This window comes from Pseudomonas triticifolii, assembly GCF_014358015.1.
GTDB lineage: Bacteria > Pseudomonadota > Gammaproteobacteria > Pseudomonadales > Pseudomonadaceae > Aquipseudomonas > Aquipseudomonas triticifolii.
In genome coordinates, this window is record NZ_JACONV010000002.1 from 518,129 (window position 1) to 572,905 (window position 54,777).

Here is a 54,777-nt window from a genome sequence, read left to right on the forward strand (position 1 = left end):
GCAAGGCCATGCTCGGCTATCGCCCCCACATACATGGCCGGATCGGCGATTACCTGGTCGATATCGGTGTGCTGCCTCGCGAAACCATCGAGCAGGCCGTGGCGCGTCAGCATGACCACTACCGAACTGACGCACCCACGGAGCAGCCGCTATGAAGCGCCCGTTCATCCTGTCGGTCATGGCGACCGGCCTGAGCCTGTGTTCATCGTTCAGCCAGGCGCAGATCCTGCCGCTGCCATTAACCGGCCCCGCCTACGCCGTCGCCAACGAAGCGTACGCCGCCTACAACCGCAAGGATTACGACCTGGCCATTGCCAAGGCGCGCGAAGCCTTGCGCCAGCGCGAGGACGCCGATCAGTTACGTAAACTGATCGCACTGGCCGAGCGCGACAAGGACCGGCGCGATCATCCGCAACGCTATCCCGCTGCGCGACCAAAGCCTGGCTATCTGGAAGGCAATATTGCCCTGCGTGCCTACGCCAACCGCGACTACGAGCGCTCGGCGCAACATGCGCGCAAGGCCGTGGCCCAGGCACCGAAGAACCTCGACTACCGCATGATGCTGATCGAAGCGCTGCAACGTCAGCAGCGGCTCGAAGAGGCTCAAGTGGCCATCGATGAAGCAACTCAGGCGGTCGGCCCGCAACCGGCGCTGACCCGACGCCAGCAGGCGATTCAGGAACAGCTGGCGGAGAATACGGCTGCCAGCGGCTATGCCGCGCTGGCCCGTGGCGACAACGAAACGGCGGTCAGCGAAGCCCGTGATGCGGTGCGTCGTTTCCCGCAGCAAGTGGCGTATCGAAAACTGCTGGTCAGCGCACTGATCGCCCAGCAGCAATTCAGCGAGGCCCGCTCTGCAGCGACCGAAGCGCTGGCGCTCAATGGCAATGATGCGACCTTGCTCGTCCAGCGCGGGCAAATGCGTCAGCGCCTGGGCGACACCTCGGGTGCCCGGCAGGACTTTGCCCAGGCGCTTGCCGTCGGCAACCTGCCACTGCGCGAACAGGCGTCGCTGTACGCCGCGATGGGGCAGCCCAATGAGGCCATGCTGCGCATGCAGAAAGCCCGTGATGCCGGCGAGCTGCAACCGGGTGACGAGGTCCAGCTTGCCTATATGCTCAGCCAGGCAGGCGATGATCGCGGTGCGCTGAACGAATTCAAGCGAGTGGACCGCCAGGTCGGGCTCAAGCCCAAGGAGGTTCAGGATGCGGCCTACAGCGCCATGCGTAACGACGATGACGCGCAAGCCATCGCGTATTTCCGGCGCGTCCTGGATTACCAACAGACCGGCGATCTGCGCATGCCCGATCAGCAGGTGTTCGACACCCGCCGCGCAGTCTCGGACCTGTCCCGCGAATGGGGCGTGACCAACACCACTACGTACCGCGGTGCCAGCACCTCCAGCGGCCTGAACGGTGCACCCGGCAGCAACAGTGACAGCCTGCAGAACAGCACCGAAGTGTTCTGGCGGCCGTTCGGCTATCGCAACGCGCGCTTCGTCGAATTGTATGGTCGGGTGACCGACACCCTCTGGAGCAAGGAAAGCAGCGCCGACACCGGCGCAGATGCCTTGCAGGGCGCGCTTGGGGTGCGGGTCAAGCCGTTCAGCAGCGTCAACGTGATCGGCGCGCTGGAGCGCACCTTTCCGATCGGTAGTTCGAATATCGACGGCGATTGGCTGGTGCGGCTGGGCTACGGCTCCAGCATCGGCACCGACCTGCGCGTCGATGTGCCCAGTTGGTGGACCTCGCAGCTGTATCTGGAAGGCGGTCGATACGTGCAGGACAAGCGCAACTACTTCAACAGTGAATGGCAGGTCGGCCGCAGTTTCCGCCTGGACAGCATCAGCCCCAGGCTGGTGGTGTTCCCGCATGTGGTCGCCGCCGTGGACTACGACTCGAAAATGCGCAGTGAGGTCGACGCGCTCGGCCAGAACCGCACCTCGTCCGGTCGTGCGGGCGGGCTGGGCGTCGGCACAGGCGTGCGCTACTGGTTCCGCGAGGACAAGTACAAGGCACCACAGTCCTATGTCGATTTTTCCGTGCAGTACCGGGAGAAGGTCTTCGGCGACGATCGCGCCGAGGGCGTGTTCGCACGCATGACCTTTTCATGGTGATCGCACTGGCGCAATGTGGATCGAGGGACAATGCTTGAAGGGCCTCATGTCGCTGTTGCAGGGAAGGCCCTTGATCAAGACCTCGTTGGCGGCGCTGCTGGTCGGTGTGCTCGGCATAGTGACAGGCGAGCTGGGTCAGCTGTTGCCGTCCAAAGGTTCGAACATCGTCGGGATCGTCTGGCAGCCAGATAATGCGACCGTGGGCATCAGCGGCGACTGGGACAGGCTCGGCGCACGGGAACTGCTGGTGCAATGGACGGCGGTGGATAACCAGGCGTTCATTCCCGGTACCACGCTGCCCACCGTACCGGTTCTTCCAGACTGGGCACGGATTGGCAAAGAGCCCTGGGCACAGGATGTGATCCTGGGACTGGCCGGGCATTTCAGCGAAAACCTGTCGCGCGACAACATCGAGCAACTGGCAACGCTTTCGGCGCAACTGGCCAAGGTCAAGACGCCACTCAATGTCACCGGCTGGTATTTTCCGGCCGAGGTCGATCCCAGCTGGAGCCGTGCAAAAGAGTTGCCCGCGCTGTTGGCAAAACTGCCAAGACCGTTGTGGATCAGCGTCTATGACGGTGCCAACATCGGTCCTGCTGCGACCGCCGACTGGCTGAAAACCTGGCTGCCGGACGACATCGGTGTGTTCTTCCAGGACGGCGTCGGTGTCTACGCACGCACCGCTCCGGTCGCACGTACCTATGCTGACGCCTTGCGCGCGCGGCTGGGCAAACATCGCGTAAGGATCATCGTCGAAGCCTTTCGTCCGCAGGTCGGCGGCGGCTTTCGCTCAGCGACGGCGGCCGAATTGAAACCCCAACTTGCTGCGTATGAGGGCTATCCCCTTTATCTGTTCGACGGCCCGCATTACGTGACGCCTGCACTGGTGAAGGCGCTGAGCAAATAGACACTCATCTCTGCTCAGTCATCCACAGGCCGTTTGAGGGGCTTCGCCGGATCGGATGACTTGACCTGGGAAAACGTCTCTTCAGACGAAGCGTTACCTCCTCAACAATCGCTCGGCCATGTCATTGGCGATACGTGCCGACGAGCGCTTTTCAGCTTGTGAATGGGCGAAGACTTCAGTCAGGCGCACGCCGATTCGGGACAAGTGGCTGCTGATCGCGTCTTGATCCTTGGCGTAATGACTGAGCGTGACGTAGATCAGCCCGCCTGAGTTGATGACGTAGTCTGGCGCATAGAGAATCCCGCGGGCCTCCAGTTGATCGGCGACCTGCAGGCTGCTCAACTGGTTGTTGGCAGCACCGGCCACTGCCGCGCAACGCAATTGCGCGACGCTCTTGCCGTTCAATACGTGGCCCAGGGCACAGGGCGCGAGAATATCGCAAGGCGAGCTCAGCAGCGCTTCACAGGCGACCGGATGAGCACCGAACTGCTCCATCGCCCGCTGCACCCGATCGCTGTCCAGATCGCTGACCAGCAACTCCGCCCCGGCGGCGTGGAGCAGTTCGGCCAAGGGATAGCCCACATGACCCAGTCCCTGGATCGCCACGCGCAAGCCTTCCAGGTTATCGCTGCCCAAACGGGCCATGGCAGTGGCGCGTATACCGGTAAAAATACCACTGGCTGTGCTCGGCGACGGGTCGCCCTCTTCACTGGTGCTGGTGACATGGCGCGTGACGCGCGCAATGCAGTCCATGTCGAGGCTGGAGGTTCCGCTGTCGACCGCGGTGATGTATCGCCCCTTGAGGGTTTCGATGAAGCGCCCCAGCGACTCGAACAACGCCGGGCGACTGACCAGCCGCGGGGGCCGAATGATCACGGTCTTGCCGCCACCGACCGGAAGACCGGCAAGCGCAGCCTTGTAGCTCATGCTCTTTGCCAGCCGAATGGCGTCCTCTATCGCACTCTCTTCGTCTGGATAGGTCAGGTAGCGACAACCTCCCAGCGCCGGTCCCATCCGGCTGTTGTGGATAGCAATCACGGCGGTCAATCCGACCTGCGGGTCGCTGACCATGTGCAGCGCCTCGACACCGGACTGTTGCATGAGCGCGAACATTGAGAATGTTCCCTGTTCGTTTATCTAGGCGAGTATAGGTGCTGCCCTGAAAAACAATCGACCGTTCAGGCAGATACAAGCGGCGCTGGACGAAATACGTGGGCAGGGCTACAAGGAATCATCGACAACACGCTTTCACCGAACCTGTTCGAAGGGAGGGGTTCATGACTCCACGTCAGCATTGTCTGGCCTGCCTGCAGCGTATGCCGCCCGCTGTGTTCGAAGCCGCGTTATGGATTTCGACGGAGCACGACACCCGGTTTGCTCGCCATGACGTCATGGCCGAGATGGATCATCTACAGCATCAAATCGGCAACGCGCTACCCGTGGCACCCGCCGCCGAACTCGCTCAGTTGATGCTGCGACAGCTCAGCGCCCTGGGTTTTCAACAGGATGACTGGAACCCTCCCCGGCCCGATTCAGCGCTGCTACACAAAGTGATCGAACGTCGGCGGGGCCAGCCGTTGGGGCTGGCAATAGTGGCAATGGAAGTGGCCAGGCGGCTGGACATCACCCTTGAAGGCGTCAATTTTCCAGGGCATTTCCTGCTGCGCGTCCCGGGTGCTGATCATCTGCTTGATCCCTGTGGTGGACGCAGACTGTACCCCAAGGACTGCCGCGAACTGCTGGTTCGACAGTTCGGACCGACCATGCAGTTGCACGCCGTGCACATGACCCGCGCAACGCCGGTGAACATGCTGCAGCGCCTCTCACGCAACCTGAGGCATCTGCACACGCTTAACGATGATCTGATGGCGGCCCTCAAGGACGCGGACCGCATCGTCGAACTGGGTCAGGCGACCAGCAACGACCATATGGCTCGCGCCAGCCTTTACCAGTTGCTGGAATGCCCGCAGGCCGAACGTTTCGACCTGCAACACGCCCTGCTGCTCAGCGATGATCCGATACAAAGGCTCAGGCTGGCTGAACGCCTGAGCCAGTTGCCTTCGCATCGCAGCGTGCACTGACCGCTCGACCAGGGTGGGTATTGTTGCGGTAAAAGTAACGCTGCATATCCTGTGCGGGGATGTTTCAACCACCTCATGGGCGTTACCCTGCGCGCCCTCGAATGACGTGGATTTTTCAGCTCTCTGATCAACGTCTGTTTAGCCGCTGCGTATGCAGCGGCTTTTTTCCGTCCGCAAAGAACGGCTCAGGCTTTGGTGTGGACCGCACTGGGTTTGACCCCGTTTTTTTCATCATTGCGGATTTTGCGTATATCGGGGCTGTCTCCGGATTGTGCGAAGACGTGAAGGTTCTGAATGATATGAATGGCTCTGATGTAGTCGGGCAGTAACACATTGGCGTAAGGATCGCCCATCGACGTCTTTTCTTTCATATCGATAATGCGGCCTGCGAAGAACTCAAGTGCATTCATTTCCTTGTCCGCATTGAGCACGTTGCCTTTTTTGTCGAACTCGTCACCGGCACGGTTCAACAGTTCCGCGGTGTGATTGTCGATGAAACCGAACTTGTACAGCATCATGCCCGCCTTGCCGAGTTGCCTGGGGGTGATCTGTTCGGGATTGAAATCCTTGAACAAGGGTTTCAATTTACGTTTTTCCATTTCGAACGAGTTGAGCGCAATCGCGTTCTCGCCGACCTCCCTGAGCACCTGACTGACCTGAACGGAAGCTTTCTTGTTCTTGACCCGTGGCGGGGGTGTCTGGATTTCAAAGGGCGGAAGGTCGCCCCAGATTGATCTGGCCATAATGTTCTCCGATTATCAAAGCGTTCAGCAGTCATATCGGAGAACGGGTGATTTAATGAATAGCGTTAAAAAAATCCATACCTGACTTACTTGAATAACGGAAAAACCCTACAACACCATTAGATATTTCTTACTCTGAAGACAACTGACGCCTCAGGAAATATAAATATATACGTCATGCTGGATAGACCGAGGCGAAACAGTCCTGCTTCACCCGGCCTGCTATCACGGAAACTTACCCCACAGACTTCTGCAAATTGGCCATCATTTCTTTCAATGCCTCGATATTGTCTGCCGGGTGTGCCGCGCCTTCAAAATCACCAATGGCCTGCCAGTGGTCGGCGACATCCTGCGGGCTGAAGCCCGCGTGAGGATCAAAACAGGCACCCAGGCTGCGCTCCCAACGAACCTTGCCGATCCAGCCGCCGCCCACTTCGAACAGGCTGCCGCTTTCCTGGCAAGACTCACTGCCCAGATACACCACCAGAGGGCTGACCAGTTCGGGCTTGAGCAACTCGAATACATTGGCCGGTATCAGGCCCTCGGTCATGCGCGTGCCGCCGGTCGGGGCGATGGCGTTGACGAATATCCGGTTCTTGCGTCCTTCCAGCGCCAGGGTACGCGTCAGGCCATACAGCCCAAGTTTTGCCGTCGCGTAGTTGGACTGCCCGAAATTGCCGTAAATGCCTGACGTTGATGACGTGAAAATAACCCGGCCAAAATTCTGCTCGCGCAGATAAGGCCATGCCGCGTGAGTGACTTTGTAGGCACCTTCCACATGCACGCGATAAACCAGGTCCCAGTCGGCGTCCTCCATCTTGGCGAAGGTCTTGTCCCGAAGAATGCCAGCGTTGTTGACCACGACGTCGATGCGGCCGAACGCGTCCAGCGCATGCTGGACAATGTGCCCGCCGTCGGTGACCGAGTCATGGTTGGCGACCGCCGTGCCACCTGCTTCGCGAATCTCTGCCACCACACGGTCGGCAGCCGAGGCATTGGCACCTTCGCCGTGCGCCGAGCCACCCAGGTCGTTGACCACCACCCGGGCCCCGTGCTTTGCGAACAGCAGCGCATGGGCGCGCCCAAGGCCGCCACCGGCGCCTGTCACAACGACCACTTTGTCTTCAAAACGCACGGACTCGCTCATTGCTGGCTCCACTGGCAGAGGAATATAGGCAATGAGTGTCGTCCAGCACCGCACGCGTCACAATCAATACGGCCGCCGCTGAATGGTGCGCGATAACGCAGCGCGATAGTTTCAGCCCAGGTGCGTGATGAACTCGGCGAGCCATGGTTCGGCATCGCTTTCAGGCGTCACGCTCTCGCTCGCATCGAGTTGCAGCAGCGGTTGCACCTGATTGACACCCAGCTCTGCGAACAGCTCACGCAACTGCTCGCCGCCCGCGCAGAACGTATCGCCGTAACTGGCGTCTCCCAGACCGATCACACCACCCGGCAGCCCACGCAGGGCAGCGGGCAATTGGTCCCGAAGCTGGGAGTAGATCGGCATGATGTTGTCCGGCAGCTCGCCCATTCCCGTGGTCGAGGTCACCGCCAGCAGCGCCTGAGGCTCGAAGGCCAACAGTTCGGGCAGGGTGATACGTGGGTTGAGCAATGCCTCGTGTCCGGCCGAACGCAACAGGGCGCCAGCATGCCGGGCCACCTCTTCGGCCGATCCGTAGACCGAACCGCATATAATGGCGACTCTCATGACTCATCCTTTGGCAGTTTGAAAAAGGGCGACAGTATGCCCCAGGCATGGACGTCATTTCAGCCCTGTCCAGTCAGGCATGACAACGTGACTCGCACTCTGGCCGCTCGCGGCTCTAGAATGTAGCGCTGAACTATCAGGACGGGTACGCGATGATCAGTGCAACCTTGCTGCAACAGGTAATAGACGCTTCGACCGACGGTATCGTCGTTGCCGAGCAGGAAGGTGAAGACACCATCCTGATCTATGCCAATAAGGGCTTTACCGCGCTCACCGGTTACTCCCCGGAGGAAGTCCTCTATCAGGACTGTCGATTTCTCCAGGCAACCGACAGCCAGCCCGAGGCACTTGAGGCGATCCATAACGCAATACGCGACGGTCAGTCTTGCCGTCAGATCCTGCGCAACTACCGCAAGGACGGCGGTACGTTCTGGAACGAGCTGTCTATCACGCCGGTGCGCAACGAAGCCGACCAGTTGATGTATTACATCGGCATTCAGAAAGATGTCACCACGCAGGTGCAGAATGAGCAACGAATCGAAGAACTTGTGAAACAGTTGGCAGAGGCCAGGGCAGAAATTGAAGCACTGAAAGCGGGAAATAGCTGAAAATACGACGAGCGGCAGGAACGTCATGCGGATCCAATGGTCTTTTTCTTCAATTACCGGTTAGTCCGAGTTACGCCATGCAACCTGATTCACTCCTCACGCAAGCTGAACTGGATTTCATCCAGGGCATGCAGCGCAACCCCAAACTGAACGTGCGTGACAGCACGCGCAGTCTGCTGGTCAACGGCGGCGTGCAGATCCAGGATTTGTTGACGCGCCTGGCGGCTCATGAGCAGGTGACCATCCACGCCCAGTTCAAGAACCAGCAGATGAATTTCCCGCTGCATCTGGTGGAAGATGAATTTCACGCGCTGCACCTTGAACTGGGCGCGCCCAGCATTTTCGAGGAAGGGCCGCAGATTCGCCCATGGCGCCTTGTGCTGGAAGAGCCCGTACCACTGGAAACCGAAAAAGGCGCGCTGACGTCGCTTTGGGTTCATGAACTTTCGTTCAAGGGCGTTTTGCTGGAATGCCGAAAGCAGCGCAAGCTGCCGAAGCACTTTGTTGCCTGGTTCAATCCGCCGGGGCTGGTGCCGATCGCCATGCGCGGCAAGCTCGAACGCCTCAAGGACAATAACATCGGGGCCTATCGCCTAAGTCAAAACAAGGAAGATGCAGAGCGATTGCGCCAGTACATTTTGCAGGAACACCAGCGCATACACCCCGCCTTGCACGGCTAAACGCTCGCCCTTCTCCCCACGCTTATGTGTCCATCACACCGGCCATGAACCGCCTCAACTGTTGCCGCATGGAATGACCGTCACTGCCCAGACAGCCAATGACGGACCCTGCGAGCTCTTCGCCCGCAAGATGCGCCGCTTCGCCAGCCAGTAACACCGGGCAGTCGATCGCCAGCGCCAGTCGAATCAGACGCGCGGGAAATCCTGTGGCCGGCGGGCTATTGGAAAACAGCACGAGCGCTGCTGGCTTGATCCTGTTGCACACCAGGCCAAGCTCCTCGAAAGGCTGGCCGACAGGCAATACCCGAACGCTGTGCCCGGAACTGCCCATCAGCAATCCCGCCACCCATAACTCAAGCGCCCAGCCCTGTTCGGGCAGGCCGGCAAGTAGCACACAGGACGTACCTGGCTCGATTGCCATCTGCAAACGTTGCTGAACACGGCTCTGCAGGAATGCGTCGAGGAACAGCCATTCACTGGTACACCCGAACGTATCCTTATCCAGCAGCAGGTCGCGCCAGATCGGCATGAGAATGTCTTCGAACACCACCGTCAACGAGCAGGTGGAAAACACCTGCCCATACACCTGCTCAAGTCGATGCTCATCGAACCGTCCGATGGCTTCACGCAACATCGCCTGCCAACGGGCCCGGTCGGTTAGCGATATCGGGTCGAGTGACGTATCGGACTGAACAGGGGCGTTCTCGGTACGCGCCAGCATCCTGCTCACTTTGCTGACCGCAACGCCGCGCTCTGTCCAGGCCAGGATACGACGCACGGTCTCGATATCCGACGACGAATAAAGACGATGCCCACTTGCAGTGCGCGTGGGCTGAATCAACCCATAGCGACGCTCCCAGGCACGCAGCGTGACCGGGTTGATGCCCGTCAGCCGGGCAACTTCACGAATGGGAAACAGCTCTTTGTATTTGAAATCGGGGTCGGGATCCTTTCCGACAATACTGTCATGGGTGGAATGGCTCATACCGATCGTCACTTATTAGCGTGCCCCACATTGTAAACAGCCTCATCGAGAGGTCTATTTCGGCAACCTTAAGGTCTGAGTCCCGTGACCTGTCATAAAGTTCTACTTGTTTTAACGGGATTCGGGAATAATCCTTGCTTGCTTCTGACTGAAGCTGACGCGGCCCACCACCCCGGTGCCCTGTCATGTGACCTCCCTATCCGGGAATCTCACGCCTCTACCGGAGATACACAATGTCTACCTCACCCGTCACGCTGATGGTCGCGCGCCGTGTTGCCCATGGCCGCTATCAAGAGTTGATCGCCTGGCTGCATGAGGGCGAACAACTGGCTACCGACTTTCCCGGCTACCTCGGCTCCGGCGTGCTGGCTCCTCCGCCGGGAGACGATGAATTCCAGATTATCTTCCGCTTTGCCGACGAGCAGACCATGCACACCTGGGAGCATTCCGCGTCGCGACGCTCCTGGCTGGTGCGCGGCAGTGGTCTCTTTGCCCAACCCTCAGAGCATCGAGTGAGCGGCATAGACGGATGGTTCGGAACTGCCGATCAACGCCCGCCACGCTGGAAACAGGCCGTCGCGATATGGCTTGCCTTCTTCCCGGTGTCGTTGATCTTCAACTTTCTGCTGGGCCCACTGCTCAATCATCTTGATCTGCTGCCACGCATCATGATCAGCACAGCCGTGCTGACGCCGCTGATGGTGTACCTGTTCATCCCGCTGTCCACACGCCTGCTCGCCCGCTGGCTGCAGAACTCGCCAGCCCCGGCTGCACGCAGAACGCACTCCGCCTCCTCCCGATAACCGCGACAAGACCTGTACAGGATTCACAAATCGGTACAGGTCCTGCCACGTCGCAAAAACCGATCAAACCCTTATTTTCGCCCGGCAGACGCGCCATTCGCACAATGAGCGGCAGTCTTGTGGCAATCAGGGTTGTACAAAAAAATTCTCTGGTATAAGTTTACCGTCAGTCTGGACAACATTTTGAAGCAGGTTGTTTTCCGACTGGATTGCAGATGCCCTCTCACCAACCCGATGCGTGAACTGCCGATGGACATTTCTTCTGCCCCGATCCTGATCACCGGCGCCAGCCAGCGTGTGGGTCTGCATTGCGCACAGCGTCTACTGGAGCAAGGGCAGCCGGTCATCATCAGCTACCGCAGCGAGCGGCCGAGTGTCGATGAGCTGCGTCGGGCAGGCGCTGTCGCCCTCAAGGGTGATTTCGCGACCGAAGCGGGCATCATGGCGTTTATCGCCGAGCTGAAAAACCATACCGACCGTCTGCGTGCCATCGTGCACAACGCTTCCGAATGGCTGACGGAAACGCCAGGCGAGGAAGCGGAACAATTTGCCCGCATGTTCAGCGTACACATGCTTGCGCCTTATCTGATCAACCTGCACTGCGCGCCGTTGCTGCACGCCAGCGAGGTGGCCGACATCGTTCACATCAGCGACGACGTCACGCGCAAAGGCAGCAGCAAGCACATCGCGTATTGCGCCAGCAAGGCAGGCCTGGAAAGCCTGACACTGTCATTCGCCGCTCGGCTCGCGCCGCGCATCAAGGTCAATGGCATTGCTCCGGCACTGCTGATGTTCCAACCCAAGGACGACGCAGCATATCGCGCCAAAGCCCTCGCCAAGTCGGCGCTGGGCATAGAGCCTGGTGCAGAAGTGATCTACCAGAGCCTGCGCTACCTTCTGGACAGCACTTATGTCACCGGCACAACACTGACCGTAAACGGCGGACGGCACGTCAAGTAGGCCGCCCCGAGGATCAATCTGATGAGTTTATCCCTGCCACAGCATTATCGAGACATTCTGGTCGGCCTCGGTGAAGATCCGGATCGCGAAGGTCTTCTGGACACACCAAAGCGCGCCGCCAAGGCGATGCAGTACCTGTGTCATGGCTACACCCAGAGCGTTGAAGAAATCGTCAACGGCGCCCTGTTCGCGTCAGACAACGATGAAATGGTCATCGTCCAGAACATCGAGCTGTACTCGTTGTGCGAACACCACCTGCTGCCCTTCATCGGCAAGGCCCACGTCGCTTACATTCCGACCGGCAAGGTGGTGGGTCTGTCCAAGATCGCACGCATCGTGGACATGTTCGCCCGGCGCCTGCAGATTCAGGAGAACCTGACGCGCCAGATCGCCGAGGCGATCCGGGACGTGACCGGTGCGTCCGGCGTGGCTGTTGTGATCGAGGCCAAGCACATGTGCATGATGATGCGCGGTGTCGAAAAGCAGAACTCGACCATGAACACTTCGGTCATGCTGGGTGCTTTTCGCGAATCGAGCACGACGCGCATGGAGTTCCTGCAACTGATCGGAAGGAGCAAAGAGTAATGGCACGCCTGGAACCCGGCACCGCACGCATTCGCGTCAAGGACCTGCGCCTGCGCACCTTCATTGGCATCAATGAAGACGAGATCCTCAACAAGCAGGACGTGTTGATCAACCTGACGATTCTGTATGCAGCTCAGGAAGCGGTCCGCGACAACGATATCGAACACGCGCTCAACTACCGCACTATCACCAAGGCGATCATTCAGCATGTGGAAGGCAATCGCTTTGCATTGCTGGAAAGATTGACCCAGGAAGTGCTCGATCTGGTGATGACCCATCAGGCCGTGACGTACGCTGAAGTGGAAGTCGACAAGCCGCATGCGCTGCGTTTTGCCGAGTCAGTCTCGATCACGCTCGCCGGTCAACGCTGAAACTCTTATCATGACGCGACTTTACTGACTGAAAAGAGCCCGTCATGACCGAGCAAGAACGCCTCGAACTCGAAGCCGCCGCCTTTCGCCGACTGGTCGCGCATCTGGACAGCCGCAAGGATGTCCAGAACATCGACTTGATGAACCTGTCCGGCTTCTGCCGCAACTGCCTGTCCAAATGGTACAAGGCCGCCGCAGACGAAAAACACATCGACATCAGCCTCGATGACGCCCGTGAAGTGGTCTACGGCATGCCGTACAGCGAGTGGAAAGCTCACTACCAGAAAGAAGCCAGCGCCGAGCAACAGGCTGCCTTCAGTAAGGAACCCAAGCATGACTGACCTGAACACCCTGCGCACACAGCTGCGCAGCGGCGAACACGCTTTCGCTGACACCCTGGCTTTCATCGCCGATACGTATGACTACCAGCCACAAGCATTCCGTAATGGCGACGTCGACAACGCATCGGGCCAGAACGAAGGCTCGTGCAAGACCCTGGGCATGGCCCTGCTGGAAGGCCTGAGCGACGAAGAAGCGTTACTCGCATTCGGCGAACACTACCGTTCGGTAGTCGCTACGCCAGAGGGCAGCGACCACGGCAACATTCGCGCCCTGATCAAGCACGGCCTGGCAGGCGTGAAGTTCGAAGGTGAACCGCTGAAACGTAAAGGCTGAAACAGCCGGCTACTCCGCGACAGGCCCATGGGCATATCACGCGTGCCTCTTCGCGGACAAGTCCGCTCCCACGATTACACTCAGCCCGTAGGAGTGGACTTGTCCACGAAGGCTTACGACAGGGCAGTGGAGCAACCTGTTGTGTCGTACAGCGAGTGAAGCCCACAAAAAACCGGCACAAGGCCGGTTTTTTTACACCTGAAAAACGCAATCAGAACGAGGCGTTCGCCAGTCCGTCCAGATAACGTTCCACGTCCAGTGCAGCCATGCAGCCCGCGCCGGCAGAGGTGATCGCCTGACGGTAGACGTGGTCAGCCACATCGCCCGCTGCGAATACGCCCTCGACGCTGGTCGCAGTGGCGTTGCCTTCACGGCCGCCCTGCACAACCATGTAGCCGTCCTTCAACGCCAGCTGGCCGTCGAACAGCGACGTGTTCGGGGTGTGGCCGATGGCAATGAACACGCCGTCAACTTTCAGTTCGCTGGTGCTGCCGTCGTTGTTTTTCAGGCGAGCGCCGGTCACGCCCATGTTATCGCCCAGCACTTCATCCAGCGTAGCGTTGAGCTTGAGCTCGATCTTGCCTTCGGCGACGCGTGCATGCAGCTTATCGATCAGGATCTTCTCGGCACGGAACGTCTCACGGCGGTGAACCAGTGTCACCTTGCTCGCGATGTTGGCCAGGTACAGCGCCTCTTCCACAGCCGTGTTACCACCCCCGACAACAGCCACTTCACGATTGCGGTAGAAGAAGCCGTCGCACGTGGCACAGGCAGACACGCCCTTGCCCATGAACGCTTCTTCCGATGGCAGGCCCAGGTAACGGGCGCTGGCACCGGTCGCGATGATCAACGCGTCGCAGGTGTAGGTTGCGCTGTCGCCCTGCAGGCTGAATGGCTTGCCGGCCAGATCGACCGAGTTAATGTGATCGAACACGATCTCGGTCTCGAAACGCTCGGCGTGCTCACGCATGCGTTCCATCAGGACCGGACCGGTCAGGCCATGGGGGTCGCCCGGCCAGTTATCGACTTCAGTGGTCGTGGTCAGCTGACCGCCAGCCTGCATGCCGGTGATGAGCAGCGGCTTGAGGTTGGCGCGTGCGGCGTACACCGCAGCGCTGTAACCGGCAGGGCCGGAACCGAGAATGATCACTCGGGAATGACGTACGTCTGACATGACACACTCCTATCGACCGACCGTTTACGCCGCGGTCGGAACGGCTGGATAAGTAAGGATGGCTGAGAAATCCGAGACCGCTCAGCCGTCCTGAGAATTCTGCTGCGACGATCCGACCGTCAGCCGGATCGGCACAATCAGTTACAGGCTCTTGGCGTTGGATGCCAGATAGTCGGCAACGCCCCGGGCGTCAGCCTTCATCCCTTTCTGGCCTGGACGCCAGCCTGCAGGGCAGACTTCGCCGTGCTCTTCAGTGAACTGCAGCGCTTCGACCAGGCGCACCATGTCGTCCACGTCACGGCCCAGCGGCAGGTTATTCACCACCTGGTGCTGAACAACGCCAGCCTTGTCGATCAGGAAGGAGGCGCGCAGTGCCACACCGTCATCGTGCTCGATGCCGTAGGCGCGGGTGATCTCGTGTTTGACGTCAGCCACCATGGTGAACTCGACCTCGCCGATGCCGCCTTTTTCTACCGGAGTGTTGCGCCACGCGAAGTGGGTGAATTGCGAATCGATGGAAACGCCAACCACTTCAACACCCAGATCGCGAAACCTGGCGATACGGTTGTTATGGGCAATGATTTCCGAAGGGCAGACAAACGTGAAGTCCAGCGGCCAGAAGAACAAGACCACGTATTTGCCGCGCAGGGAGGACAGCTTGAAGCTATCGACGATGGAACCGTCACCCAATACTGCTGCTGCGTCGAAATCCGGGGCTAGCTTGTTGACCAGTACGCTCATTGATAACTCCATGAAAATTGAAAGGACAGGTCCTGAAATTGCTGACAAGCCTATCGGGGTGGGAAAGAGTAAGGAAATATCGTTTCACAATCCACCTCATAGGTCACTTCTATAGAACGCCACCCGCGTGCCCATACCATTTATAAGGCTGTTGCCAGACGACTCCATCTATCGATCACGGTTGGGACGGCGAGTCGGACGGCGCTGACCAAAAACCCTTGCAAGCGGCTCTTTCACCGCTATCGCAAAGCCGGTAAGGTCACGCCTTTCCAGCTTTCGGAGGCTGCCATGCCCGCTCCCGCCCTCACCGGCCCGCAATACCTCAGCGAAGGCCTGAAACTGGTCCTCAGCCCAGGGCTGCGTCTGTTCGTCCTGCTGCCATTGAGCATCAACCTGGTGCTGTTCTGCGCAGTGATTTACCTGGCAATCCACCAGTTTGAAATCTGGGTCGATGCCTTCATGCCTACGCTTCCACACTGGCTCAGTTTTCTCAGTTACATCCTTTGGCCATTGTTCGTGGCGCTGGTACTGCTGATGGTGTTCTTCACCTTCACCATGATCGCCAATATCATCGCCGCGCCCTTCAACGGATTTCTGTCGGAAAAGGTCGAAGCCGTGGTGCGCGGCGTTGACGAGTCCCCAGCCTTCAGTTGGGCCGAGCTGGTTGCCATGGTGCCGCGCACCCTGGCGCGTGAAGCCCGCAAGCTGGGCTACATGCTGCCACGTATGCTGGGGCTGTTCGTCCTGTCCTTCATCCCGGTCGTCAACATCATTGCCGCGCCGCTGTGGCTGCTGTTCGGGGTGTGGATGATGGCGATCCAGTACATCGATTACCCCGCCGACAACCACAAGCTGGGCTGGAACGAAATGCTTGCCTGGCTCAAGAGCAAACGTTGGCAGAGCCTGAGCTTCGGCGGCATCGTGTACGTTGCGCTGCTGATTCCGGTGGTCAACCTGCTGATGATGCCCGCAGCGGTAGCAGGTGCGACGTTATTCTGGGTGCGCGAGCGCGGTGCTGACGCGTTGCCGACATCCGTAGCCCGGACCTGAGGCTCAGGTGGAAATGCCGGGCGTCCTGCCCGGCAAGCAAATAACTGAAGACAACAACTATGTATGTCACTTCACTGCCGCTCTAGCGGTTTAATAAGGCCTCACCCCATCCGTTCATGTGAAGCCATACTCTGGAAAGCATGACACACATGAACTTAACAAGGACGTTAAATCATGAATACCCAAAACCAACCGAATGTCATCGCGAAGCAAAACAACGCCGAAGAAATCAAGGAAATGATCCGGGCGTTTCTGGTCAACGAACTGGCCAAATGGTCGGTCGACCCCGATAAACTCTACATCAATGCCGTCAACAATCAGGAAGAGCGGCTGGTGATTTTCTCCAAATCCATCAGCCAGGAAGCCTGGGACTGCGTCTATGAAAATGATGCGGGCTTTGTCCTCTCGCCAAGCGTCGGCCTTTTCAGCGAAGCCTATTCCTTCGCTGACGAACATCGCGTTGCCGAGCCAGACCTGGAAACGGTCTATCGACTGATCCAACAACTGGTCGCTGACCTGGGTTAACCGATTCTGCTTTCTGACCGCAGGATCTGCCGCTGAAAATGGATCATGCCGGGCACAGTCCCAGACTTGCCCGGCATGACCATGCCAATCAACCGAGGGGCATGGCATTTCAGCAGAGGCCTACCGCTGTGCATTCAGCGACGAACCTACCGATAATTGAAGCCTCTTTTTTGTCGCTCACCGGTGCGGTGTTTCCCTGAAATCTTCATGCGTCGGCAACCATTCACCTTGAACGGCAATTTTTTGTCTCCCCTCAAAATGCCACGGTGTAGGAAGTGTATGTAGGACTAAAAAATATATAACCGAATTTACTCGGCGAACTTCTGTAGGACCTGAAAAATCCAGAAAACTGGCATTCGACTTGCTCTACCTGTTTCAACTAACAGGAGAGCACTGCCATGGAAATAGACACCTCTACAGCCACTTCCCGGCTGAGCCAAACACGTCAGTCAGCCGCACTGGAGAAAACGCTGCACCCTCGTTCAGGCTCATTTGCTCAGGTATTGAAAGGGGTTGAATCATCAAATGCCCGCACCCCCATACCGCCTGCGTCCGCGACATTGAATCGCCTCACTCAACCGCGCTCTTCAGTGTTTATGCAGAACATGAGTCTGGAGCAGCGCAGGTCTGCGGTTGAAGAAAAAGGGTTTTCGGCCAGGCCTGCGGCGCTGGAGAGAGTCTCTGCCTCTGTGACGGCTCAGGCAGCGCGGTCAAAGGAAGCGCATCCCAGCAACTTTCAATTGTTGAAGCAGGTACAGCCCAACACGGGATACCGGATTTCTCCATCAGTCTTTGATAGTGAACGATCAAATGGTAAAGCTCAAAAAGAACAGATGCTTGAAGAGGCAAAAACAGGACCAAAACATGTAAAAAACATGATTGATCACCTCATGAAAAACACGCTAACCTTTGAGTTAATTGACATTGCAGACTATCCGATTATTCGATACGCCGTAACGGGCGAACCGGTCACCAAAGAATCCAGTACATACTTTTCCACTACCCTCACCTCGCTACTGGAGCAAAGAAAGCAGCTTTATACAATAGAAAAAAGCAGACAAACTACTGACATGAATATTCTGGAGAAACTACTGAATCTCAACGACCAACTGCCTGATCGATTCAAGAAAATGGCGAACTGGTAAACCATATCCCGTCTTGATTTCCTTCAAGACGGGATAATGATTTTTTACCAACTTACAGTGATGCTACCCGACTGCCCTGCAACAGGCACTCGTCCCGCTCCGCTAATTCTAAGCGTGTACATAAAGGGACGATCCGCAAGTTGAAGATTGAACGCTGCGCTCGAACCCTGCCTCTGTCGAGAAATATTCACGCACGTGCTTGGCACCTGACACAAATAAACCTCCATGCCCCTCGGCCACCCTGTGACATTCCAGTTCCAGCTGACATTTTTAATCACCGCACCCGGTGGCACACCTCTGCCAACAGGCAAATCCGCCTTGTATAAATAGTCTTTTGAATGAATCACCGGCAACCTCACCGACGATTGATAACTGCCCGCTGTCGTGGTTCCTGAAAAAACGCAAAGCGCCAATGCAATCCCTGCGGCCGAGCGAATACGCTTCGACTTTTTAAAGTCAAACTTCATGTCTTCAATCCTTGAGTCATGTCTATACACAGTTGCCAGGACACTGCCGGACGACTGTATGGATGAACGGATATAAATCCGACAACCCGACGTTACTCAAAAGATCAATAAAACAACCTTAAATAAATACCGCAAACTACTTAGAGAAAAAACCCACACCGTCAAAGGCAAAAAGTTAACGCGATGTAGTCCTGCCCATAAACGGTCTTGAACAGGACAGGCCGAATCCCGTATCCACAATTGGTCCCCCCTTTGGCAACCGATCACAAATCCATCACATACCCGCCACATAACCGACACGTCTTCAGCCGACACTCTTCTCATGAGCCAATCCTTGCATGTCACCCTTATCACCGAGACCTTCACGCCCGAGATCAATGGCGTCGCCAACACGCTGGGGCGGCTGTGTGACGGCTTGCGTTTGCGCGGACACAAGGTCGAGTTGATCCGTCCGCGTCAGAGTGAAGAAGCGGTGTCGGGAGCGGCCGATGACCTGATGCTGTGTCGGGGCTGGCCGATTCCGGGCTATCCGGGGTTGCAGTGGGGGCAGTCGTCGATGCACAAGTTGCTGCGTCGCTGGCAGCGCAAACGCCCTGATGTGCTCTACATCGCCACGGAAGGGCCGCTGGGGTTATCGGCGTTGCGTGCGGCCAGGCGCTTGGGGATCGCAGTGATCAGCGGTTTCCACACTAACTTCCCGCAGTACACGCAGCAATACGGCATGGGGTTCATCACGCGCCTGCTCACGCATTACCTGCGCTGGTTTCACAATCGTTCACGCGTCACGCTGGTGCCCAGCGTCAGTCAGAAGGTGGAACTGGAGCGGCGGGGTTTCGAGCGGATCGAACTGCTGTCGCGCGGCGTGGACAGCCAATTGTTCACGCCCTCCAGACGTTCACAGGCGCTGCGCGAAAGCTGGGGGCTGAACCCGGGTGACATCGGGGTGATTCATGTCGGCAGGCTCGCACCGGAAAAGAATCTGGGGCTGCTCAAGGCCAGCTTCGAGGCCTTGAGGGCCAGTTATCCCCAACGCACTCTCAAGTTGATTATCGTGGGCGACGGTCCGCAGCGTGCCGTGCTCGAACAACAGCTTTCCGAGGCCATCTTCTGCGGCACACAGCGCGGCGAGACGCTGGCGACTCACTACGCATCGGGCGACCTGTTTCTGTTTCCAAGCCTGACTGAAACCTTTGGCAACGTAGTGCTCGAAGCACTGGCTTCAGGTCTGGGCGTGGTGGCTTATGACGAAGCCGCCGCCGGGCAACACATTCGCCATGGCCATAACGGCGCGCTAGCCATGCCTGGCGATGAAGCCGCGTTTATCGACGCGGCGCACTGGCTGCTGGAAGACAGCGAAACCCTGCGCCGCGTGCGCTTGAACGCCAGACAACATGCCAGCAGGCAAGGATGGACGACGATCATCGATCAGTTCGAGCGACAACTGCTGCAGGCCTGCCAGCCTCAGAAACCTGTCGCCGAGGTCGGGAAGCCCAAGCGTCAACCCGTCAGACCAGCGTCGTCAGCGCCTCTCGACTGAATGGCAGAATGTCCTGCTCGCGCCCCTCGCGCACTTTTACCGCCCACTCCGGGTCAACCAGCAGCGCACGCCCGACCGCCACCAGATCGAACTCTTCGTTCCCCAGCCGCTCCAGCAGGTTTTCAAGGCTGGCCGGCTGGGCGACCTTATCGGTGTTGACCATGAATTGCAGAAACTCGCCATCCAGCCCGACACTGCCCACGGTGATGGTTGGTTTGCCGGTCAGCTTGCGCGTCCAGCCTGCCAGATTAAGCTCGGAACCTTCGAACTCAGGTTCCCAGAAGCGTCGGGTGGAGCAGTGAAAGATATCCACACCCGCATCCGACAGTGGCTGAAGGAATTCACCGAGTGCTTGCGGGGTTTGAACCAGACGCGCGGTGTAATCCTGCTGCTTCCATTGTGAGAAACGAAAGATGATCGGGTAGCCCGGTCCGACCGCCGCACGCACCGCCTCGATCAACTCGATGGCAAAGCGCGAGCGATTGGCCAGGCTGCCGCCGTACTCGTCGGTGCGCTGGTTGCTGCCTTCCCAGAAGAACTGGTCAATCAGGTAACCATGAGCGCCATGGATTTCCACACCATCCATACCGATGGCCTTGGCGTCAGCGGCCGCCTGGGCAAAGGCAGCGACGACGTCATCGATGTCTTGTTTACTCATGCCATGCACGAGCACCTGCCCATCCTTGGACTTTTCCATGGGTCCATAGGCAGGCACGCTGCCGTCGGGCTCCGTACCGAGACGCCGAACCGCGCCCACATGCCAGAGCTGCGGAGCGATCTTGCCGCCTTCGGCGTGCACGGCATCGACCACGTTCTTCCAGCCCGCCAGCGGTGCCTCACCGAAGAACTGCGGAACATTGGGGTAGCCGTTGGAGGCCTTGTGATTCACCGTCGTACCTTCAGTGATGATCAGCCCGACGCCTGCAGCAGCGCGACGTCGGTAGTATTCGATCACCTTCGAATTTGGCACATGGCCTGGCGAAAAAGAGCGCGTCATCGGCGCCATGACCACACGAGACGATAATTCCAGGCTGCCCAGTTGAAAGGGTGTGAACAAGGCTTTTACCGGCATGCGCGGGTCTCCAGTGAGGATGGGGTATCGGCGATTCGGCGCGGATGCCGAATCAAAGGCGCAGCATAGGGCGCACTGCGAGCGCAGGCCCAGTACTATTGATTTGACTGATTTTGATCTAAAAGCCGCGTGGGCGAGAGGGTGGCCAACGCCTTGCAGGCCACCCGGGCGGACAATCAACTCAGGCCAAGGGCCTTTTCGATGGCCTGAATGACAGTAGCGTCATCAGGCAGCGTGCGCGGCGAGAAACGCGCGATCACTTCCCCGCTTTTACGAACCAGGAATTTTTCGAAGTTCCAGGTGATGTCACCCGGAAACTCGGCCCCCTCGCCCGCCAGCAGGCGATACAGCGGGTGACGTTGCGGCCCGTTGACCTCCAGCTTTTCGCCCAGAGGAAAGGTCACGCCGTAGTTGAGCTCGCAGAACTCGGCGATTTCTTTTTCGCTCCCCGGCTCCTGACCTGCAAACTGATTGCACGGCAGACCGAGAATCGTCAGGCCCTTGTCCTTGTATCGCTGGTACAGGTTCTCAAGCGCTGCGTATTGCGGCGTGAGCCCGCATTTTGACGCCACGTTGACGACCAGAACCACGTTGTTCTTGAAATCCGCCAGTGAAAGCTCATGGCCATCCAGCGCCTTCAGCTTGATATCGTGAAAAGCACTCATGAAGAACCCCCTTGAAGCCCGAACGCTGCGCAAGAACCGGAAAAGGCGCAATGACCGCACGCGTAACGAAAGTCGTCATCGCAGAACAGCCAGAGCGCCTTTGTCAGTGACCTGAGCTTAGCAGCACAAATCAGTGATGATGGCCGCCTTCGCCATGAACGTGGCCATGAGCTACTTCTTCTTCGCTGGCATCACGGACGTTAACGATTTTTACGTCGAAATTCAGACGCTGACCGGCCAGTGGATGGTTGCCGTCGACAGTAACGTCATCGCCATCCAGGTCGCGAATGGTCACGATCTGCATGCTGCCGTCGGGGCCGGATGCGTGGAACTGCATGCCGACCTGAAGCTCATCGACGCCTTCGAACATGCTGCGGCTCAGGGTGCTGACCAGCTCGGCGGAGTATTCACCGTAGGCATCTTCCGGCTCGATGGCGACTTTCAGTTCGTCACCGACGTCCTTGCCTTCGAGGGCTTTTTCCAGGCCCGGGATGATGTTGCCGGCACCTTGCAGGTAAACCAGCGGCGCGCCGCCAGCGGAGCTGTCGATGACCTCACCAGCGTCGTTGGTCAGGGTATAGTCAATGGAGACAGCCTTATTGGCGGCGATCGGCATGGGGACAAGACCTTTGCTTAAGATTGAAGAACGAGCAAGTTTAACCAAGCCATCGCCCGAAAGCGAACGCAACTCTGACAGACGGGCCCAATTGGAAAATTCAACGGTTGTCGATTTCAGGCAGGATGAGGACCGGCACTGGGTTGCGGTACTGTCCTGCGGGCATACGCAGCACCTTCGCCATCAGCCACCCTGGCAATCGCGCGCCTGGGTTCTGGACCCTGTTCGACGCCAACAGAAAATAGGTCAGGGCTTTCACTGCGGCTGGTGTGCGAAAGCCCCGGATAACGATAGTCTTGGCAAAGAGGATCCGCGTTAGACGGGTCCCGGTCTTTTTTTGCGGTTGTCGGCTGTTCACCTTCGCCGAAACCCTTGCACTGCTCAATCGAGAAACCCTATGCAGACGTTTTTCATCGCCCCCACAGACTTTGGCGTGGGGTTGACCTCCATCAGCCTTGGCCTTGTGCGCACTCTGGAGCGCGCAGGCCTCAAGGTCGGCTTCTTCAAGCCCATTGCGCAGCCGCATCCCGGCGACCTGGGGCCGGAACGCTCCACCGAATTGATGGCCCGCACTCACGGCCTCAAGCCACCCAAGCCCCTTGGCCTGGCGCATGTCGAGCGCATGCTGGGTGACGGCCAGCTCGATGAGTTGCTCGAAGAAATCATCAGCCTTTACCAGCAGGCAGCCGTCGGCAAGGACGTGCTGGTGGTCGAAGGCATGGTGCCGACGCGCAGCGCAAGCTACGCCGCACGGGTCAATCTGCACCTGGCCAAGAGCCTGGATGCCGAAGTCATTCTGGTCTCCGCGCCGGAAAATGAAGTGTTGACCGAACTGTCCGGGCGGGTCGAATTGCAGGCGCAACTGTTCGGCGGCCCCAAGGACCCGAAGGTGCTGGGCGTGATTCTCAACAAAGTGCGCACCGACGAAAGCATGGAAGTCTTTGCCGCACGCCTCAAAGAGCATTCGCCGCTGCTGCGCAATGGCGACTTCCGCTTGCTGGGCTGCATTCCTTATCAAGCCGAACTCAACGCGCCGCGCACCCGTGACGTCGCCGAGTTACTGGGCGCGCAAGTGCTCAATGCAGGTGATTACGATCAACGCCGCATGTCGCGGATCATCATCTGTGCGCGGACCGTGCTCAACACGGTGCCTCTGCTCAAGCCGGGGGTGCTGGTGGTCACGCCGGGCGACCGCGACGACATCATTCTGGCGGTCAGTCTGGCGGCCATGAACGGCGTGCCGCTGGCGGGGCTGCTGCTGACCAGCGATACCGTGCCCGACCCGCGCATCATGGAGCTGTGCCGAGGCGCGTTGCAGGCAGGCTTGCCGGTGCTGTCGGTGAGCACCGGTTCCTACGACACGGCCAACCGCCTTAACCAGCTGAACAAGGAAATCCCCATCGATGACCGCGAACGCGCGGAAATCATCACCGACTTCGTCGCTAGCCATCTGGACGCCAAATGGCTGCATCAGCGTTGCGGTACGCCGCGCGAACTGCGTTTGTCGCCTGCGGTGTTCCGCTATCAGTTGATTCAGCGTGCGCAATCGGCCAACAAACGCATCGTGCTACCGGAAGGCAACGAGCCACTGACCATTCAGGCGGCCGCGATCTGTCAGGCGCGCGGCATTGCGCGCTGCGTGCTGCTGGCAAAGCCCGAAGAGGTGCAGGCCATCGCACAGGCCCACGGCATCGAGCTGCCGCCAGGTCTGGAGATTCTGGACCCGGACCTGATTCGCGAGCGCTATGTCGCGCCGATGGTGGAGCTGCGCAAGAGCAAAAGCCTGAACGCGCCCATGGCCGAGCAGCAGCTTGAAGACCCGGTGGTGATCGGTACCGTGATGCTGGCGCTGGACGAGGTCGACGGACTGGTGTCGGGCGTCGTTCACTCCACGGCCAACACCATCCGCCCGGCCCTGCAACTGATCAAGACCGCGCCGGGCTGCACGCTGGTGTCATCGGTGTTCTTCATGCTCTTTCCCGAGCAGGTGCTGGTCTATGGCGACTGCATCATGAACCCGCACCCGAGCGCCAGCGAACTGGCCGAGATCGCCCTGCAAAGCGCTGATTCCGCCATCGCGTTCGGTATTTCGCCTCGCGTGGCGATGATCAGCTATTCGAGTGGCAACTCGGCCAGCGGTGAAGAGGTCGAGAAAGTCCGCGAAGCCACGCAACTGGCGCGTGAAACCCAGCGTGATCTATTGATCGACGGGCCGCTGCAGTATGATGCGGCCGCCAACGAGCACGTCGCTCGGCAACTGGCACCTGACAGCCCGGTCGCTGGACGCGCCAATGTGTTCGTGTTCCCGGACCTGAACACGGGTAACACCACGTACAAAGCGGTGCAGCGCAGTGCTGACTGCGTGAGCCTGGGGCCGATGCTGCAAGGGCTGCGCAAGCCGGTCAACGACCTGCCACGCGGCGCTCAGGTCGACGACATCGTTTACACCATTGCGTTGACTGCCATTCAGGCCGACACACTGGCCTGATACACACTCAGGTGCCGCAGGCGATTCTGCGGCATCCCATCACTCTGCGGAGCTTTATCCTTCATGGATTTCCTGCCTGCCCCATTGCGCGGCGTCATTGCCTCGCTGCTGTTGGCGCTGAACACCATCGTCTGCTGCACGGTGCTGTTCGTGGTCACGATCTTCAAGATCTGCCTGCCTTTCTCTGCTGCCCAACGCCTCACCGACGGGATGATGAGCCATATTCAGGAAACCTGGATCGGCAACAACAACGCGTGGATCAAAGTGCTGTGCAACACCCGCTGGCACCTGACGGGCCTGGAAGGGCTGGATTACAAGCACTCGTATCTGGTAACCAGCAACCACCAGAGCTGGGTCGACATCATGGTGTTGCAGTACGTCTTGAACCGCCGAATCCGCCCGTTGAAGTTCTTCCTCAAGCAGGAATTGATCTGGGTCCCTGTGATCGGTCTGGCGTGGTGGGCATTGGGCTTTCCGTTCATGAAGCGCTATTCCAAGGCGTACCTGGCCAAGCACCCGGAGAAGAAAGGCAAGGACCTGGAAACCACCCGCCGCACCTGCGCGAAATTTCGCCACAACCCGGTGGGAATCTTCAACTTCGCAGAAGGAACGCGCTTTACGCCGGGCAAACATGCCGAGCAGAACTCACCGTTCCGCTATTTGCTGAAACCCAAAGCGGGCGGCATTGCCTTCGTACTGGACGCGATGGGCGAGCAACTGGAATCAATCATCAACGTGACGATTCATTACCCCGCCGGCCGGCCAGGCTACTGGGACCTGCTGTGCGGCAGAGTGAAAGACGTGGTCGCTCACTTTGAAGAGATCAGCATCCCGCCGCAGTTCGTGGGTAAGAATTATGATCAGGACGGTGAATATCGCCTGGAATTCCAGCAGTGGATCAATTCACTGTGGGAAGAGAAAGACCAGTTGCTGGAGCGGATGCACGAGCAGTATCGCGGGTAACGTGTCTACGAATGGTATTTCAGAAAGGGACGCGGCGCGTCCCGTGCGGCAAACCCACGCAGAGCGTGGGTTTGGCCATCACATCAGGCGAGCTTACTGCTGATACTGCTGATATTGCTGACCCGGAATCGGCTTGAGGTTGACCTCGACGCGACGGTTCTGGGCGCGGCCGTTGGCGTCGGCGTTGCTGGCGATCGGCTGGTCGGGGCCTGCACCGCGTACCGACAGGTGTGAGGGATCGACACCTTGCGAGGTCAGGTAGGTTGCAACACTCTGCGCGCGCTGTTGCGACAGGTCCATGTTGTGTTGACGCCCGCCGGTGCTGTCGGTGTAGCCGATGATTTCAATGTTGCTCTGATTGAATTGCTTGAGCGAATTCCCCAGGTTGTTGAGCGGCGAATAGAAGCTGCTGGCGATGGCCGACGAGTCGGTAGCAAAGGTGATGTTGCCCGGCATGATCAGCTTGATCTGATCACCCTGACGCTGCACCTCGACACCGGTATTGGCCATGCTTGCACGCAGCGCCGCTTCCTGTTTGTCTGCGTAGTAGCCGTAACCTGCCGAGGCAGCGCCCACCACGGCAGCGCCGATCAATGCGCCCTTGCCGCGGCTATTATGGTCGATGGCGGCGCCCGCAAGGGCACCGGCCAGCGCACCCAGTCCACCGTATTTGGCGGTCTTGTTCATGCCGCCGGAGCTTTGAGCCTGACCCTGATTGTCATAGGGATTGGACGACGTCGCACAGCCAGACAGCAGGGCTACGGCGGTGGCGACAATAATCAAACGACGCGAGGTGAACATTCAGATGCTCCTGGGTTGGACTGACGCTGATGACCGATTAGAGCATGGCCCCTGTCAAAAATTCCTTAACCCGGCCTGAACCGTCGGCGTCGCACGGTCAGCGTCGCTCCTCGCGAATATACGGTTCGCCCAGCGCACCTGGCTGACTGGACGATTGGCGTTTGCCGGCTGCCACCCAGACCATGACCAGCAAGGTCACCGCATACGGCGTCATCAGCACGAAATACTGCGGCAGTTTCACGCCAGTGGCGGCCAGTTGTGGAATCAGTGCTTCGATCCCTCCGAACAACAAGGCGCCGGCCAAGGCGCGCCAAGGCGACCAGCGCGCAAAGATCACCAGGGAAACAGCGATCCAGCCGCGCCCGCCGGTCATGTCGGCGATCCACATTTTGGTGCTGAGCACCGCGATGAAGCCGCCCGCCAGGCCCATCAGGGCCGAGCCCGCAACGATGGCCGCCAGCCGATAGCCCAGCACCGAAATACCCGCCGCATCGGCCGCCTGAGGGTTTTCGCCCACGGCACGCAAACGCAGGCCAGTGCGCGTGCGTTCCAGCAGCCAGACCACGGCGATGAAAATCAACACCGTCAGGTACACCAGCGGATTCTGGATGAACACTTTGCCCACCACAGGCAGCTCTGACAGTGGCCACACTTCCACGGCCTGCAAGCCGCTCACTGGACGGTTGGTCCAGCCCAGCACGGTGCCCAGCAACCCGGTCAGGCCCTGACAGAAGAACACCAGCGCCAACCCCGCGATTACCTGATTAATGCGCAGCACCAGCACCATCAAGGCAAACAACAACGACACCGCACCCGCCGCTGCCATCGACGCCAGTAAGGAAATACCGGGCGAGCCGACACTCAGTTGCATGCCGATGCCCGCCAGCGCACCGACCAGCATCATGCCTTCGACACCCAGTGCCAGTACGCCGCTGCGTTCAATCAGGATCAGGCCCAGCGCGGCAAGCGCAAAGGGCACGGCGAAATCCGGGGCGCTGCCCAGCCAGTGAGAAAGAAGATCCATCAGCGTGCTCCTGCCTGAATACGCCGCAGGCGATGGCGGATGAAAAAGTCGGATGAGGCCACACAGATCACCAGAATCGCCTGGATCAGTTGCACCATCGAAAACGGGATCTGGTAGAACACCTGCAGGTTACGCCCCGCCACGAACAGCATGGCGATCAGCAGCGCCACAAGGGTCGCCGCCACGGGATTGTTACGCGCCAGAAACGCGATGAGAATCCCGGAAAACCCGTAGCCCTGATAGAACGACTGGGTGAGGCGTCCCTCCTGCCCCGAGGTCACGACGAACCCTGCCAGCCCTGCCAGCGCCCCGGACAGCAGGACAGTGCCGATGATCATCTTGCGCACCGGCACGCCGACTGCGCCGGCTACTTTGGGGTTGGCATCGACGAAGCGCAGATAAAGACCGGCTCTGGAAATACCGATGAACCACAGGGTCAGCAGTGTGACCAGCAGCGCCAGAAGAATGGCCGCGTTATAGCCGGCAAACAGATCAGGCAGGCGTTCGAAACTGCGCAGTGCCGGTGAATACGGAAAGTTGTCCCGCGGGTCTTTCCAGCTTCCGTAAACCAGATGCAGCAGGAAGTTGGCGGCGATGTAGTTGAGCATGAGGGTCGAAATGATTTCGTTGACCTGCCATTTGAGCTTCAACAGGATCGGTCCCAGGCTCCAGAGCATCGCGCAGCCAATCGCCGCAGCCATCATCATGGGCAGACGCAGCACCTGCGGCCCCACGTCAAACAGTGAAATGGCCGTAGCCCCGATAGCCCCCCAGATCATCTGGCCTTCCAGCCCCAGGTTCCAGAACCTTGCCCGGAACGCCATACAGCCTGCCAGCCCGACCATGATCATGGGGGAGGCCTGAAACAGTACGGCCTTGAAGTTCTGTGCGTCGAATACCGTCTGCATGACGAACTCGTTGAGCAGTTCGCCTGCCGGAACGCCCGCCAGGATCAGTATCGCGGTACAGATCGCCAGCCCTACCAACAACGCCAGCGCAATGATCAGCGCCTGCAACGGCCAGCCGGTCTGCTGGCGGATTTCCAGCGTGTAGCGTCGCGACAACAAAGGGCTTCGCGGCGTACTGCCAGCGTGCAACACAGTCGATTCAGTCATGGCTCACCATCGCTTTGCCAATCGCCTGACGATCAGCGGGATGCTCGAACTCGGCGACGATACGCCCGCCGTTCATCACGCCGATCCGGTCAGACAGGGTCAGGACCTCGTCCAGGTCTTCGCTGATCACCAACACCGCTGCGCCTGCGTCACGCGCAGCGCGCAGCCGGTCGTGCACCGCCTGGGTGGCGCGAACGTCCAGGCCCCGGCTGGGACTGTGAACCAGCACCAATTGCGGGTCGCGACTGAATTCCCGCGCGATCACCAGTTTCTGGGCATTGCCACCCGACAACAGCGCAGCTTTCTGATCGAGCGAACGCACGCCCTGCACATCGAAATCCGTCACGGCCTGCTGCGCGTCCTGCTTCAAGCGGGTGTAACGCATGCGCCAGAACGAGCCGTACTGGCCGTCATGAATGTTGCCGATGCCAAAGTTTTCGGCCACCGACAGCGAACCGGCTAAAGCCGCGCCATAGCGATCCGCTGGAATCGACGCGATGCGCAACTGCCGCCGTTGCTCGGTCGATGCGCCGCGCAGATCGCCGAACTGCGCCAGATAAATCTCGCCTTCGGTGGGTTGCGGCAGGCCCATCAACGCATTGGCCAGTTCCGCCTGACCATTGCCGCCCACGCCTGCAATGCCGTAGATCTGCCCGGCACGCAGAGTCATGTTCACACCATTGAGCGCGCTGCTGCCTGCCACGCTGCGCAGGTCACGCACCTGCACACGAACCTCTCCAGGCGTCACCGGACTGCGCTCACTGACCGGTGCAGAATCGCCCACGGTCAATTGCACCAGTTGCTGAACGCTGACGGTGTGCGGATCAAGGGTCTTAATCGTGCGACCGCCACGCATCACGGTCACCCGATCGGCGTAGCGCTTCACGTCAGCCATCTTGTGCGTCACCAGAATCACGGCAGCACCCTGACGGGCAAATGCCTGCACCGTCGTCAGCAACCGTTCGGCCTCCTGATCGGTGAGCACTGCCGTGGGCTCATCGAGAATCAGAATCCGCGCACCGGCCAGCAGCACCTTGAGAATCTCAACACGCTGCTGCTCGGCCACCGACAAGCTGTCGACGCTGCGGGTCGGGTCAAGCACAAAGCCCAGTTCCTCAGCCTTGCTAACAATGTCCCGCTCAAGCGCCCGCAGACGCTTGCGATAACTACCCTCGCCCGGCTGCTCACGCAGCCCCAGCAGAATGTTCTGCGCCACGGTGAACGGTTTCACCAGCTTGAAATGCTGATGCACCATGCCGATCCGGTAGCGACTCGCGTCCTTTGGGCCTTGCAGCTGGACCAGGTTGTCGTCGATCAGCAGCGAACCGGTTTCCGGCGCATACAGCCCGGCGGCGATGTTCATCAGCGACGATTTGCCCGCACCGTTCTCGCCCAACAGCGCATGAACCTCGCCCCAGTGAGCCGTGAAGTCGGCGTCGATCAAGGCTTTGAAACCGTCGAATGACTTGCTGATACCGGTGAGTTGAAGCGCGTTGACCTGACTCATTGCTGGGTCATCACGCCTTCGACGAACCAGTCCATTTTCCACAGGTCCGGGTCGGACAGGTGCTGCCCGGCGGCGATCCTTTCCTTGCCGTCACGATCCGCCATCGGCCCGCTGTAGAGGATTTTGCGGCCCGCCAGCAGCTCGGCACGCTCGGCCTCGATCTTCTGCCGGTTGTCAGCCGAGATGATTGCGTCCTTGGTCAGGCTGATGTCAGTACCGCCCTGCTCCATCGACAGCAGCGCGCCATTGGCGGCAGGCGTCCAGTTGCCGGCCATGACTTTCTTGAGCTCAGGCCCCAGGAACCGTTCCCAGACCCAGACCGACGAACACACGGTGGCCTTGGGCGCGAACTCGCTGAGGTCGCGGTGGTGGCCGGTGCCGTGAATGCCGCGCTCCTGAGCGACGATCTGGGGTGTCGGGCTGTCGACATGCTGGCCGACCACATCCACGCCGTTGTCGATCAGCGCCATGGTGGCCGCGCGCTCTTTCACCGGGTCGTTCCAGGCACCGGTGTAGATGACCGTGACCGTTGCCTTCGGGTTGATCTGCTTCGCGCCCAGCTCGTAGGCGTTTATGGTCCAGTTGACCTGACCGAACGGGTTGGCGGCGACAAAGCCCAGCTTGCCGGTTTTCGACGCCGCACCTGCGGCCATGCCGCACAGGTACTGGCTTTCATAGGTGCGCCCGTAGAACGATTCCAGATTGGGCGCGTTGGTGGTGCCCGAACCGTTCAGAAAGGCTACGTCAGGGTATTTTTTGGCCAGCGTCAGGAAGGTGTCCGAGTAGCCGAAAGCGGTGCCGACGATGATGTTGGCGCCCCGTGCGATCAGGCGATCGACCACTGGCGTGATGGCCGCCGCATTTTCAGGAACGCTTTCCACGTACTGGATCTTGGTGTCCAGGTCCTTTTCCAGCTTCTGCCGGGCTTCGTCGAACGCTTGGGTCCAGCCTCCGTCATTGCGCGGACTGATGTACACCATGGCGATTTTCGCCGGGCCTTTGAGGGTCAATCCTTCTGCCTGGGCAAGGCTGCCCATCCCGAACGCAACAGCCGCACACAAAGTCCCGGGCAACAGTTTCTTGTACATAGACGTTTTCCTGAGGGTAATGGCCTGCAAGAACAGCGCGGGGCCGACCCTGCAGGCCATAGCAGCATCCATGCCACTGCAGAAAAGACGTTATGAAACAACGGACTGTAGAAAACAGCATGACCAAAACGGATCAGATGGTCCGATTCAGAGCACTTGGTTTGTGCAAAGTGACCGATCGCTGCTCAGCCGGGGTGCGTAAGGCAAACACCGGACTGTAGGAGGCTCCACCACGTCTTCGACGTAGCCCTGTCGCGCGGCAAACTCAGTGGGAGCGGACTTGTCCGCGAATACAGTATTTCAGCCACTGCCTATGCGTCGGATGTACTGGCCTTTTCGCGAACAAGTCCGCTCCCACAAAATCGCGTTTCTTCAGTGGTTTACAGGTTGCTTGATAAGAGGGGCTTGGTCTGGGCGGCAATCCGCCTCCCACACTGGAGATAGCGTGACTTCAGCGATCACCTTGAGATATCTCAAGCACCACGCGGCAGGATGCCGTCCAGAATCATGCTGCGCAGGCTCTCCAGCACCTCGTCAAAAAACGCGGGATCGTCCAGCGTTCTGCCAGTCACTGCCTCGACCTGCGTGCGAAAGTCTGCGTAATGCTGGGTGGTCGCCCACAACGAGAAAATCAGGTGATGAGGATTGATGGGCGCCAACTGTCCGCTGTCGATCCAGTGCTGGATCACCGCCACCTTGGCCTGCACTGTATCGCGCAACGGATGCTGCAACTCACCCTGAATCAGCGGCGCGCCCTGCATCACTTCCATGCAGAACAGGCGAGACTCGGCCGGGTGATCGCGGGACATTTCCAGCTTGGCCTTCAGGTAGGCACCGATGGCCTGCTGCGGATCCTTGTCGGCGGTGAAATGCAGCAGCGGGCTGAGCCACACTTCCAGCAACTGGCGCAGCACGTTCAGGTACAGGTCGTCCTTGCTGCTGAAGTAATACAGCAGGTTGGTCTTGGACACATCCGCCAGGCTTGCCACTTGATCGAGGCTGCTGCCATACACGCCATAACGGGAAAAGATTTCCAGCGCGGCATCGAGAATCACGCTGCGCTTGCCTTCCATAAGACGCATGCGGCGCTTGAGGGCGGACGCACTGGGTTCGCGGGTCGCCTTGACTGCCTTCTCGGGTTTGACCTTGCGCACGCGCTTGACCGCGGGCTCTGTCACGGGAGGTTTCTTGTTCACACACGTCAACCAGTGATGCCGAAATGAGCTGGCATCTTAACGGGCGGGCACACTTTGTCGACATCAATACGAAATGAATCGCGCATTTACGCGCCAAATGCCCCATCACCGTGCGCACTGCACAAACCAAGTGCTCTGATCCAGACCAAATGGTCCGAATTAACGCCTGTTATTTTCTAAGCTTTTGAATAAAAACAACAAAACAAAGCTGGCCCGCTTCATGCAAATTCGATTTCAAGTGCCGCCGTTGTCCCTGGGGCACGCATCGACTATCGCAGAGAGGCCTCATATGGATATCGGTATCTTCATCCCCATCGGCAATAACGGCTGGTTGATTTCAAGCAATGCACCGCAATACATGCCGACCTTCGAACTCAACAAACAGATCGTGCAAAAGGCTGAGGGCTACGGGTTCGACTTCGCGCTATCCATGATCAAACTGCGCGGTTTCGGCGGCAAAACGCAGTTCTGGGAGCACAACCTGGAGTCCTTCACCCTCATGGCGGGGCTTGCCGCCGTGACCAGCAAGATTCAGCTGTTCGCCACCGTTGCGACCCTCACCATTCCGCCCGCGATTGCTGCACGAATGGCCTCGACCATCGACTCGATTTCCAACGGCCGTTTCGGCATCAATCTGGTCACCGGCTGGCAGAAGCCGGAGTATGAACAAATGGGCCTATGGCCCGGCGACGAATTCTTCCATACCCGCTACGAGTACCTGGCCGAATACGCCCAGGTGTTACGCGATCTGTGGGCCACGGGCAGCAGTGACTTCAAGGGCGAGCATTTCAGCATGCAGGACTGCCGCGTCAGTCCGCGTCCGCAAGCCGACATGAAGCTGATCTGCGCCGGGCAAAGTGAAGCTGGCATGGCATTCTCGGCACAGTACGCCGACTACAACTTCTGCTTCGGCAAGGGCGTGAACACCCCGACGGCCTTCGCGCCCACCGCACAGAAACTGATCGAGGCCAACGAAAAGACCGGGCGCAATGTCACCTCCTGCGTGCTGTTCATGATCATTGCCGACGACACCGACGAAGCCGCTCGGGCGCGTTGGGAGCACATCAAGGAAGGTGCCGACGAGGAAGCCATCGCCTGGCTGAGCGACAAGGGCTCGGCCGACAAGAGCGCAGGCTCGAACCTGCGGCAGATGGCCGACCCGACCTCGGCGGTCAATATCAACATGGGCACGCTGGTGGGCTCATGGGCCAACGTGGCACGCATGCTCGATGAGGTGGCCAGCGTTCCCGGCACCCAGGGCGTGATGCTGACCTTCGATGATTTCGTGAAAGGCGTCGAGGATTTTGGCCAGAAAATTCAGCCACTGATGAACAGCCGCCGTCACATCGCACAGCTCAAGGAGGTGGTGTGATGAATGCCCCGGCAACGATTGCTGGCGTGGATCTGCCCCTTGATCTGCAGCCAGCACGCGAGCTGCCCGCACGCCCCGAAAACCTGCGCATGAAAGCAGGCGAGACAGCGCTGGTGGTGGTCGACATGCAGAACGCCTACGCCTCGCTCGGCGGCTACCTGGACCTGGCCGGGTTCGATGTCAGCAGCACGGGGCCGGTGATCGCCAATATCAAGAAGGCCTGCGCCGCGGCGCGTGCGGCAGGCATCCCGGTGATCTTTTTCCAGAACGGCTGGGACCCGGACTACGTGGAAGCCGGTGGCCCAGGCTCACCGAACTGGCATAAGTCCAACGCGCTGAAAACCATGCGCAAGCGCCCCGAACTCGAAGGTCAGTTACTGGCCAAGGGCGGCTGGGACTATCAATTGGTCGACGAGCTGAAACCTGAGCCCGGCGACATCGTGGTGCCGAAGATCCGCTACAGCGGCTTCTTCAATTCCAGCTTTGACAGCGTGCTGCGCAGCCGGGGCATTCGTAACCTGGTGTTTACCGGGATCGCCACCAACGTCTGCGTCGAGTCGACCTTGCGCGACGGTTTTCACCTGGAATATTTCGGCGTGGTACTGGCCGACGCCACGCATCAGGCAGGCCCTGAATTCGCTCAACAGGCCGCCCTGTTCAACATCGAAACCTTCTTCGGCTGGGTCTCCAGCGTCGAGGACTTTTGCAGCACTTTCAGCCCGGTCGGGCAACCTTCGTGAGGACGTACGCATGACCAAGAAAGCGATCATTCCTGCTGGCACCACCAAGCCTATCGCACCGTTCGTACCGGGCTCGATGGCCGATGGCGTGCTCTATGTGTCAGGCACCCTGCCCTTCGACAAGGACAACAACGTGGTGCACGTCGGCGACGCCACCGCCCAGACCCGTCACGTGCTGGAGACCATCAAAAGCGTGGTCGAGACCGCAGGCGGGACCATGGATGACGTGACCTTCAACATGATCATGATTCGTGACTGGGCCGATTACGCCAAGGTCAACGAAGTCTATGCCGAGTACTTCGCAGGCGAAAAGCCGGCGCGCTATTGCATTCAGTGTGGCCTGGTGAAACCTGAAGCCCTGATCGAAATCGCCAGCATCGCCCATATCGGCTGAACCTCGACCGTGGGCGCTCGCCGCCCACCTGGAGCGCCCTGCATGTTCCATGAACTTCATGCTTCGCAAAAAGCCGGTGCACCGACGCTGGTGCTCAGCTCGGGGCTCGGCGGCTCCGGTCGATACTGGAGCGACGATTTGCCCATCCTGACCCGGGATTACCAGGTGCTGATCTACAATCACGCCGGGACAGGACGCAGTCCGGCCGTGCTGCCGCCCGACTACTCGATTCGGCATATGGCGCTCGAACTGCTGGGTCTGCTCGACTCGCTCGATATTCAACACTGCCATTTCATGGGCCATGCGCTGGGCGGGCTGGTCGGCCTGGAGCTGTCGCTGTTACGCCCGCAAATGCTCGACAGCCAGGTGCTGATCAACGCCTGGAGCAGCCCGAATCCGCACAGCGCCCGCTGTTTTTCGGTGCGCAAAAAACTGTTGTTGAACAGCGGACCTGAAGCCTATGTGCAAGCCCAGGCGCTGTTTCTGTACCCCGCCGACTGGATCGCAGCCAACACCACGCGACTGGCCAGCGACGAGGCACACGCATTGGCGCACTTCCCCGACACCGACAACCTGCTGCGGCGCATTCACGCACTGGAAAGCTTCGATATCGAGGCAAGCCTTGCGGACATACGCACACCGACACTGTTGATCGCCAACCGCGACGACATGCTGGTGCCGTGGCAGCAATCGCAGCACCTGACCGACACCTTGCCCAATGCCAGGCTGGTGCTTCTGGAATATGGCGGTCACGCCTCGAACATCACTGACCCACAACCCTTTCACCGAGCCCTGCTCGACTTTCTCAGCGCCCAGGCCTGAAGGACCGTTGCCATGCAAACTCAATCAGAGATACGCCCAGCCGACGCCACTGCCGTCACCCAGATTCAGTTTCGCGACGCCATGTCCAGCCTCGCTGCCGCAGTCAACGTCATCACCACCGACGGCCCGCATGGTCGCGCCGGGTTCACGGCGACGGCCGTCTGCAGCGTGACCGATCAGCCGCCGACCCTGCTGGTCTGCATCAATCGCAGTGCCTCGGTGTATGACGCTTTTGTCGGCAACGGCACACTGTGTGTCAACACGCTGGGTCATGACCAGCAAGCGCTTTCCAACCTGTTCGGCGGCAAGACCTCGCAAGCGGAGCGCTTTGCAGGCGGCCAATGGCTGGAAGGACTGACCGGGGCTCCCTTGCTCGACGGAGCCAAGCTGGCACTGGATTGCCGCATCAGCCAGTCAGTGAGTGTCGGCACCCACGACATTCTGCTCTGCGAAGTGCAGGACATCCGGCATGAAAGCGAATCGGATGCGCTGGTGTATTTCGGCCGTCGCTATCATCCGTTGCCTGGTCTGCTGCCGACTTCCTGACAGAAGAACGGCCCAAACTTTCACTGGCAACTCTGAAACAGCGATTGAATGTTTTAATCGAGTGATCGACGCATTCAACACAAATAACATGACTTATTGATTAAGGCGGAAAAAGCTAAAGAACCCTTTATGACGGCTGACAAATACATGAGATTTTTTCTTTACCTGATGCTTATACTGGCATTATGAGATCAGGATGATCCTTGTCGTCTAAAGAGGTGAAATCATGTCGATCCACAGTTCTGGCGCTGCCACTTTTCCTGGCCCTTCCACCAGTCACCCGACATTCGGGTGACTGAACATGCTGAAAAAAATTCTTGTTTCCGAGCTCTCCCTGGGCATGCACATCCACAAGTTCTGTCGCCCATGGAACAGCGATCCCTTCTGGATCACCCACGTCGAAACCATTCTGCGCGATGCCGAGGTGCTCAAGCGCATTCAGGCGTCCGATACCCTGGAAGTCTGGATCGATACGCATCTGGGCGCAGACAGTACGGCAGCACTCGCCCAGGCTTCGTCTGAAAGCGATACCGCGGCAGTAAGCCTTGAAAAAGAGGTCGAGCGCGCCAAGGCCATCTGCGGTCGTGCCCAGGACGTGGTCATGACCATGTTCAACGAGGCCCGCATGGGTCAGGCCATGAAGATGGATAACGTGCAGGTGATAGTCGAGGAAATCTCCAACTCGATCCTGCGCCATCCGCACGCGCTGATCAGCCTGTCGCGTCTGAAGACGTCGGATGAATACACCTACATGCACTCGGTCGCCGTCTGCGCATTGATGGTGGCACTGGCCAGAAGGATGGGCATGGAGGATGAGCAGATTCGCGAAGCGGGCGTCGCTGGCCTGATGCACGATGTCGGCAAAATGATGATCGCGCCGGAAGTCCTCAATAAACCCAGCAGGCTGACCACCGAAGAATTCGACCTGATGAAGACCCACCCTGAACAGGGTCTGAAAATTCTTGAAGAGAATATGCCCGTCGCCGCCGCGGTCATGGACGTTTGCCTGCATCACCACGAAAAGTTCGACGGTTCCGGCTACCCTCACGGCCTGCTGGGCTCAGACATCAGCCTCTTCGCCAGAATGAGCGCGGTGTGCGATGTGTACGATGCAATCACATCCGACCGCCCGTACAAAAAGGGCTGGGGCGTTGCCCATTCGATTCGTGAAATGGCGTCCTGGAAAGGCCACTTCGATGAGCGGGTATTCCAGAGCTTCGTCAAGACCGTGGGCATCTACCCGTTAGGCGCGCTGGTGCGACTCGAGAGCGGAAATCTGGGCGTGGTGGTCGAGCAGAGCGAGACGTCACTGCTGCGTCCCAAAGTGAAGGTATTCATGTCGGCGCGAAACCGAAAAGCCTTCCCGCCCCGAATCGTTGACCTTGCCAGCGAAACGGACCGGGACGCGATCGTGAAAATCGAACTGCCGGAGGATTGGGGTCTGGAGAACGTGGATCACTTGTGGTCGCAAGGCAAGCCGGACTGAATCGGCTCCCGCTACCCCAGCAGCCCTAACGCCTTGGCGCGGGCCACGGCCTGGGTTCGACGCTCGACGCCCAGCTTGCTGTTGATATGACTGGCGTGGGTCTTGACCGTGTGCAGCGAGATGAACAACTGCTCGCTGATTTCCTGATTCGAGCAACCTTGCGCAATCAGATGCAGCACGTCCAGTTCACGCACGCTCAGGCAATCGCCACCCGGCTGAGACTCTGCAATCGCCGGCGCTGAACAGGAAGGCAATTGCTCAAGCAGCGCATTGCGCAGCGGGCACGGCGGCGCAGGCAGTAATTGCTCGCGAAGCCACTGCGCGTGATCGGTGAGCAATGTCCTGAACGGCATCAGCGCTCCACCTGTTGCGGCCTTCATGCTGCGAACGAGCATCCCGCGCGCCTCTTCAAAGCGCCCGGCCGTCAGCATCAGGCCTGTCTGTTGCGTCATTGCGATAACGGCGAGCAACTGGGCACCCACTTCCTGAGCGTGCTGGCCGAGCCGTTGCAGGCGCTGCTCACTGGCAGCGACATCGCCCTGGATACGCTCCAGCAAGGCGCGCTGCAACTCGATGTGCTGAGACAACTGGGGATGACATTCAGGTGCCGCAGCGGCCAGATCGCCACGGTAGGTCTGGGTCAGGCGCAACAACCAGCCTTCGGCCAGATCGACACGCCCCTGCGCCAGCCAAAGCTCGCATTTGACCAGAGTAATCATCGCAAGGTAATAAATCGGCGGGACGTCCCAGATATGCATCAACCTTTCGGCCTCTGCCAGCTCCGCGAACGCTTCGGCAAAGCGCCCGGCACAGCCTTCCATGGTGGCGATCACACAATGCCCGATCAACACACTGATGTCGCGGCAGGCGCGCGCCTCGGCAAGTCCGGCCAGCAATTTCACACGTCCTGCATCGACCTGCATGCGCATGCTCAGCAGGTAGCCTTCATACAACGTCAGACGCGCGCGGACGGCATAGAGCCTTGACGCGGAAAGTCCCTTGAGGCGTTGCAGGCCCTGGCGTACCTCGTCCAGCGCACGAAGAATCTCGCCGCGAGCCTGCAGCGCTCTGGCACGGTCGTAATGCGCCAGAGCTTCGAACAACGGATTGGCGACCCGTTGCGCCAGTTCGAGCGCATCACGATTCAACGCGCGGGCGCGCCACAGATCGCCCTGGGCAATGGCCAGGTTGGCCAGCGTGGAGAGACACACCAGGCGCTGGCCGTAGCGTTTTTCCGGCAGGCTGAGCAGGGCTTCACTGCAATAACTCAGGGTCTTGGCACTGTCGCCCCGGCCGCGGGCGATGATGCCACTCAACGCCAGCCATTGGGCAAGCATGGACTTTTGCGCGGTGGCCGAGGGGGCGGGTAAAAACCGGCTCAACTTGTCGGCCAGTTCTTCGGCAGCATCCAGCTGGCAGGCCAGCCCCAATGCCCAGGCGTACAGCACGATCAATCGAGGCGTGCTAGTCAGCAGGCTGTCAGGCAAGTCCATCTTCCAGCGCAGCAGCATGCCGACATTCTGCTCGGCCAGCAGTTGTTCTTCGGAGAGGTTTTGCACCAGGTTGGCCGCGACATCCAGATCCCCGGCGCGCAGGGCCTGTTCGACCGCTTCGTCGAGCAGGCCCTGATCACTGAACCAACGGCAGGCGTTCAAGTGCAGGCGCGTCTGTTGCGGCCTGCTGGCCTGACGCGCGCGCAGCAGGTCCGAAAAGAGATGGTGGTAGCGAAACCAGTGACCCTGTTCGTCCAGTGGCACCAGAAACACCTGATGGGCCTGCAGATAGCGCAGCATGTCGGCGCTGTCGTGGGTGTCCCGGGCCGCGTCGCACAAGGAACTGCAAAAACGCTCGAGACAGGCCGTTTCGTAGAGAAACGCCTGAGCCTCGGCAGGCAGACAGTCAATGACTTCCTCAAGCAGGTATTCGCGAATCAGCACCTCGCTCCCGTGCAAGGATTGCGGCAAGGCGTGTTCATCCCCTGCTTCGGCAGCTGCCAACAACCAGAAACGCAACCCCGCGACCCAGCCTTCACTGCGCTGAATCAGCCGTTGCAGTGCTTCGTTATCAAGCGAGCGACTATGCCGATCCAGCAGGGCCATGGATTCGGCCTGCGTGAGCCGCAGGTCCTGTTCGTTGATTTCAAGAAGCTGGCGAGACAGGCGCAAGCGCGCCAGATGCCAGTCGGGACGCTGGCGACTGGTGACCATCACCACCAGACCGACAGGCAGATGGTTAAGAAAGAACTGCAGACAACGGTCAAGAACCGAACCCTGGGCCAGATGGTAATCGTCAAGCACCAGCAGTAGCGGTCGACTCAGCATCAGGTGCACGGCCAACTCATCCAGTAACCCGTCCAGCCACTGTTCGAACGCGAAAGGTTGATGGCGCTGACGCATTTTCAGCAGCCCCATCGCCTGAGTACCCAATTGCGGAAAAAACTGCTGAAGCCCGGTCAGCAGACGCTCCAGAAAACGTCCGGGGTCGCTGTCTCGCGAACTCAGCCCCAGCCATACGCTCTGCCATTGGTCTGGCAAGGCCTGACAGAACTCGACCGCCAGCGAGCTCTTGCCAAACCCAGCAGGCGCGCAGACCAGCAGCAGCCGTCCAGCCAACCCTTCGTTGAGACGCTGGCAAAGACGCGGCCTGAACACGTAGCCATCGGGCAGCGGTGGTCGAAAGAATCGCCCTTCCAACGCAGGAATCGCGCTGCCTGCGAACCCTTGCATGCGGGACAGATCAGTCATGGCCGGCTCTTGTATGAATCAGTTTTTTCGGCGTAACGGTGCTCGGAGACTAGCGGGTTAGTGGCGCGTTTTGAAGGCCATCACTGAAAAGACTGTAACAAAATTCCTACAGCTTATAAGGCAGACGCCTGACGCAAAAAAGCCCCGCAAGCGGGGCTTTGATGCTCAAGCGTTGATGCAGACGCGCTTCATGTATCCCGAAGCGCTAAAGACGGCGGCTTAGCGAACGCCTTCCTGACGCAGCGCGTTGGGTGTGAAGTCGCTGGTTCCTGAAGTAAAACCGAACTCGTAGGCCCGCTTCTCTTCGTTCTTCATGCCCAGTGCAACGTAACGGCCCGATTGCAGGTCGTACAGCGTTTCGATGGCGTACCACGGCACTTGCTTGTCGTAGTAGTTCTCGGAATGCGCTTCAGCGACACGCCACAGTTGGCCACGACCGTCATAGTGATCGATGACTGCGGCCTGCCAGGTGTCTTCGTCGATGAAGAAGTCACGCTTGGCATAGATGTGACGCTGACCCTCTTTCAACGTGGCCGTCACGTGCCAGACACGACGCAGCTCGTAACGGGTCAGGTCCTGATTGATGTGACCGGCCTTGATGATGTCGGCGTATTTGAGCGTCGGATCGTCCAGCTTGTGGCTGTTGGAAGCGATGTACATTTCCTGTTTGCCGATCAGTTTCCAGTCGTAGCGATCCGGAGCGCCGTTGTACATGTCCAGGTTGTCGGACGTACGCAGGCCGTCCGATGCAGTGCCGGGACCGTCATACGACACTTGAGGCGCACGACGCACACGGCGCTGACCGGCGTTGTACAGCCACGCCGAGCGCGGCTCCTTCACCTGATCGAGGGTTTCGTGTACCAGCAGCACACCGCCGGCCAGACGCGCCGGGGCAGTCACTTCCTGCTTGAAGTAGAACAGCACGTTACCCGGATTCTTCGGATCGAAGTCGCGCATCTTGTCGCGGAACACGAACTGGTCAGCGAAGTACACCAGGCTGTAGGAGCCATTTGCCTGTGGCGTGGCCTGGGTGACCAGACGCTTCACGCTGCCGCCACGGTAACGGGTGATGTGGTTCCAGATGACTTCCACACCATTGGACGGGATCGGGAACGGAATGGCGGTATCGAAATTCTCCAGACCGCTGCCACCGCCAACCAGCTTGGTGGTGGTGGCGTTCCTCTTGATGGCCGCATACACGTCATCCGGCACGGTCGCGCCACGGTGCGTCGGGTACACCGGGATCCTGTAGCTGTCCGGGTAACGCTTGAACATCGCGTATTGGCCAGGCGCCAGCTTGTCCTTGTACTGCTCGACGTTGGCGGCCGTGATGATGAACAACGGTTTTTCACTGGCGTATGGATTGGCCAGGAAGCCCTTGCTGTCGACGGCACCCGCGTTTTTCGGCATTGGCGACCAGGCAGAAATCGTGTTCGCCGCGTTACCCGCCTTTTCTGCCCCCATCGGCGTTAACGATGCCCCCAGTTTGGCCGCCTCGGATTCAGACACCGCCGCCATGACGCTGGTCGCCAGCAACGACACGCCCAACAGACCGGCTTGCAACAGACCTTTTGTTATTTTCATTCTCATAATCATCCCGAAAAAACCGTGTTCTTAGAAGTTCATGCCGAAGCTGAGCGCGACGAAATCGCGGTCATCCACCGTGGTGTACTTCCCATCGAAGAAGTTGGTGTAGGAAAGGCCTGCGGTATAGGTGTTCTGGTATTCGGCATCCAGACCGAGGCTGACAGCCTTGCGACCTTCCTCGAAGTTGCCACCAGGACCCGGCGAGTAGCCTTTGACGTCATGCGACCAGGCCACGCTTGGGCGAAGGTTCACACCCGCGAAAAAGCTGTTGTAGTCCCAGATGGCGCGCGCGCGGTAACCCCAGGAGTTGGCGGTGGTGAAGCCGTCGTTCTCACAATAACGGGTCAGGTTGTTCTGATCAGCACCGGTCAGGGTGCCAGCGTTCAGCGCTGCGCACTGACCATTTGGCAACGGGCCTGGTCCGTAGACCGGGTCGCGGCCATAGCGGATCTTCGAGGTGCTTTCCAGGCCGCCCACGTGGGTAAAGCCGACTTCGCCGACCAGGGTCAGACGCTCGGCGCCCATGACCTGATCGAAGAACTGGGTGAACGTGGTCTGCAGCTGGGTGATTTCCTTGCGGCGATAGCCCGGCTGATCGGTGTTGGGCTGTCCTCTCAGCAGTGAAACGTCGGAGTTGAGCGGCGAAATACCCGAATACAGGATGTCGGTGGTGTTGACCTGAACCGGTGCGTTCGGACGGTAGCTGATCTCGCCACTCCACGCAGTGCCGGTAGGCAAGGTTGTGGAGAAGCTCAGGCCATAGAGACGGATGTCTTCAGGGTATTCGACGTAGTAACTGGAGTTACCGGCGACCACGACAGGCAGCAAGGTCGGCGCCAGCGCAGTGGCAGTCGCTTGTGGAAGGCCGTTACGGACCAGAGACCCCACAAGCCCCGCAGGACTGAACGAAGCCGCCGAGCCGCCACGACCGCTGAAGATCGGTGCACGGCTGTGGTAATTCATCATGTACGCGCCGAATTCGGTGTCCAGCGGCTCAAAGTTATAGCGCAACGCGAAACCGAACTGGCCGCTGTCACGTGCATCACGGTCAGGACCGCGACGTACGATTGCGCCCTCGTCAGGGTTGCCGAACACCACGCCTTGCTGGCTCAGCGAATTGAAGATCGCACCGCGTGCGCCGGCAGGCAGACCCGCGGCGGTCAATGAGCTGTTCAGACCACTGCGGCTGCGCAGTACCGCAAGGTTGTTGTTGCAACCGTCGGAAATCACATCAGGTTGCGAGAAGAAGGTGCCGCAGTTGTCGGTGACCGTCTGGTCCCATTCCAGCTGGTAGAAGCCTTCGGCAGACAGGTTGTCGGTCAGGCTTTGCGACAGGTAGAACATGTTGACGGGAATCAGGCCTTCCTTGATTTCCGAGCCAGGACGGCGGAACGCCGAAACGTCGATCGGGTTGACGCTGTTGATACCGCCGCCGATGAAGGTACTTTCACCCCAACTGATGACCTGTTTACCGAACCGCACGGCACCAGGCTGATCAGCGATCGAATAGTTGTGGTACACGAACGCGTCGAGCAACTGGAACCCGGACGACTTGGCGCCCTCCTTGCGGTTCGAGTCGCTGATGTCTTTGAACTCGCGGCCTTCGTCCTTGAGTTCGAAGTCATACCAGTATTTGCCACGCACAAACACACCGGTATCACCGTATTTCAATTCCAGGTCATGGATGCCCTTGAATATCTTCGAAAACGTTTCCCCACGCTTGAAGTTCAAGTGGCCGTCGTCGGATGTCTGAGACAGTCCGCGCCCGCCGTTGTTGGCGCCGATCAGGTTCTTGTTGGCGTTTTCGGTGGACCAGCTGGCACCGACCGAAAGCGAGGAATCGAAGCTGCCTTCGATTTCACCGATATTGAACGAGACGCCGAAAGCAGGGCCGGCGAGCGAAGAGGCAAGGCTGACGGCCAGGGGCAATTTCGCCCGGCGCCAGAAGGGGTTGGTTGTTGTCATCGACGCTACTCCATGTGCTTTTATTGTTATGGCAGTGGGAATTTTCAGAAAAACGACTCAGCCGTCGAATCAAATACTGACTGTCAACACTCATCAGGCAGCCTGGATGGCTACAACACAAAGTGTCATTTCGCTCTCGCACATTCCCTATGCCGACTATATCCAGCGGGCGCTGATACCAGATCCCTCTAAAGTGTGATTTGCAGCATCAACGCCTCTGGCCCGCCTGTTCCCGAGAGGTCGCTCGACAGGCCTGGAGGGGAGAATGGCTCAAAATCAGAATTTGGCAAGGCGCAGGGCCAGCCTGGCGACGTAAGCACCTGCCGTGCGGCTCGCAACGGCAGGCGCAACCCTCGCAAAAGAGTCAGAGCGTCGAGAGAAAAGTGCTGTTACTGGTTTGCCACTCGACAATATCCAGACGCATGCGCTTTTTATCGAGCTTGCCGACACTGGTCTTGGGAATTTCAGTAACAAGCGCGATCTGGCTGGGAATGGCCCACTTGTTGATGTGACCTTGCTCGACAAAAGGCTTGAGGTGTTCCTTGAGGATTCGGGCATCGAGCTGATGACCGTCGTGCACCACCAGCAATGCGAAAGGCCGCTCGCCCCACTGCGGATCAGGGATACCGACCACGGCCACCTCGCGCACTGCCGGATGCCGGCTGCACAGATCTTCAAGCTCGAGCGACGACACCCATTCACCGCCGGTCTTGATCACGTCCTTGATGCGGTCTCGAATGTCGATGAAGCCCATGCCATCCAGCGTGGCAACGTCCCCCGTATGCATCCAGCCGCCCGCCCACAACTGGGCGCCCTTCTCAGGTTCGCGGTAGTAACTCTCGCTCAGCCAGGGTGCACGCAGCACCAGTTCACCCTGGGTCTCGCCATCGGCCGGCAGGAAGTTGCCCTGCTCGTCGACAATCGCGGCGTCCACCAGCATGCCTGGCACACCGGCCTTGATGCGATAGGTGATGCGCTCGTCCTCGCTGCCCGCCTTGAGTTCTTCGTTGATGTGCGCGACGGAAATCAGCGGCCCGGTCTCGGACATGCCATAGGCTGCTGTGAGCTGAATCCCTTTCGCCTTGGCGGCCTTGTACAGCGTGCGCGTGAGCGAACTGCCGCCGATGATGATTTTCCAGCCGCCGAAGTCCGCATCCTGTGCGCCCTTGGCATTGAGCAGCATCTGCATGATGGTCGGTACGCAGTGGGAGAACGTGACCTTTTCCTTGCGCCACAGCTCGACCAGTAGCTCGGGCTCGTAACGACCGGGATAGACCTGTTTGAGCCCCAACATGGTCGCCGCGTAAGGAATCCCCCACGCATGCACATGGAACATCGGGGTGATGGGCATGTAGACGTCATCGGTGCCCAACAGGCGCACGCTGTCGATGCAACCCATGATGGTCGCCACGCCCAGGGTATGCAGAACCAGTTGCCGATGCGTGAAATACACGCCTTTCGGATTGCCCGTGGTGCCGGTGGTGTAAAACGTGGTGGCGACGGAGTTTTCGTCGAAATCCTCGAACGCGTACTCCGGACTGGCCGCCGCCAGTAATGTTTCATACTCGCCAACCAGGTTGGGCAGGTCAGCGGTCTTTTCCGGCAGATCGGTCAGCAGTACGGTCTTTTCGACCGTGGTCAGATGCCCGGCAATAGCCTGGTACAGGCCTGCGAATTCGCTATTGACCAGCACGACGCGATCGTCGGCATGGTTGATGGTGTAAGCGATCTGCTCAGGCGAGAGGCGCACATTGACCGTGTGGACCACAGCGCCAATCATCGGAATCGCGAACATGCATTCCAGGTAACGATGGCTGTCCCAGTCCATGACCGCAACCGTGTCTCCGGCCTTGACCCCGGCTGCGGTCAGCACATTGGCAAGACGGCAAATGCGTTCGTTCAGTTCCACGTAGGTATACCGGGCCAAATCCCGGTAGACGATTTCACGCGTTTTTTCGTAGCGGCTGCCGGACATCAGAAGCCGTTTGATCAACAGAGGGTACTGATAAGCGCCATCGGCTGGCGCAAGAACGCGAGTCTGTAACATATGAGTCCCTTTCCAAAGTTTACAGGCCAAGCCTGAAATATGGACTCTAGAGCCCTGCCTCGCCAGCCAAATCAGCCGAAGGGATGATTTGGCGACCAGTGAGCGAAGAGACGAACCGGCGATTCAAGGGACCATTACAGATTCATGTGTCAGTTTTGTGCACCGAACATCAACGCACTTCGGTCAGCGCAAGCTTGATGCCCAGAGCGATCAACACCCCACCCATCGCCCGGTCGAACCAGTGGCCCATGCGCGCAAAACCGGCGCGCACGCGTGCCTGGCTGAACAGCCGGGCCACCAGACAGAACCAGACGGCCGTGGCGACAGCCAGGTAAACGCCGTACCCACCCTGCACCAGCAATGGGGTATGCGGGTTGATCACCACCGTAAACAGCGACAGGAAAAACAACGTCGCCTTGGGATTCAGGCCGTTGGTAACGAACCCGCTCACATAGGCGCCACGCGCCGTACGCTCGCCAGCGACGGTCTTGACGACGTCATCCGCGGCACTGGACGGCTTGGCGCGCAGGGCCTTGAAGCCGATGTAGAGCAGGTAGGCCGCCGCCGCCCATTTCAGCGCATTGAACAGCACGATGGATTGAGAAACGATGATTCCGATGCCCAGTAGCGAATAACCCACATGCACGAAAATCGCCGAGCCGACGCCCAGCGCCGCCCATGTCCCCGCCTTGCGGCCATGGGTAACACTCTCGCGCACCACAACGGCAAAATCAGGGCCGGGGCTTGCGACAGCCAGCAAATGGATCAATGCGACAGTCAGAAATTCTGGCCAGTACATGACGGGTCTCCTGGAATGTTGTCGAGCCTGAGCTCTGATAGGCTGGTCACACTACGCTTTCCAACTCCCCGGCAAAAGGTACAGCTATGAGCAAACCCGGCAGAGCAGTTTTCCTCGACCATACGTCTCTGGATCTGGGCGATCTGGATCTCGGGGCCCTGCGTGAACGTTTTGGCGAACTGGTGCTGCACGCCAGCACAGGACCTGAGCAAGTGGTCGAGCGTCTGAAAGGTGCTCAGGTTGCTATCAGCAACAAAGTCTTGATCGATGCCAGCACGTTCGCAGCATGTCCCGACTTGGAGCTGGTTCTAGTGACGGCGACAGGGACTAACAATGTCGACCTGGCGGCGGCTCGCGAACATGGCGTGACCGTGTGCAACTGCCAGGGCTACGGAACGCCTTCCGTGGCTCAGCACACACTCCTTTTGCTGCTGGCGCTCGCCACTCGCCTGCCGGACTATCAGCAAGCCGTGCATCAAGGGCTGTGGCAGCAATCTAAACAGTTCTGCCTGCTGGATTTCCCCATTGTCGAACTTGAAGGCAAGACTCTGGGCCTGCTGGGTCATGGCGAACTGGGCGGCGCGGTTGCGAAGCTGGCGCAGGCATTTGGTATGCGTGTGTTGTCGGGACAGATTCCTGGCAGGCCTGCACGCCCGGATCGCCTGCCACTGGAAGAACTGCTGCCGCAGGTCGATGCACTGACCCTGCACTGCCCGCTCAACGAGAACACCCGCGACATGATCGGCGCTCATGAGCTGAGCCTGATGAAGCCCCATGCACTCATCGTCAACACCGCCCGCGGCGGGCTGATCAATGAGCAGGCCCTGTCCGACGCGCTGCGTAACGGGCATCTGGGCGGCGCAGCGTCAGATGTGCTGAGTGTCGAGCCTCCAGTAGCAGGCAATCCTCTGCTGGCAGACGACATCCCGCGCCTGATCATCACCCCGCACAGCGCATGGGGCGCGAAGGAAGCCCGCCAGCGCATCGTCAGCCAGGTCACCGAAAACGCCCAGGCATTTTTCGCCGGTGCGCCAGTCCGGGTTGTGAGCGGGTGATATCGACCGCTCCCTTCGCGGACGAGTCCGCTCCTACTCGTGGGAGTGGACTTGTCGACGAAGACTGACTTCCAGACGCCACATCTTCGGCTGACTGTACCGCCCCCTTCGCGGACAAGTCCGCTCCTGCTCGTGGGAGTGGACTTGTCCACGAAGACTGACTTCCAGACGCCACATCTTTGACTGAATGTACCGCCCCCTTCGCGAGCGATACGGTTTCTCAAGCGCCCTGCGTAAGCGACTAATCCTGTTAAACTGCGCGCTTTTTCAGGAGCCATTCCATGGACCCGCGCAGTGAAGTGTTACTCCGTCAGGCCGAGCTGTTTCAAGGCTCGCTGCTGTTGGCCGGTTTGCCTGCCGACGACCTGCTCGGAAAACTGCCGCAAGCCCGTGGCTGGTGCTGGCATGCCGGTGACCAGTCGGCGCTGGAGGCGCGCTTCGAGGGGCGTACTCACTTTGGCGTTGAGGCACCAGAACAGCCATTCGACGCCGCCGTGCTGTTCCTGCCCAAGGCCCGCGACCTGACCGACTACCTGCTTAACGCGCTGGCCTCGCGCCTGCAAGGCCGAGAGCTGTTTCTGGTCGGCGAAAAACGCGGCGGTATCGAAGCCGCTGCCCGGCAATTGAGCCCGTTCGGCCGCGCACGCAAGCTCGACAGCGCACGTCACTGCCAACTGTGGCAGGTCACGGTCGAAAACGCCCCACAGGCAGTCAGCCTGGAAAGCCTTGCCAAGCCTTATCAGATCGACCTGCAGGACGGTCCGCTGACCGTCATCAGCCTGCCGGGTGTATTCAGCCATGGCCGCCTCGATCGCGGCTCGGCGCTGCTGCTGGACAATATCGACAAGCTGCCGAGCGGCAATCTGCTCGATTTCGGTTGTGGCGCGGGTGTTCTGGGTGCAGCGGTCAAACGTCGCTACCCGCATAACGAGGTGGTGATGCTGGATGTGGATGCATTCGCCACGGCCAGTTCTCGCCTGACGCTGGCCGCCAATGGCCTGGAAGCACAGGTATTGACGGGTGACGGCATCGACGCCGCGCCGATGGGTTTGAACACGATTTTGAGCAATCCGCCGTTTCATGTCGGGGTTCACACAGATTACATGGCGACAGAAAACCTGCTACGAAAAGCACGCCAACATCTGAAATCAGGCGGCGAACTGCGCCTGGTGGCCAATAACTTCCTGCGTTATCAACCGCTCATCGAAGAGCATGTGGGCGCTTGCGAAGTCCGTGCCCAGGGCAATGGCTTCAAGATCTACAGCGCCAAACGTTCTTGAAATAAGAGCTTGCCGAAAGGATTTTGCGAAGGCAGAATCCGCTCCGTCCTAGGGGAGTAGTCTCCCACGAGCCCCGCGCTCGTCCGGCACGTATCAACATACTTGGTCCTCAGACCATGGTACGTGCGACCCGGAATCCGCTCAGACGGATCGGTGGTTTGACAAGACCTATGACACGCACACCTTACCCGGGGCGGGAAGGCTGTACGTGTCATAGCCGTGTCGACCCGCCCCTTAGGAAACCTGATGCTGGAATCTTTTCTCATCCCTACTGCAGTCGTTGCGCTCGCCGAAATCGGTGACAAGACGCAGTTGCTCGCGCTCATCCTCGCCGCACGCTTTCGCAAGCCCTGGCCCATCATCGCCGGTATCGTTGCCGCGACCCTGGCCAACCATGCCGCGGCCGGTGCAGTAGGCGCCTGGGTCAGCAACTTCCTTTCCGATGCGGTTTTGCACTGGATTCTGGCTGCCAGCTTCACCGCCACGGCGCTCTGGACCCTGGTGCCCGACAAGATGGACGATGACGAAGCCAGCACGGCACGCAAATTCGGTCCGTTCATGACCACCCTCATCACCTTCTTCATCGCGGAAATCGGCGACAAGACGCAAATCGCGACCGTCATGCTGGCGGCGCAGTATTCCTACCTGTGGCTGGTGATTCTCGGCACCACGGTCGGCATGCTGATCGCCAACGTGCCGGTGGTACTGGCGGGTAATTTCGCGGCCGAAAAACTGCCGCTGACGATGATTCGTCGACTGGCCGCGTGTGCGTTCTTCGTGCTGGCACTGGTAGCGGTGTACAAGGCCATGCAGGTCAGCGGCTGGGTCTGACCGCAGCCTGTCAGGCGCGTTGCGAGGCCTTACGCTTCGCCCCGCGCCTTCGCACTCATCAGGACTTGGGCGCGCTCTGATACAGCGGCATCACCTTGGGAATGGCAGCCTGCAAGGAGGCAATCCGGTTTTGCGATGCCGGGTGCGTGCTCATGAACTCGGGCTGCGAACCACCGGCGTTCTGCGTCATTTTCTGCCACAGGGTGATCACCGCGTTAGGGTTGTAACCGGCGCGTGCGGCGAGCTCCAGACCCAGCAGGTCTGCTTCGTTTTCGTTGCTGCGGCTGTTGGGCAGAGTCAGGCTGTAGTTGACCACTGTGTCGGCCAGCGCCAGGCTGTCCTGCCCCATACCGAGCAAGGCACCTGCGCCCTGCTTGGCCATAGACACACCATACGCCTTGGACATCGCTTCACGCCCATGCTCACGCAAGGCGTGTGCGATTTCGTGGCCCATGACCGCAGCAATTTCGTCGTCGGTCAGCTTCAGGGTATCGATCAGGCCTGTGTACACAATGATCTTGCCGCCAGGGCCGCAGTTGGCGTTCAAATCATCGCTCTTGATCAGATTCACTTCCCATTGCCACTGGGCAGAATCGGGGCGCAGCTTCGGAGCCTGTGCTATCAGTCGTTTGGCAATCGCATTGACGCGTTTGGCCTCCGCGCTGGTGGTGTCCAGCACCCCCTTGCTGCTCGCCTCGCCAACGGTCTGCTGGTATGACTGCGCGTACATTTTGTTCACTTCATCCGTGGAGAGCATGCTGAACATGTACTGCTTGCGCTCGACCCCGACGGAATCGCCAGAGGTCGTGTTGACGGCCTGACACCCGCCGAGCAATAACGCTGCGCTCAAGGCACATAGGGCAAATGACTGACGCATAAGACTTCTCCTTGTTGATGAGGCGGTCATCCTAGGACGTGAATACGTCCAGCGCCAGATACCAGCCAATTGCCATGTTGGTACGTTGCAGCAGCAATTGGTTCCCTCTGCATGTCAGCTGTGTATCAGAAGGGTGTCGGCCTCCCTACCTGTCTTGTCAACTCAACGGCGTCAGGCACTCGGGCGCGTTGAGTTTCGGGTCGTTGACCAGATTGGCCAGCGGACGCTCGCGCAGTGCGATCTGCGGCGCTGCGAGCAAGGCTTGCAGTGTGTGGAGCGGCGTGTCGGCAGCCAGCCAGGCTTTCTGCCCTTCGGCATCGAGAATCAGCGGACGACGCTGGGTCGCTGCCGCCTGAGTGACCACCGCCACGCTTAGATAGGTGTGCCCCTGAACCGGGTATGCTTCCCATATGGCGGCGAAAAACAACGCAGCCCCCTCGCCCGGCGTGAGCCAGAACGGACGTTTGCGTGAGGTGCCGCGCCACTCGTAAAAGCCATTGGCGGGAAGCAGGCAGCGACGTTTGAGAAACGCCTCGCGGAACATGGGTTGTTCGGCCACGGTTTCAGCCCTGGCGTGGGCCGGCGTGCGGGAAAGATCCGTGAGCCATGCCGGTGTCAGTCCCCAGCGGGCCCGTACCAGCTCGACGTCGCCGTCGCCCTCGGCGGCGCGCATGATCAACACCCAGTCGGCCGGAGAAATATTCCATTGGGCCTGCTGGTCGGTCGGAAAACCGGGCAGGGCCGCAAACGCGGGGGTCCAGCGAAACAGGGCATAACGTCCACACATGAGGGGTAATCGGACTCTTTAAATGAAGGCGTTCAACACACCAGTACATCGGGAAAACTGTCCGGCTCATCGCCACCGGGCAACGGCGAGGCTGCATTGTACGCAGTGATCAGTTCGCGTGCGCGCTCAACCTTGTCGTCCTCGACGGTGATCCAGAGCAGACCGAAGACCGGCAATTCGCCCATGCCGCCGAGCAGATCACGCCCTGCCAGGTGCGCTTCGATGCCTTCGCTGGCCAGCATGCCTTGCAGCAGCTCACCTTCCATAAGGTTTTCCGGCTCGTAGATTCTCTGCATCACTCGTTCTCGGTGCGTACATCCAGCGTCCATTGCTCGCCGTCGGTCTGGAGGTCGAATACGATCGGGCGGCAGCAGACCTGACAGTCTTCAATGTACTGTTGATCACCGCCGGAGAGATCCACCAATGTTTCCACGGCCTCACCGCAGTAAGGGCAGTCGTAACTCTGTAATTCCTGCATCGCGGTCTCCGGGATCAGTTGTGCGTATAATTGCGCCATTCTTCGAAGGTTGTCGTGACAAACCTGCCTTCTTTTTACCCTATCCGATTCAAACAAGAGAGCATGATGGGCGAATTCGATGCCATCCGACCTTACAACGATTCAGAAGTGCCGGCCGTTCTGGCGCGGTTGCTGAGCGATAAAGCCTTTCTCGCGATCCTGACCAAATTCCGTTTTCCACGTCTGGCACCCGCATTCGGCTGGTTTCTGCAACCGACCCTGGCGCGCAAGCTGCGCCGCGAATTCGCAGGCATCGACTCGGTCGCCACCTTGCAGGACAAGGTCGAGTACTACGTCGACCACACCATCGAGCGCGCCACTGACGGCGTCACGTATACCGGTGTCGAGCAGCTCAAGTCCGGCTGCGCCTATCTGTTTCTGGCCAACCACCGCGATATCGTGATGGACCCCGCGTTCGTCAACTACGCCGTGTACCACGCAGGCCTGCCTACACCACGCATTGCGATTGGCGATAACCTGCTGCAGAAGCCCTTCGTCAGCGACCTGATGCGCCTGAACAAGAGCTTCATCGTGCACCGCTCGATCATAGGGCGTCGCGAGAAGATGGCGGCGTATCAACTGCTGTCGGCGTACATCAACCACTCGATCACCCAGGATTGCCAGTCGATCTGGATCGCCCAGGCAGAAGGTCGCGCCAAGGACGGGGATGATCGTACCGAGTCAGCAATCCTCAAGATGTTTCACATGAGCCGCAAGGAAGAACCCTTCGGTGACGTGATCCGCTCGCTGAACCTGATTCCGGTGTCGATCAGCTACGAATACGATCCGTGCGACCACGCCAAGGCCCGCGAGCTATACATCCGCGCCACTACGGGCTCTTACACCAAGACGCCGGGCGAGGACGACGTGAGCATTGCGCTGGGCATCACCGGCTATAAAGGTCGCGTTCACGTGAACTTCGCGCCACCGATCACCGAACATTTCGAAGACACCAAGCAACTGGCCATCGAGATGGATCGGCAGATTCTTGGCGGCTATCGCCTGTTCCCGGTGCATTACCTGGCTTACGCGCAATGGGCCGACGCCGACCCAAGCCTGAACGTGCCACTGGCTGCCGACCTGTTCCCGGCCGACGAGCTCAATCGCGCCAGGGATGAATGGGAAAGCAGGCTCGCTGGCGCACCCGCCGAGCACCGGCCTTATCTGGTGCAACAGTACGCGACGCCGGTGCGCAATCAGTATCGGGTAAAAGCCGGTCTGGCGTTGTAAGCGTGAACGGCTGATCGTGCCCATCGCTCATGCGCAGGCACGATCCAGCCACGACTCATCCTGTAAGAAATTTCCCCGCCGCTGTCACCTAACCGTAACGCGCCCTCGGCATTGTGTGGCTCCTCAAGAAACGGACTTCCTTCCTTTTGGAGCTTGTCATGCTGCATGCAAAAAACCAGGATCGCCTTTATCTGATCGCCCAAAGCGATGAACAGCAGGAGCTGATCGACGCCTTGGCGTTCAACGTTCAGGACCGCCACTGGCTGGTCTACTGCGCCTTGGGCGGCCATGTGCATCACGATCTGCCGGATGTGGATCAGGACACCGGCTTCAGCTTTCTGGGCTTCTATCAGCAGGCAGCCTGACCAGGCCAGCAGTCTGCAGACGTAAAAAAGCCCGGCCCTCTCATCGAGGGCCGGGCTTTTTAGTCAGCGCAGGTTACTGCGACAGGGTCGAACCAATGGTCGGATCCTGGAACACACGGGTCAGTGCATCGCTCAACACGTCACTAACCAGCTTGGTGTTGGTTTCCTGATTCGGCGCCATGCCGAAACGCTGGTCCAGCGACGCAGCGTAACGGCCGCTGTAGTTACGGCCGTTGTTGCGTACATCGGCGCGGAAGGTCGAACTGATGGTGGCTTCAGTCACGTACAGGCCTTCTTTTGGCGACTGATACTTGAGGTCGGCCAGGGTCACGGTCAGTTGAGGTGCGTTGCTGCCACCCTGAGTGGGCGTGAAGCCCAGCAGACGTACAGCGGCTTCCGCCTGAGCCTGCAACTTGGGCACGATGTCGTTGCCGCTGACGCTGATGGCACTCGTTTCAGGGTACATACCGCCACGCGTGCCCAGTGTCGGGCCAGGACGACCGTCTACCACACGCACAACGACCGGCTGACCGCGTCCTACAGGCGCGAGTTGGGCATTGATCTTGGGTTGCGGGCTGAGTTGTTGAGGGCTGTGGGCGCAGCCCACCAGGGTCAAACTGCTTACAGCAAGCAAACCGAACAAAAGGCGACGCAGCATGCTCATCTCTCCATGGGCCAGGCACTAAATGTGCCGCAGTATAGCGGCGTGCAACGCTGGCAAACCAGTATCTACCCACCAGCAAGGCTGGGACCTTCACAAAACCCCGATGGTTCAGCTGCGCGACGTGTAATCAGGGCGTCACAACAAGGCGGCAGACTTGCCCTCATTGCCTCGACGCTCACTCACCCAAGGAGCTGTGCCATGAATCTTTTCTGGTCCCTCTTCACCGCACGTCCCCAGCATCGCCACTACGCGCGTGTTGATCACGCCGGT

General features: G+C 59.3%; 58 protein-coding genes and 1 riboswitch (2 of these 59 only partly in view). Of the genes, 31 read left to right on the forward strand and 27 right to left on the reverse strand.

Annotation, left to right across the window (positions count from 1 at the left end):
* The 3 genes in view from H8S56_RS07055 to H8S56_RS07065 are tightly spaced (at most 34 nt apart) and all read left to right on the forward strand, a layout consistent with a single transcriptional unit that may run on beyond the window.
* A protein-coding gene (locus tag H8S56_RS07055) for a glycosyl transferase family protein (protein WP_187518223.1) crosses the window boundary here: on the forward strand, positions 1-155 show its 3' portion. The gene continues 1,966 nt to the left of window position 1, outside the view; 155 of the gene's 2,121 nt are visible here — the last part of the coding sequence; its start codon lies beyond the left edge, outside the window; it ends in the stop codon at positions 153-155.
* Positions 152-2,116: a bacteriophage N4 adsorption protein A gene (locus H8S56_RS07060; protein ID WP_187518224.1), complete on the forward strand. Its 1,965-nt coding sequence runs from the start codon at positions 152-154 to the stop codon at positions 2,114-2,116. The genes H8S56_RS07055 and H8S56_RS07060 overlap by 4 nt, the downstream gene beginning before the upstream one ends.
* A 34-nt stretch (positions 2,117-2,150) precedes the next feature.
* Complete coding sequence (locus H8S56_RS07065) at positions 2,151-3,023, forward strand: alpha-amylase family protein (RefSeq protein WP_024688626.1); 873 nt, start codon at positions 2,151-2,153, stop codon at positions 3,021-3,023.
* 93 nt (positions 3,024-3,116) lie between these two features.
* Here the strand turns inward: H8S56_RS07065 and H8S56_RS07070 are convergent, their stop codons facing one another.
* Entirely contained in the window at positions 3,117-4,136 is a 1,020-nt protein-coding gene (locus H8S56_RS07070) for a Leu/Phe/Val dehydrogenase (RefSeq protein WP_187518225.1), read from the reverse strand.
* Positions 4,137-4,300: 164 nt separating this feature from the next.
* Between H8S56_RS07070 and H8S56_RS07075 the strand changes: the two genes are divergently transcribed.
* Positions 4,301-5,104, forward strand: a complete 804-nt coding sequence (locus H8S56_RS07075) for a SirB1 family protein (protein WP_187518226.1) — start codon at positions 4,301-4,303, stop codon at positions 5,102-5,104.
* Between the two features lie 185 nt (positions 5,105-5,289).
* On the opposite strand, the gene H8S56_RS07080 is transcribed toward H8S56_RS07075, so the two are convergent.
* From H8S56_RS07080 to H8S56_RS07090, 3 genes are all read right to left on the reverse strand, one after another.
* On the reverse strand, positions 5,290-5,847 hold the full coding sequence (locus H8S56_RS07080; protein WP_024688629.1) for a hypothetical protein: 558 nt from the start codon (positions 5,845-5,847) through the stop codon (positions 5,290-5,292).
* Positions 5,848-6,082: 235 nt separating this feature from the next.
* Entirely contained in the window at positions 6,083-6,994 is a 912-nt protein-coding gene (locus tag H8S56_RS07085) for an SDR family oxidoreductase (RefSeq protein ID WP_024688630.1), read from the reverse strand.
* A 111-nt stretch (positions 6,995-7,105) separates the two neighbouring features.
* Positions 7,106-7,558, reverse strand: a complete 453-nt coding sequence (locus H8S56_RS07090; RefSeq protein WP_024688631.1) for a flavodoxin — start codon at positions 7,556-7,558, stop codon at positions 7,106-7,108.
* Between the two features lie 152 nt (positions 7,559-7,710).
* Between H8S56_RS07090 and H8S56_RS07095 the strand changes: the two genes are divergently transcribed.
* Positions 7,711-8,166, forward strand: a complete 456-nt coding sequence (locus tag H8S56_RS07095) for a PAS domain-containing protein (RefSeq protein WP_187518227.1) — start codon at positions 7,711-7,713, stop codon at positions 8,164-8,166.
* Between the two features lie 77 nt (positions 8,167-8,243).
* Complete coding sequence (locus H8S56_RS07100) at positions 8,244-8,846, forward strand: hypothetical protein (protein WP_187518228.1); 603 nt, start codon at positions 8,244-8,246, stop codon at positions 8,844-8,846.
* Between the two features lie 22 nt (positions 8,847-8,868).
* On the opposite strand, the gene H8S56_RS07105 is transcribed toward H8S56_RS07100, so the two are convergent.
* Positions 8,869-9,831, reverse strand: coding sequence for a MerR family transcriptional regulator (locus H8S56_RS07105; RefSeq protein WP_187518229.1), 963 nt, complete (start codon positions 9,829-9,831; stop codon positions 8,869-8,871).
* A gap of 233 nt (positions 9,832-10,064) precedes the next feature.
* Between H8S56_RS07105 and H8S56_RS07110 the strand changes: the two genes are divergently transcribed.
* From H8S56_RS07110 to H8S56_RS07135, 6 genes are all read left to right on the forward strand, one after another.
* Positions 10,065-10,634, forward strand: coding sequence for an antibiotic biosynthesis monooxygenase (locus H8S56_RS07110; RefSeq protein WP_187518230.1), 570 nt, complete (start codon positions 10,065-10,067; stop codon positions 10,632-10,634).
* Between the two features lie 255 nt (positions 10,635-10,889).
* The gene (gene folM / locus H8S56_RS07115; RefSeq protein ID WP_167525021.1) at positions 10,890-11,594 is read left to right on the forward strand and encodes a dihydromonapterin reductase; all 705 of its coding nucleotides are present in this window, start codon (positions 10,890-10,892) and stop codon (positions 11,592-11,594) included.
* A gap of 21 nt (positions 11,595-11,615) precedes the next feature.
* Positions 11,616-12,179, forward strand: coding sequence for a GTP cyclohydrolase I FolE (gene folE, locus H8S56_RS07120; RefSeq protein ID WP_024688637.1), 564 nt, complete (start codon positions 11,616-11,618; stop codon positions 12,177-12,179).
* On the forward strand, positions 12,179-12,550 hold the full coding sequence (gene folX, locus H8S56_RS07125) for a dihydroneopterin triphosphate 2'-epimerase (RefSeq protein WP_187518231.1): 372 nt from the start codon (positions 12,179-12,181) through the stop codon (positions 12,548-12,550). The genes folE and folX overlap by 1 nt, the downstream gene beginning before the upstream one ends.
* A gap of 44 nt (positions 12,551-12,594) precedes the next feature.
* Entirely contained in the window at positions 12,595-12,891 is a 297-nt protein-coding gene (locus H8S56_RS07130) for a DUF1244 domain-containing protein (RefSeq protein WP_024688639.1), read from the forward strand.
* Positions 12,884-13,225 carry a HopJ type III effector protein gene (locus tag H8S56_RS07135; RefSeq protein ID WP_187518232.1) on the forward strand — a complete coding sequence of 114 codons (342 nt, stop codon included), beginning with the start codon at positions 12,884-12,886 and terminating at the stop codon, positions 13,223-13,225. The genes H8S56_RS07130 and H8S56_RS07135 overlap by 8 nt, the downstream gene beginning before the upstream one ends.
* Before the next feature lie 211 nt (positions 13,226-13,436).
* Here H8S56_RS07135 and trxB read toward each other — a convergent pair whose 3' ends face one another.
* Entirely contained in the window at positions 13,437-14,399 is a 963-nt protein-coding gene (gene trxB / locus H8S56_RS07140; RefSeq protein WP_024689449.1) for a thioredoxin-disulfide reductase, read from the reverse strand.
* A gap of 141 nt (positions 14,400-14,540) precedes the next feature.
* Positions 14,541-15,140 carry a peroxiredoxin gene (locus H8S56_RS07145; RefSeq protein WP_187518233.1) on the reverse strand — a complete coding sequence of 200 codons (600 nt, stop codon included), beginning with the start codon at positions 15,138-15,140 and terminating at the stop codon, positions 14,541-14,543.
* Positions 15,141-15,428: 288 nt separating this feature from the next.
* On the opposite strand from H8S56_RS07145, the gene cysZ reads away from it, so the two are divergent.
* The 3 genes from cysZ (at position 15,429) to H8S56_RS07160 (ending at position 17,860) form a co-directional block, all read left to right on the forward strand.
* On the forward strand, positions 15,429-16,190 hold the full coding sequence (gene cysZ, locus H8S56_RS07150) for a sulfate transporter CysZ (RefSeq protein WP_235986752.1): 762 nt from the start codon (positions 15,429-15,431) through the stop codon (positions 16,188-16,190).
* Positions 16,191-16,364: 174 nt separating this feature from the next.
* A complete protein-coding gene (locus tag H8S56_RS07155; protein ID WP_187518234.1) occupies positions 16,365-16,715 on the forward strand; it encodes a hypothetical protein in 351 nt (116 codons plus the stop codon).
* A 398-nt stretch (positions 16,716-17,113) separates the two neighbouring features.
* Entirely contained in the window at positions 17,114-17,860 is a 747-nt protein-coding gene (locus H8S56_RS07160) for a hypothetical protein (RefSeq protein WP_187518235.1), read from the forward strand.
* 44 nt (positions 17,861-17,904) lie between these two features.
* Here H8S56_RS07160 and H8S56_RS07165 read toward each other — a convergent pair whose 3' ends face one another.
* Entirely contained in the window at positions 17,905-18,327 is a 423-nt protein-coding gene (locus H8S56_RS07165) for a flagellar protein FlhE (RefSeq protein WP_187518236.1), read from the reverse strand.
* Between the two features lie 322 nt (positions 18,328-18,649).
* Here H8S56_RS07165 and H8S56_RS07170 point away from each other — a divergent pair, with 322 nt between their 5' ends.
* Positions 18,650-19,864 (forward strand): glycosyltransferase family 4 protein, encoded by a 1,215-nt coding sequence (locus tag H8S56_RS07170; protein ID WP_187518237.1) that lies wholly within the window; start codon positions 18,650-18,652, stop codon positions 19,862-19,864.
* On the opposite strand, the gene H8S56_RS07175 is transcribed toward H8S56_RS07170, so the two are convergent.
* The 3 genes from H8S56_RS07175 to H8S56_RS07185 all read right to left on the reverse strand — a co-directional run bounded on the left by H8S56_RS07175 (position 19,833) and on the right by H8S56_RS07185 (position 22,217).
* Positions 19,833-20,936, reverse strand: a complete 1,104-nt coding sequence (locus tag H8S56_RS07175; protein ID WP_024696365.1) for an NADH:flavin oxidoreductase — start codon at positions 20,934-20,936, stop codon at positions 19,833-19,835. The two genes, H8S56_RS07170 and H8S56_RS07175, sit on opposite strands and share 32 nt — an antisense overlap.
* A 176-nt stretch (positions 20,937-21,112) precedes the next feature.
* Complete coding sequence (locus H8S56_RS07180) at positions 21,113-21,601, reverse strand: glutathione peroxidase (protein ID WP_024689455.1); 489 nt, start codon at positions 21,599-21,601, stop codon at positions 21,113-21,115.
* Positions 21,602-21,731: 130 nt separating this feature from the next.
* Positions 21,732-22,217, reverse strand: coding sequence for an FKBP-type peptidyl-prolyl cis-trans isomerase (locus tag H8S56_RS07185; protein ID WP_024689456.1), 486 nt, complete (start codon positions 22,215-22,217; stop codon positions 21,732-21,734).
* 13 nt (positions 22,218-22,230) lie between these two features.
* Between H8S56_RS07185 and H8S56_RS07190 the strand changes: the two genes are divergently transcribed.
* The 3 genes from H8S56_RS07190 to H8S56_RS07200 all read left to right on the forward strand — a co-directional run bounded on the left by H8S56_RS07190 (position 22,231) and on the right by H8S56_RS07200 (position 25,668).
* Positions 22,231-22,536, forward strand: a complete 306-nt coding sequence (locus H8S56_RS07190; protein ID WP_187518238.1) for a DUF3565 domain-containing protein — start codon at positions 22,231-22,233, stop codon at positions 22,534-22,536.
* Positions 22,537-22,614: 78 nt separating this feature from the next.
* Positions 22,615-24,705, forward strand: a complete 2,091-nt coding sequence (gene pta / locus H8S56_RS07195; RefSeq protein ID WP_024689457.1) for a phosphate acetyltransferase — start codon at positions 22,615-22,617, stop codon at positions 24,703-24,705.
* 63 nt (positions 24,706-24,768) lie between these two features.
* Positions 24,769-25,668: an acyltransferase gene (locus H8S56_RS07200; RefSeq protein WP_187518239.1), complete on the forward strand. Its 900-nt coding sequence runs from the start codon at positions 24,769-24,771 to the stop codon at positions 25,666-25,668.
* Positions 25,669-25,761: 93 nt separating this feature from the next.
* Here H8S56_RS07200 and H8S56_RS07205 read toward each other — a convergent pair whose 3' ends face one another.
* From H8S56_RS07205 to rutR, 6 genes are all read right to left on the reverse strand, one after another.
* Positions 25,762-26,469, reverse strand: coding sequence for an OmpA family protein (locus H8S56_RS07205; protein WP_187518240.1), 708 nt, complete (start codon positions 26,467-26,469; stop codon positions 25,762-25,764).
* A gap of 97 nt (positions 26,470-26,566) precedes the next feature.
* Positions 26,567-27,493, reverse strand: a complete 927-nt coding sequence (locus tag H8S56_RS07210) for an ABC transporter permease (RefSeq protein ID WP_024696368.1) — start codon at positions 27,491-27,493, stop codon at positions 26,567-26,569.
* The gene (locus tag H8S56_RS07215; protein ID WP_024696369.1) at positions 27,493-28,608 is read right to left on the reverse strand and encodes an ABC transporter permease; all 1,116 of its coding nucleotides are present in this window, start codon (positions 28,606-28,608) and stop codon (positions 27,493-27,495) included. Before H8S56_RS07215 ends, H8S56_RS07210 begins: the two co-directional genes overlap by 1 nt.
* Positions 28,601-30,115 (reverse strand): ABC transporter ATP-binding protein, encoded by a 1,515-nt coding sequence (locus tag H8S56_RS07220; protein WP_187518241.1) that lies wholly within the window; start codon positions 30,113-30,115, stop codon positions 28,601-28,603. Before H8S56_RS07220 ends, H8S56_RS07215 begins: the two co-directional genes overlap by 8 nt.
* The gene (locus tag H8S56_RS07225; protein WP_024689463.1) at positions 30,112-31,203 is read right to left on the reverse strand and encodes a BMP family ABC transporter substrate-binding protein; all 1,092 of its coding nucleotides are present in this window, start codon (positions 31,201-31,203) and stop codon (positions 30,112-30,114) included. The genes H8S56_RS07220 and H8S56_RS07225 overlap by 4 nt, the downstream gene beginning before the upstream one ends.
* A 473-nt stretch (positions 31,204-31,676) precedes the next feature.
* Positions 31,677-32,381 carry a pyrimidine utilization regulatory protein R gene (gene rutR, locus H8S56_RS07230; protein WP_024684787.1) on the reverse strand — a complete coding sequence of 235 codons (705 nt, stop codon included), beginning with the start codon at positions 32,379-32,381 and terminating at the stop codon, positions 31,677-31,679.
* Between the two features lie 307 nt (positions 32,382-32,688).
* Between rutR and rutA the strand changes: the two genes are divergently transcribed.
* The 6 genes from rutA (at position 32,689) to H8S56_RS07260 (ending at position 37,759) form a co-directional block, all read left to right on the forward strand.
* Complete coding sequence (gene rutA, locus H8S56_RS07235; RefSeq protein ID WP_024684788.1) at positions 32,689-33,771, forward strand: pyrimidine utilization protein A; 1,083 nt, start codon at positions 32,689-32,691, stop codon at positions 33,769-33,771.
* Positions 33,771-34,511, forward strand: a complete 741-nt coding sequence (rutB, locus tag H8S56_RS07240) for a pyrimidine utilization protein B (protein ID WP_187518242.1) — start codon at positions 33,771-33,773, stop codon at positions 34,509-34,511. The genes rutA and rutB overlap by 1 nt, the downstream gene beginning before the upstream one ends.
* A 10-nt stretch (positions 34,512-34,521) precedes the next feature.
* Positions 34,522-34,905, forward strand: a complete 384-nt coding sequence (rutC, locus tag H8S56_RS07245) for a pyrimidine utilization protein C (protein WP_002552194.1) — start codon at positions 34,522-34,524, stop codon at positions 34,903-34,905.
* A gap of 42 nt (positions 34,906-34,947) precedes the next feature.
* Positions 34,948-35,727 (forward strand): pyrimidine utilization protein D, encoded by a 780-nt coding sequence (gene rutD, locus H8S56_RS07250; protein ID WP_187518243.1) that lies wholly within the window; start codon positions 34,948-34,950, stop codon positions 35,725-35,727.
* Positions 35,728-35,739: 12 nt separating this feature from the next.
* On the forward strand, positions 35,740-36,273 hold the full coding sequence (gene rutF / locus H8S56_RS07255; RefSeq protein WP_187518244.1) for an NADH-dependent FMN reductase RutF: 534 nt from the start codon (positions 35,740-35,742) through the stop codon (positions 36,271-36,273).
* Positions 36,274-36,574: 301 nt separating this feature from the next.
* Complete coding sequence (locus H8S56_RS07260; RefSeq protein WP_187518245.1) at positions 36,575-37,759, forward strand: HD-GYP domain-containing protein; 1,185 nt, start codon at positions 36,575-36,577, stop codon at positions 37,757-37,759.
* Positions 37,760-37,770: 11 nt separating this feature from the next.
* Here H8S56_RS07260 and H8S56_RS07265 read toward each other — a convergent pair whose 3' ends face one another.
* The 5 genes from H8S56_RS07265 to H8S56_RS07285 all read right to left on the reverse strand — a co-directional run bounded on the left by H8S56_RS07265 (position 37,771) and on the right by H8S56_RS07285 (position 46,901).
* Positions 37,771-40,503 carry a LuxR C-terminal-related transcriptional regulator gene (locus H8S56_RS07265; RefSeq protein ID WP_187518246.1) on the reverse strand — a complete coding sequence of 911 codons (2,733 nt, stop codon included), beginning with the start codon at positions 40,501-40,503 and terminating at the stop codon, positions 37,771-37,773.
* A gap of 219 nt (positions 40,504-40,722) precedes the next feature.
* Positions 40,723-42,087, reverse strand: a complete 1,365-nt coding sequence (locus H8S56_RS07270) for a DUF1329 domain-containing protein (RefSeq protein ID WP_024684794.1) — start codon at positions 42,085-42,087, stop codon at positions 40,723-40,725.
* 30 nt (positions 42,088-42,117) lie between these two features.
* Complete coding sequence (locus tag H8S56_RS07275; RefSeq protein WP_187518247.1) at positions 42,118-44,055, reverse strand: DUF1302 domain-containing protein; 1,938 nt, start codon at positions 44,053-44,055, stop codon at positions 42,118-42,120.
* A gap of 364 nt (positions 44,056-44,419) precedes the next feature.
* A complete protein-coding gene (locus H8S56_RS07280) occupies positions 44,420-46,102 on the reverse strand; it encodes a fatty acid--CoA ligase (RefSeq protein ID WP_024684796.1) in 1,683 nt (560 codons plus the stop codon).
* 169 nt (positions 46,103-46,271) lie between these two features.
* The gene (locus tag H8S56_RS07285; RefSeq protein ID WP_024684797.1) at positions 46,272-46,901 is read right to left on the reverse strand and encodes a LysE family translocator; all 630 of its coding nucleotides are present in this window, start codon (positions 46,899-46,901) and stop codon (positions 46,272-46,274) included.
* An 86-nt stretch (positions 46,902-46,987) separates the two neighbouring features.
* Here H8S56_RS07285 and H8S56_RS07290 point away from each other — a divergent pair, with 86 nt between their 5' ends.
* From H8S56_RS07290 to H8S56_RS07300, 3 genes are all read left to right on the forward strand, one after another.
* Positions 46,988-47,956 carry a 2-hydroxyacid dehydrogenase gene (locus tag H8S56_RS07290; RefSeq protein WP_187518248.1) on the forward strand — a complete coding sequence of 323 codons (969 nt, stop codon included), beginning with the start codon at positions 46,988-46,990 and terminating at the stop codon, positions 47,954-47,956.
* A 281-nt stretch (positions 47,957-48,237) separates the two neighbouring features.
* Entirely contained in the window at positions 48,238-49,236 is a 999-nt protein-coding gene (locus H8S56_RS07295) for a class I SAM-dependent methyltransferase (RefSeq protein ID WP_187518249.1), read from the forward strand.
* 38 nt (positions 49,237-49,274) lie between these two features.
* Positions 49,275-49,413, forward strand: a riboswitch (yybP-ykoY riboswitch).
* A gap of 69 nt (positions 49,414-49,482) precedes the next feature.
* Positions 49,483-50,067 (forward strand): TMEM165/GDT1 family protein, encoded by a 585-nt coding sequence (locus H8S56_RS07300; RefSeq protein ID WP_024686017.1) that lies wholly within the window; start codon positions 49,483-49,485, stop codon positions 50,065-50,067.
* Between the two features lie 58 nt (positions 50,068-50,125).
* On the opposite strand, the gene H8S56_RS07305 is transcribed toward H8S56_RS07300, so the two are convergent.
* The 4 genes from H8S56_RS07305 to H8S56_RS07320 form a co-directional block, all read right to left on the reverse strand.
* Entirely contained in the window at positions 50,126-50,944 is an 819-nt protein-coding gene (locus tag H8S56_RS07305; protein WP_187518250.1) for a M48 family metallopeptidase, read from the reverse strand.
* Between the two features lie 157 nt (positions 50,945-51,101).
* The gene (locus H8S56_RS07310) at positions 51,102-51,731 is read right to left on the reverse strand and encodes an SOS response-associated peptidase (RefSeq protein WP_024686020.1); all 630 of its coding nucleotides are present in this window, start codon (positions 51,729-51,731) and stop codon (positions 51,102-51,104) included.
* 32 nt (positions 51,732-51,763) lie between these two features.
* Positions 51,764-52,027, reverse strand: coding sequence for a putative signal transducing protein (locus tag H8S56_RS07315; RefSeq protein WP_024686021.1), 264 nt, complete (start codon positions 52,025-52,027; stop codon positions 51,764-51,766).
* Entirely contained in the window at positions 52,027-52,209 is a 183-nt protein-coding gene (locus tag H8S56_RS07320; RefSeq protein ID WP_024686022.1) for a CPXCG motif-containing cysteine-rich protein, read from the reverse strand. The genes H8S56_RS07315 and H8S56_RS07320 overlap by 1 nt, the downstream gene beginning before the upstream one ends.
* A 105-nt stretch (positions 52,210-52,314) precedes the next feature.
* On the opposite strand from H8S56_RS07320, the gene H8S56_RS07325 reads away from it, so the two are divergent.
* Positions 52,315-53,478: a 1-acyl-sn-glycerol-3-phosphate acyltransferase gene (locus H8S56_RS07325; RefSeq protein WP_032622618.1), complete on the forward strand. Its 1,164-nt coding sequence runs from the start codon at positions 52,315-52,317 to the stop codon at positions 53,476-53,478.
* Between the two features lie 158 nt (positions 53,479-53,636).
* The gene (locus tag H8S56_RS07330; protein WP_073172411.1) at positions 53,637-53,843 is read left to right on the forward strand and encodes a hypothetical protein; all 207 of its coding nucleotides are present in this window, start codon (positions 53,637-53,639) and stop codon (positions 53,841-53,843) included.
* Between the two features lie 73 nt (positions 53,844-53,916).
* Here H8S56_RS07330 and H8S56_RS07335 read toward each other — a convergent pair whose 3' ends face one another.
* A complete protein-coding gene (locus tag H8S56_RS07335) occupies positions 53,917-54,501 on the reverse strand; it encodes a YajG family lipoprotein (RefSeq protein ID WP_024686025.1) in 585 nt (194 codons plus the stop codon).
* Positions 54,502-54,705: 204 nt separating this feature from the next.
* Between H8S56_RS07335 and H8S56_RS07340 the strand changes: the two genes are divergently transcribed.
* Positions 54,706-54,777 carry the beginning of a hypothetical protein gene (locus H8S56_RS07340; RefSeq protein ID WP_187518251.1) on the forward strand. It continues 162 nt past the right edge of the window, so 72 of the gene's 234 nt are visible here — the first part of the coding sequence; it begins with the start codon at positions 54,706-54,708; its stop codon lies off the right edge, out of view.

Excerpts from the sequence above, each read along its gene's own strand:
- H8S56_RS07100 (WP_187518228.1), top strand. The coding sequence starts at position 8,244 with ATGCAACCTGATTCACTCCTCACGCAAGCTGAACTGGATTTCATCCAG.
- pta (WP_024689457.1), top strand. The coding sequence starts at position 22,615 with ATGCAGACGTTTTTCATCGCCCCCACAGACTTTGGCGTGGGGTTGACC.
- H8S56_RS07320 (WP_024686022.1), bottom strand. The coding sequence starts at position 52,209 with ATGCAGGAATTACAGAGTTACGACTGCCCTTACTGCGGTGAGGCCGTG.
- H8S56_RS07135 (WP_187518232.1), top strand. The coding sequence starts at position 12,884 with ATGACTGACCTGAACACCCTGCGCACACAGCTGCGCAGCGGCGAACAC.
- H8S56_RS07090 (WP_024688631.1), bottom strand. The coding sequence starts at position 7,558 with ATGAGAGTCGCCATTATATGCGGTTCGGTCTACGGATCGGCCGAAGAG.
- rutB (WP_187518242.1), top strand. The coding sequence starts at position 33,771 with ATGAATGCCCCGGCAACGATTGCTGGCGTGGATCTGCCCCTTGATCTG.
- H8S56_RS07290 (WP_187518248.1), top strand. The coding sequence starts at position 46,988 with ATGAGCAAACCCGGCAGAGCAGTTTTCCTCGACCATACGTCTCTGGAT.
- H8S56_RS07110 (WP_187518230.1), top strand. The coding sequence starts at position 10,065 with ATGTCTACCTCACCCGTCACGCTGATGGTCGCGCGCCGTGTTGCCCAT.
- H8S56_RS07325 (WP_032622618.1), top strand. The coding sequence starts at position 52,315 with ATGGGCGAATTCGATGCCATCCGACCTTACAACGATTCAGAAGTGCCG.
- H8S56_RS07180 (WP_024689455.1), bottom strand. The coding sequence starts at position 21,601 with ATGAGTGCTTTTCACGATATCAAGCTGAAGGCGCTGGATGGCCATGAG.
- H8S56_RS07175 (WP_024696365.1), bottom strand. The coding sequence starts at position 20,936 with ATGCCGGTAAAAGCCTTGTTCACACCCTTTCAACTGGGCAGCCTGGAA.
- H8S56_RS07265 (WP_187518246.1), bottom strand. The coding sequence starts at position 40,503 with ATGACTGATCTGTCCCGCATGCAAGGGTTCGCAGGCAGCGCGATTCCT.
- H8S56_RS07060 (WP_187518224.1), top strand. The coding sequence starts at position 152 with ATGAAGCGCCCGTTCATCCTGTCGGTCATGGCGACCGGCCTGAGCCTG.
- H8S56_RS07270 (WP_024684794.1), bottom strand. The coding sequence starts at position 42,087 with ATGAAAATAACAAAAGGTCTGTTGCAAGCCGGTCTGTTGGGCGTGTCG.
- H8S56_RS07330 (WP_073172411.1), top strand. The coding sequence starts at position 53,637 with ATGCTGCATGCAAAAAACCAGGATCGCCTTTATCTGATCGCCCAAAGC.
- H8S56_RS07085 (WP_024688630.1), bottom strand. The coding sequence starts at position 6,994 with ATGAGCGAGTCCGTGCGTTTTGAAGACAAAGTGGTCGTTGTGACAGGC.
- rutF (WP_187518244.1), top strand. The coding sequence starts at position 35,740 with ATGCAAACTCAATCAGAGATACGCCCAGCCGACGCCACTGCCGTCACC.
- rutA (WP_024684788.1), top strand. The coding sequence starts at position 32,689 with ATGGATATCGGTATCTTCATCCCCATCGGCAATAACGGCTGGTTGATT.
- H8S56_RS07075 (WP_187518226.1), top strand. The coding sequence starts at position 4,301 with ATGACTCCACGTCAGCATTGTCTGGCCTGCCTGCAGCGTATGCCGCCC.
- H8S56_RS07160 (WP_187518235.1), top strand. The coding sequence starts at position 17,114 with ATGGAAATAGACACCTCTACAGCCACTTCCCGGCTGAGCCAAACACGT.
- cysZ (WP_235986752.1), top strand. The coding sequence starts at position 15,429 with ATGCCCGCTCCCGCCCTCACCGGCCCGCAATACCTCAGCGAAGGCCTG.
- H8S56_RS07215 (WP_024696369.1), bottom strand. The coding sequence starts at position 28,608 with ATGACTGAATCGACTGTGTTGCACGCTGGCAGTACGCCGCGAAGCCCT.
- H8S56_RS07260 (WP_187518245.1), top strand. The coding sequence starts at position 36,575 with ATGCTGAAAAAAATTCTTGTTTCCGAGCTCTCCCTGGGCATGCACATC.
- H8S56_RS07275 (WP_187518247.1), bottom strand. The coding sequence starts at position 44,055 with ATGACAACAACCAACCCCTTCTGGCGCCGGGCGAAATTGCCCCTGGCC.
- H8S56_RS07200 (WP_187518239.1), top strand. The coding sequence starts at position 24,769 with ATGGATTTCCTGCCTGCCCCATTGCGCGGCGTCATTGCCTCGCTGCTG.
- rutC (WP_002552194.1), top strand. The coding sequence starts at position 34,522 with ATGACCAAGAAAGCGATCATTCCTGCTGGCACCACCAAGCCTATCGCA.
- H8S56_RS07130 (WP_024688639.1), top strand. The coding sequence starts at position 12,595 with ATGACCGAGCAAGAACGCCTCGAACTCGAAGCCGCCGCCTTTCGCCGA.
- folE (WP_024688637.1), top strand. The coding sequence starts at position 11,616 with ATGAGTTTATCCCTGCCACAGCATTATCGAGACATTCTGGTCGGCCTC.
- H8S56_RS07165 (WP_187518236.1), bottom strand. The coding sequence starts at position 18,327 with ATGAAGTTTGACTTTAAAAAGTCGAAGCGTATTCGCTCGGCCGCAGGG.
- H8S56_RS07095 (WP_187518227.1), top strand. The coding sequence starts at position 7,711 with ATGATCAGTGCAACCTTGCTGCAACAGGTAATAGACGCTTCGACCGAC.
- H8S56_RS07295 (WP_187518249.1), top strand. The coding sequence starts at position 48,238 with ATGGACCCGCGCAGTGAAGTGTTACTCCGTCAGGCCGAGCTGTTTCAA.
- H8S56_RS07070 (WP_187518225.1), bottom strand. The coding sequence starts at position 4,136 with ATGTTCGCGCTCATGCAACAGTCCGGTGTCGAGGCGCTGCACATGGTC.
- H8S56_RS07170 (WP_187518237.1), top strand. The coding sequence starts at position 18,650 with ATGAGCCAATCCTTGCATGTCACCCTTATCACCGAGACCTTCACGCCC.
- H8S56_RS07185 (WP_024689456.1), bottom strand. The coding sequence starts at position 22,217 with ATGCCGATCGCCGCCAATAAGGCTGTCTCCATTGACTATACCCTGACC.
- H8S56_RS07205 (WP_187518240.1), bottom strand. The coding sequence starts at position 26,469 with ATGTTCACCTCGCGTCGTTTGATTATTGTCGCCACCGCCGTAGCCCTG.
- folX (WP_187518231.1), top strand. The coding sequence starts at position 12,179 with ATGGCACGCCTGGAACCCGGCACCGCACGCATTCGCGTCAAGGACCTG.
- H8S56_RS07210 (WP_024696368.1), bottom strand. The coding sequence starts at position 27,493 with ATGGATCTTCTTTCTCACTGGCTGGGCAGCGCCCCGGATTTCGCCGTG.
- H8S56_RS07280 (WP_024684796.1), bottom strand. The coding sequence starts at position 46,102 with ATGTTACAGACTCGCGTTCTTGCGCCAGCCGATGGCGCTTATCAGTAC.
- H8S56_RS07285 (WP_024684797.1), bottom strand. The coding sequence starts at position 46,901 with ATGTACTGGCCAGAATTTCTGACTGTCGCATTGATCCATTTGCTGGCT.
- H8S56_RS07080 (WP_024688629.1), bottom strand. The coding sequence starts at position 5,847 with ATGGCCAGATCAATCTGGGGCGACCTTCCGCCCTTTGAAATCCAGACA.
- H8S56_RS07225 (WP_024689463.1), bottom strand. The coding sequence starts at position 31,203 with ATGTACAAGAAACTGTTGCCCGGGACTTTGTGTGCGGCTGTTGCGTTC.
- H8S56_RS07145 (WP_187518233.1), bottom strand. The coding sequence starts at position 15,140 with ATGAGCGTACTGGTCAACAAGCTAGCCCCGGATTTCGACGCAGCAGCA.
- rutD (WP_187518243.1), top strand. The coding sequence starts at position 34,948 with ATGTTCCATGAACTTCATGCTTCGCAAAAAGCCGGTGCACCGACGCTG.
- H8S56_RS07105 (WP_187518229.1), bottom strand. The coding sequence starts at position 9,831 with ATGAGCCATTCCACCCATGACAGTATTGTCGGAAAGGATCCCGACCCC.
- H8S56_RS07220 (WP_187518241.1), bottom strand. The coding sequence starts at position 30,115 with ATGAGTCAGGTCAACGCGCTTCAACTCACCGGTATCAGCAAGTCATTC.
- H8S56_RS07335 (WP_024686025.1), bottom strand. The coding sequence starts at position 54,501 with ATGCTGCGTCGCCTTTTGTTCGGTTTGCTTGCTGTAAGCAGTTTGACC.
- H8S56_RS07310 (WP_024686020.1), bottom strand. The coding sequence starts at position 51,731 with ATGTGTGGACGTTATGCCCTGTTTCGCTGGACCCCCGCGTTTGCGGCC.
- H8S56_RS07155 (WP_187518234.1), top strand. The coding sequence starts at position 16,365 with ATGAATACCCAAAACCAACCGAATGTCATCGCGAAGCAAAACAACGCC.
- H8S56_RS07300 (WP_024686017.1), top strand. The coding sequence starts at position 49,483 with ATGCTGGAATCTTTTCTCATCCCTACTGCAGTCGTTGCGCTCGCCGAA.
- trxB (WP_024689449.1), bottom strand. The coding sequence starts at position 14,399 with ATGTCAGACGTACGTCATTCCCGAGTGATCATTCTCGGTTCCGGCCCT.
- H8S56_RS07315 (WP_024686021.1), bottom strand. The coding sequence starts at position 52,027 with ATGCAGAGAATCTACGAGCCGGAAAACCTTATGGAAGGTGAGCTGCTG.
- H8S56_RS07305 (WP_187518250.1), bottom strand. The coding sequence starts at position 50,944 with ATGCGTCAGTCATTTGCCCTATGTGCCTTGAGCGCAGCGTTATTGCTC.